Below are 55,712 nucleotides of genomic sequence, written 5' to 3'. Positions count from 1 at the left end.
CCTTGTCGTGCTTGGCCTTGGTCAGGTGCCGGATGATCAGCACGGCCGTCTCGCCGGTTTCGGCGATATCCTTGAGGAAGGACAGAAGCTGCCGGATCACGTTCGGCTTATACATGTCCTGCCCACTCGGCACGTAGGCGAACAGGGGGTCGAGGATCAGCAGGTCCGGGGGCTTCCGCCTCACCTCGCGCATGAGGGCGTTTAGCCCCTTCTCGTCGAGCGACAGGAAATCGCCCTGCACGCGGATGCGCGACGGATCGCCCCCCATCGCATCGATGCGCGGCCTGATCGTGTAGGCCGCGTCATCCTCGGCGCTGAGGTATAGCACCCGGCCACGGTCCAGCTTCTGACCTTCGGGCAGTTCGCCACCGATGCTGATCTGCGCGGCAAGCTGCATGGCGAGGAACGATTTGCCCACGCCGGGGTCGCCCTCCATGATCGTTATCATGCTGAACGGGATGAACGGCTCCCAGAGCCACTCGACCTCCTTCGGATCGATGGTGTTCAGATCAACGAACAGTTCCTTCTTCTTGGAGGTCATTGCGCCCCTCCCACTCGCGCGATGATGCGCGATACCTCGGTTTCCAGCGCGTTCTGGTCGTCGCCGTGCTTTTCGCGGAAATACGGGCTTGACCAGATCACGCTGGCGATCTCGTCGAGCGACGCCTCGGCCTCGTGCAGGCCAGCGACCATTGCGAAGATCCGGCTGGATCGATCCGGTGCCTTGACGCGGTTGTGCCGGATCAGGTGGCGCGTCGAGGTGTCCAGCTTGGATCGGTATTTCCTCAGGACGGCGAGTCGGTCATGCGCATGGGGGTTCATGTCCAGTGCCTCGGGTGCAGCCGCGCCGACGCCATGTTGACCCGTCAGCAGCTTGGGGCGTGCCTTGATCGGGCTTGAGTCGAACTTCAACAGTGGAATGAACGGCTTGTCGTAATCCGGCTTGTGGTTGAATGACCCCGGCAACCGAAGCAGCTTGTTCGGCGCGCTGCCGCCCTTGTCGCCGCCATGACGATAGGTCAGGGCCTTCGAATAGGCTGACGCCAGCTTGGGCGTATGCGGCCGATCCCAAAACCACAGAGCCTGCGTTCGACCCGGCGACGTCTCCCAGACGACTGACGGCTTCGGCTTGAAGGCGAGCGGGTCGGCCTTGTCCACGTCGCACCAGCCAAACCAGCATTCTTGGGAAACGCTGGTGATTTTCCGATCTTTCCGCGTGTATGTGTTTGGGCCGAAGTATTGATCCCATTCATGCCGACTATAGTGGCGCAATAGATCGACCACACACATGTCGTCGTCAATCTGCACAAACTCCTGAACCATTCTGGTTGAACCCTTCTTGCGGAAGCACAGCGAGGCATAAGTCTTCGCGCCGTCCCCCACCTGTGGTCCCCAGATTGCGAAAAGGAACTCGTCCTGATCTTTGACGGTCATGCGATCTGGCCATCCGTCTTCCCAAAGTGTTGGCGTCAAGAAATCATCGATTTCGGCTGTCATGGTGTATCCTTTCAGCAGGTGCAGCAGCACGGGTCGCGCAAATGGCGCGTTGGTTCGGGCTGCGATGTGTCGGGGTGGCAGGGCGCTTGTCGCCCCACCGATGATGTTGTCAGCAGTCGCAGACCGGCCTTTGGGGGCGGATGCCGGTGACTTGCTCAAGCCAGTCGTCAACCTCGTCCGCGTCCCACATGAGAGGCGCGACCCGGCGAGGAAATTTGCCTTGGGCTTCGAGCACACGCAGGTGATCCGGGCTGTTCAGCATGCCCAGTTCTTCGAGGCATTTCGGGCAGTAGCCCCTTTTCTTGATGATCCTCATGGCTGGTTACCCCGCGTCTGCGTAATGCGTGCGGGCGCGCTCGGCGGCGCGGTCAGCGAGCCAGTCCTCGATCTCGGACAGGAACCACGCAACGCTGGTCCCGGCCATCCTGATACGCCGAGGAAAGCGCCCACGGGCCTCCCAGCGCAGCAGGGTTGTATTACTCACGTTGATGCCAAGGCGCTTGAGGTCAGCGCGCGTGGCCAAGGTCTTGCGACCGTCGTCGATTTTCATGATGGTCCTCCATCGGTTAGATGAAGGGGCGCCCCATTAGTTCACGTGTGATGGCAGATTAGCAGGGGCGCAGAGCGCAGTCGTGGGACACAAATCAGGGGTTTTCGTCCCAGATTGTTTCAGACTGAACGCCGAGGTCGTCGAGCAATTCGAGGATCGTCATGATCGTTCTGGTGTGAGGCGCATCAGGATCGAACAGAGACTCGATCTCGGCCATTTCCTTTGTGGTCAATTGTGTCCTTGCTTTGCGGCGCAGCCGATGCTCGACGGTATCATGCTCGACGTTTTCGCTTGTTCCAGCTATATCTGAGAAGTGCCGTGCAGCCTCACGGACTTTCATCGGGTCGCGTGCGATTTCGGCTTCCCACTCGGGGGATTGCAGTCTCACGTCTTTCTTCGCGATGCTCTTTCGCAGCCCATCAAGTTCGCGCTTGCGCACTTCGTCGAATAGCTTGAACAATGCCAGATCGTCGAATGCACCCGTCCGCCCGCGTCCACGTTTCTCGCCAAAAAAGGCTTCGCGAACCATTGCTAAACGATCTGCTTCGCTTTTACCGTTTGGATGGTCGTAGGCGCGGATGATGCTGAGAAGCAGGAGGTCAACCTGACGCTTGCGCAATTTCCGTTTCAGTGGCGTCATTCTTCGATCTGACCAATTTCATCACGTGTTGCGACCAAGCGCCGAGGGCTTCGCGCTTCTCGTCGGCGTATGAATAGACATTGTAGATAGCCGCCACGCCCGAGACCACACCCGTCTTGTGGTTCAGCAACGCCTCGGTCACGGGCTGGGGGACGCCCAGCATCGCCATGTTGGTGGACATCGTGCGGCGCAGGTCGTGGATGATCCACGGCTCCGTGCCATTGGGCAGCGCCTTGTCGAGCCGGTCTTTCAGGCGACCGAAGCCCGACACGGGCGATTTGCCGGTGGTGGTGAACACGTAGTCCGATCCGAGGAACCTCGGCACCCTGCGCAGCACGTCCATCATCGCGTCAGTGATCGGCACCGTGTGTTGTCTGCCGTTCTTGGCGCGCTGTGAAGGCAGGGTCCACAGGCGTTTTTCGAGGTCGAGTTCCGACCAGCGCATCTCGGCGACCTCGGCGCGTCTCTGGCCGCTGAGGATCAACAACTTCATGCAATCCCCGAAAGGATAGCCTTCGGCATCACAGGCCGTCCACAGCGCGCCCAGCTCATCGTCGGTCAGCACGCGCTCACGCGACCGTTCCTTGGACAGCGGTTTCATCCCGGCAATGGGGGAGGCATCGATCATGCCACGCTCGACGCACCAGCCCATCAGGTGCTTGAGGTGGGCCAGCGCCCGGTTCGCACTGACCGGCGCGGATTTGTGGATCACGTCGCAGGCTTTCACGACATCGGCGCGCTTGATCTCGTCGATCCGTTTGCCGTGCAGGGTCTTGAACTTGGCCAGGAGCGCTTCCTTGCGCTTCCAGTCGCGGTTGTGAACCTTGGCGTGCTTCTCGATATAGTCGGGGATCACGTCGCCAAGCGTGGGTTTGGTCTCGACCTCGACGCCGGTGCTACCTTCGAACCGGCCCGTCTCGATTTCGTAGAGCACCTGCCTCACCCGTTCACGAGCCTCGGCCAGCGACACGACGCCGAACCGCCCGATGGTCAGGCGACGCATCTTGCCGTTGATGCGCTTGTGCAAGCAGAACGTCTTTGTGCCGGATGTGCTAATGCGTAGGACCAGACCCGGCATCAACTCGTCCCGAAAATCGAGACGTTTCGACGGGTTGGGCCGCTGGCCCTCGATGAACTTGGTGGTGAGCTTTCGTTTCATAAGCCCATGATAAGATGGGCGCTTGCTCCTCGTCAGGGACAACCCTAGATGGTTTGAAACAGATATCGTCAGATCGGAGCGGCCACTTGGCGAAGCGTCGGACATTTGAAGAATTGGTTGGCACTGGCTTTCGCTGGCCGCAACCTGGCGATGACCCTTTCGAGTTGCCCGAAGACGGTCAGCATCACGCTGCCATAGCAGAGAACGACTTTTCACGTTTCGTGCTCATGATGGAGGGTTACAGGCGATCCGCCGACGCCCTTGTGGAACTAGCCATAGAAGATTTCCGCGAAGCAGATTTCCTGATCTATCCAATCGTTTTTCTGTACCGCCATGCGTTGGAGTTGAATTTAAAGTATATCATCAACGTCTACGGTCATCACGTCGGGGTCGAGCAGATTTGGAATTCGCACGATTTTGAGCAGCTATGGCCTGAGTTTCTGAAGGTCTTGGACGGCTTCGGCACTGATGACCCGGATCAGGCGGATCAAATTGTTGGCGGCGTTATAGCCGAGTTTGGGAACGTCGATCCCAAGTCCTTTTCTTACAGGTATCCGCGTGACAACCGTGGTATTCCGGTTCCCCTCGCCAACGACCGTATGGACTTGAGGCGTCTCCGGGATGTGATGGACGGCGTGTTCGGCTACTTTTCTGGAACGGACGGCTACCTTTCCGATCTGGTCAATGCGTGAGTGAACAGGCAAGGCACATTTTCTAGTTCGTGGGTATCGCTGGGGTAGCAGGAGCAGCGTGCTTGAATGCTCCGTCGCGAGACGGGTCGAGACGATCTGCCACGCGCAAAGATCAAGGTTTTCAATTGGCTAAGTTACAGGTTGAGCGATCCTGAAACAGCGCGCGCGGATCAACAGCCCAATTGAAAATCCTCGTGTCGGTGGTTCGATTCCGCCCCCGGGAGCACAACTGGGAAACCAGCACTGCCCCCGGGCACCACGAAAAATCTGAAGACAAGAGTGCACTCTTTGACTGTGGCTGTCGCCGTGTCGCGGTCGTCATGACTTGGTCTGAATTCGGCCCGGAATTCCCTCAGGTTGCGTCTGGCAGAGGTCTCGGATGCTCCTCATGCGGAAGGCACTGGACCTGTGGTCTGAGTGCCTGCCGTCGTCCCTTGGCGAGGTGGACCGCCGCCGCTATGAGAGGCATCCGAGCAGACGACAGGAGGCCCCCTTGAACACCGCAGCCCGCATCGCAGAGACCATCGCGGCAGAGATCGGGGCGCGCGCCCAGCAGGTCACGGCCGCCGTCGCGCTTCTCGACGAAGGTGCGACCGTTCCCTTCGTGGCGCGCTACCGCAAGGAGGTCACGGGCGGGTTGGACGACACGCAGTTGCGCAAGCTTTCCGACCGGCTCACCTACCTGCGGGAACTTGAGGACCGCCGCGTCGCGATCATGGAATCGATCCGTTCGCAGGACAAGCTGAGCGACGACCTCGCCCGTGCTATCGCGAAGGCCGAAACGAAGGCGGAGCTCGAGGACATCTATCTGCCCTACAAGCCCAAGCGCCGCACCAAGGCGATGATCGCCCGCGAGAACGGTTTGGAGCCGCTTCTGGAAGCGATCCTCGCCGACCGATCCGCCGACCCGGAGGCGCTTGCCGCCGCCTATGTCACCGAGGCGGTTCCGACGGTGAAGGAGGCCCTAGAGGGTGCGCGTGACATCCTTGCCGAGCGGCTCGCGGAAAACGCCACGCTTCTCGGTGAACTCCGCGCGTTCATGCAGAAAGAGGCGTTCCTGACCTCCCGGGTCATTGCGGGGCAGGAGGAGAAAGGCGCGAAGTTCTCGGACTATTTCGACCACCGCGAGGCTTGGGCGACGGTCCCGTCCCACCGTGCGCTCGCCGTGCTGCGCGCTTCGAAGGAAGGCGTCGTGACGATCGACATCGCCCCCGATCCGGAAACCGGTGACACGCGCGCGACCGGCATCGTCGCACGCCACATTGGCATCCAGGGGGAAGGTGCGGGTGACCGCTGGCTGCGCAACGTCGCTGGCTGGACTTGGCGGGTGAAGCTTGCCACCACGATGATGATCGACCTTCTGGGCGACCTCAGGGCCCGCGCGCATGAGGAGGCGATCGCCGTGTTCGCCCGGAATCTCAAGGACCTGCTCCTTGCCGCGCCCGCCGGGCCGCGGCCGACGCTCGGCCTCGATCCGGGGATCCGCACAGGCGTCAAGGCCGCCGTCGTGGACGCGACCGGGCGGCTCGTCGCAACCGAGACGCTTTATCCCTTCCAGCCGAAGAATGACCTGCGCGGCGCCCAGGCCGCCGTCCTGCGGCTCATCGTTCAGCACGGCGTGGAACTGATCGCCATCGGCAACGGCACGGCGAGCCGCGAGACCGAGCGCTTTGTCGCCGAGACGCTCGCGCTACTGCCCAAAGAGGCCAAGCTGCCGACCAAGGTCGTGGTGTCCGAGGCGGGGGCCTCCGTCTATTCTGCCTCGGAACTGGCCGCGCGCGAATTCCCGGACCTCGACGTCTCGCTTCGTGGCGCGGTTTCGATCGCGCGGCGGCTGCAGGACCCGCTTGCCGAACTGGTGAAGATCGAACCCAAGTCGATCGGCGTCGGCCAGTATCAGCACGACGTGGACCAGCACCGCCTCGGCCGTGCGCTGGTCGCGGTTGTCGAGGACGCGGTGAACGCCGTCGGGGTTGACCTAAACACCGCCTCCGCGCCGCTTCTGGCCTATGTCTCGGGCCTCGGGCCGGGGCTGGCCGAAGCCATCGTGGCCCATCGCGATGCGTCTGGCGCCTTCCGCTCGCGCAGGCAACTCCTTGAGGTGTCCCGGCTCGGCCCCCGCGCCTTCGAACAATGCGCGGGCTTCCTGCGCATCCGCGACGGAGAGGAGCCGCTCGACGCCTCCGCCGTCCACCCGGAGGCCTACGGCGTCGCCCGCAAGATCGTGAAGGCCTGCGGCCGCGATATCCGCAGCCTGATGGGTGACACGAAGATGCTGCGCGGCCTCAGGGCCGAGGACTTCATGGACGAGACATTCGGCCTTCCGACGGTCCGCGACATTCTCTCCGAACTCGAGAAACCGGGCCGTGACCCGCGCCCTACCTTCAAGACGGCGACCTTCGCCGAGGGGGTCGAGGACATCAAGGACCTGAAGCCGGGCATGGTTCTGGAAGGCACGGTCACAAACGTCGCCGCCTTCGGGGCCTTCGTCGATATCGGTGTCCACCAGGACGGCCTCGTCCATGTCAGCCAGCTTGCCGACCGCTTCGTCAAGGACCCGCACGAGGTGGTGAAGGCGGGCGACATCGTTCGGGTCCGCGTGACCGAGGTGGACGTGGCACGCAAGCGCATCGGCCTTTCGATGCGCAAGGATGGCGGCGCCTCGGCCCGAGAGGACGGCGCCGCCCGCTCCCCGGGTCCCGGTGGCCGGAGCAGCAAGCCCGGCCCCGCGCGCGGCGCGGCCACGGCCAAGCCCGGCAGTGCGTCCCAGACGGGCGCACTTGGCGCAGCGCTGCTCGACGCGATGCGGAAGAAGTGACGGAAGCCGCCTGCCGTTATGATTGCGGCAGGCAGGCCCGGATCGCCTCGATCTGCGCTTCGCCCAGTGGCCACGCAGCCGGCGGGCGCGGCGCGCCGCAATCGTGACCGGAAAGTTGCAGCGCCGCCTTCACGCCGCTGACGTTGGCGCCTCCGTTTTCCTGCGCGCGCACGTCCTCGAACGCCTTCATTCCGGCAATGAGCGTGCGGGCTAAGGCGTAGTCCCCTGCCTCCAGCGCGCCGTGGATCGCGACGGAGCGTTCCGGCCAGACATTGATCAGGCCGCTCGTGAAACCGCGCGCGCCGACCGCGTAGAAGACGGGCGCCCAGACCTCGGCCAGGCCGCCGACCCAGACGATGGAGGGATCGCTCTCCGCCATCGCCTCGGAAAGCCGCATCGGGTTCGGCGTGGCCCATTTCACGCCGATGACGGGATCGAGCGCGCAGAGCCGGGCGATGGCGTCGATGCCGATGGCGTCATTCCGGATGTAAAGGACGAGGGGCGTGCCCTCCGCCGCCTCGGCAATACACGAGACGTAATCGACGAGGCCGCGCGGGGCGACGAACGGGTCCGGCGGCTGGTGGATCATCAGCGCCGAGGCACCGGCGCGGACCGAGGCGCGGGCGAGAGCGCAGGCGTCGTGTATCCCGCGCCCGACGCCGGCGACGAGCGGCACGCGCCCCGCGACGGCCTCGGCGCCCGCCTCGACCATCGAAAGCGCCTCTTCCATCGTCAGTCCGTAGAACTCACCCGTGTTGCCGTTCGAGACGAGGATTTGCACGCCCGCATCCACCGCGCGGTCGACGATGGGCCGGAGCCGCGTAGGGGCGATCCGGTCTTCGCCATCGAAGGGCGTCACGAGGATTCCGGAGATTCCGGTCAGGGCGGCGGTCATGTCGGGCTTGGGCATGGGGGCCTCGTGCTGATGCGTCAGGAATTCACGCGCGACGGGTTTAGGCGTCGTGCGCCTCTGGTCGGGGAGATCCGGTTGTCGCCAAGGCAGTGGAATTCAGGGAGAAGCATGCGTTAGGCGTTCCGGCGCGACTGGCTGTATCGGACGACCAATATACTACAATGCGAAGCGCCGAGGCCGCGCTGCTTTGCCTCGGCGGTGGTCTGGTCGCCCACGGCCATCGCGCCGCTCACGCTGATGGAGCGCATCGCGGCGTGGACCGGCAACTGTGGATCCAGATCGGATTCCTCTTCGTGACAGGCACCCAGACCTGTTTCCTGTCACGAACCTTCGGTCCGCCGTTCTTCTCGTCAAAGTCCGTTTTGCCGAAGGACACTACGCTTCAGGAAGACCTCATCTTGGTCCCGCCCTTCATCGCACTGCAGATTTTCGCGCTGATCTTTGTGATGATGGTCCCGACAATCGCGCTTTGGCTGCCCGAGGCGCTTACGAATTGAGGAGGTTCCGATGATTGGACGTGACACGCGCGAGGATATGGACGCCAATGGGATCTGGCCCTGGATTGGCGGGGTCGCCATCACGGCCCTGATCCTTTTGCTGATGTTCGGCCCCGCCGCCCCCATCTCCTCCTGATCCGGTGCAAAAAATGAGCCAACGCAAGAGCTATCACGAACTGCGCAGCGCCCGCTGGATGGCGCCCGACGATTTCCGGTCCTTCGGCCACAGGTCGCGGACGATGCAGATGGGCTACGGACCCGAGGACTGGGAAGGCAAGCCGATCATCGCGGTCGTCAACACCTGGTCCGAGGCGCAGCAATGCCATGTGCATTTCAAGGACCGCGCCGAGTGGGTGAAGCGCGGCATCCTTCAGGCGGGCGGCTTCCCGATGGAGCTTCCCGCGCTGTCGCTTTCCGAGAACTTCGTGAAGCCCACGACGATGCTCTACCGCAATCTCCTCGCGATGGAGGTGGAGGAGCTTCTGCGCTCGCACCCGATCGACGGTGCGGTGCTGATGGGCGGCTGCGACAAGACCACGCCGGGACTCGTCATGGGTGCGGTGTCGATGGGCGTGCCGTTCATCTACCTCCCAGCCGGGCCGATGCTGCGGGGGAACTACGCGGGCAAGGTGCTGGGATCCGGCACGGACGGGTTCAAGTACTGGGATGAGCGCCGCGCGGGCACGATCAGCAAGGAGGAATGGAAGGGCATCGAGGGTGGCATCGCGCGGAGCTACGGGCACTGCATGACGATGGGCACGGCCTCCACCATGACCGCGATCGCGGAAGGGCTCGGCCTCTGCCTGCCCGGCGCCTCCTCGATTCCCGCGGCCGACGCCAACCACCAGCGGATGAGCGCATCCTGCGGGCGGCGGATCGTCGAGATGGTGTGGGAGGACCTGACGCCCGAGAAGATCATCACCCCCGCCGCGGTCAACAACGCGGTGACGGTGGCGATGGCGACGGGCTGTTCCACCAATGCGATCATCCACCTGATCGCCATGGCCCGGCGCGCCGGCATCCCGCTGGAACTCGACGATCTCGACCGCGTCGGCCGCACGACGCCGGTGATCGCGAACATCCGCCCCTCGGGCAAGGAATACCTGATGGAGGATTTCTACTATGCGGGCGGTCTGCGCGCGCTCATGACTGAACTGGGCGACAAGCTGGACCATTCTGCATTGACGGTGACGGGCAGAAGCCTGGGGGAGGGACTGGAAGGCGCGGTCAATTACAACAACGATGTGATCCGCCCCCTTTCCGACCCGGTCTACCACGAGGGCTCGCTGGCGGTCCTGAAGGGCAACCTCGCGCCCGACGGGGCGGTCATCAAGCCCGCCGCCTGCGACCCGAAATTCCACGTCCATTCGGGGCCAGCGCTGGTGGCCAACTCCTACAAGGAGATGAAGGCGATCATCGACGACCCGGAGTATCCGCTGACGCCGGACACGGTGCTGGTGCTCAGGAACGCCGGGCCGCAGGGCGGGCCGGGCATGCCGGAATGGGGCATGATCCCGATGCCGAAGGCGCTTCTGAAAGACGGACACCGCGACATGGTGCGGCTGTCGGATGCCCGCATGTCGGGCACCTCCTTCGGCGCCTGCGTCCTGCACATCGCGCCCGAGGCCTTCGTCGGCGGGCCTCTCGCGTTGATCCAGACGGGCGACATCATCGACCTCGACATCCCGAACCGGACGCTGAACGTCCGCCTCGACGACGAGGAGATGGAGCGCCGCCGGGCTGCCTGGAAGGCGCCCGCGCCGAGATACGAGCGCGGCTACGGCTGGGTGTTCGCGAAACATATCGAGCAGGCGGACAAGGGCTGCGACTTCGACTTCCTGAAGACGGAATTTGGCGGCCCGGTCCCGGAACCGGAGATCAACTGATGAGCCTCGACCTTTCCAAGCGCCTCATTTCCGCGCGCCCGCCGCTTGCCGGCGCCCCGCGCGGCGCGGCCAGCCAGGACGCGCTGGCCGGGCTGAAGCTAAGCCACGTCATGATCCCGCTGAAATTCGCGCTGTCGGACGCCAAGGTTCTGACTGGCCGGCAGTCGCCGCTCACCCAAGTCGACATCCTGACCGTCGAGGCCGTCAGCGAGGCAGGCCACCGCGGCATGGGCTTTTCCTACACGCTCCGTGCCGGCGGGGCGGGGATGTTCGCGCTCGCCCGCGAAATCGCGCCGCGGATCATGGGTCAGGACCCGAACGATATCGGCCGGCTGTGGGAACTGCTGCGCTGGCAGACGAACAGCCTAGGCCGGGGCGGCATGTCCTACCAGACCATCGGGGCCTTCGACGTGGCGCTGTGGGACATGAAGGCGAAGCGTGCGGGGATGCCGCTCGCGAAGCTTTTGGGCGCGCATCGCGACACGCTCAGGATCTACAACTCCGAGGGCCAGTACCTTCAGGCGTCGATCGACGAGATCAGGGCGGCGGCGGACCGCTCTCTCGCGCTCGGCATCGGTGGGATCAAGATGAAGGTCGGCCAGCCGGATGGGCAGGAGGACCTTCGCCGCATCGACGCCATGCGCGCGCATCTGCCCGACGACATCGCGCTGATGATCGACGCGAACCAGCAATGGGACCGCGCATATGCGCTGCAGTTCGGGCGGATCGTCGACGACATGGGGCTCGCCTTCATAGAGGAGCCGCTCGACGCCTTGGACTTCGAAGGGCACGCCGCGCTCGCGCGCGACCTCGCGACGCCGGTCGCGACGGGCGAGATGCTGACCTCGCCGACCGAGGCGATCGGGCTGGTGCAGGCGGGCGGGTGCGACATCAGCCAGGTCGACGCGCTCCGGATCGGCGGAGTGACGCCGTTCCTGAAGGCCATGGCTGCGGCCGAAATGCACCGCGTCCAGATCGCCCCTCATTGGGTGATGGAGCTGCACGTCCACCTCGCCGCCGCTTTCCCGGAGGAGCCCTGGATCGAGCACTTCCACTGGCTGGAACCCTTGTTCGACGAGCGTCTGGAGATTGCGAACGGCCGCGTCGCGGTGCCGCCGCGCCCTGGCCTCGGCTTCACGCTTTCGTCGCAGGCGCGCGACTGGACGGTAGAGACTTGGACGACGGGCTCGCCCGTCGAGGAATGAGGACAAGGCAATGAAACCCGAGACGAAGGAAAAGCTGATGGGCGTGTCCGTGGCGACGCTGGCCACCGCGCTCTTCAAGCGCGGGCTCCGGAACCAGGTGATCCAGGACGTGCGTCCCGTCGCGCGCAAGGGCAGGAACATGGTCGGCCCGGCTTTCACGCTGCGCTACATGCCCGCGCGCGAAGACCGCAACACGCTCGCCGAGTTCCGCAACCCGCAGCACCCCCAGCGCCAGGCGATCGAGCAGTGCCCCGCGGGCCACGTCCTCGTGATGGACAGCCGCAAGGATCCGCGCGCCGCGTCGGCCGGCGACATCCTCATCACCCGCCTCATGGTCCGGGGCGGCGCGGGCGTCGTGACCGACGGCGGCTTCCGCGACTCCATCGTGATCGGCGAGCTGGACATTCCCGCCTACCACAACCGCCCCTCGAGCCCCACTAACCTGACGCTGCACGAGGCGATCGACATCAACGTCCCGATCGGCTGCGGCGACGTCGCGGTTTTTCCAGGCGACATCGTCGTGGGCGATGACGACAGCGTCATCATCATACCGGCGCACCTCGCCGACGAGGTCGCCGACGAGGCGCACGAGATGACGGCATACGAGGATTTCGTCGTCGAGCAGGTGAAGGCGGGCGAGACTATCATCGGCCTCTATCCCCGAACCAGGGACGAACACCTCAAGACCTTCGAGGCGTGGCGGAAGAAGAACAAACGTTGAGCGCCGCGCATCGGCGATCAGACCGCCGCCTCGGTTGGAGACCTGTCTTTGCGCCGCCGAAAACACCGTGGCCCCTCGGCCCGATGAAGAATCCCGGTCGGTGAAAAGGTGACGAAGCAGCTCTTCCTCGGCGCTGCCGACGGAGGCGTCCGGAACTATTGACTTGACGGCCGCGCCCCGCTGGAGAGGGTAGTGGGCAAATCAGAACCTGAAGACAGAGGGCCGGAGCGAACTCGGGATCAATCCTGATTTCGCCGCCCAGAAACCCGGAAAGGACTGACCAATGCTCGACAAATCCGTATTCACCCCCCACGGCAAGCACCTCATCGCCGGCGAATGGGTAGCGGGAGAGACGACGTTCCGTTCGGAGCCGGCGCACGGCCCGGCCCATGACTTCTCCGTAGGCACGCCGGCCCTCGTGGACCGTGCCGCGGAAGCGGCGGAAGAGGCGTTCTGGTCCTACGGCTATTCCACGCGCGAAGAGCGTGCGGCCTTTCTCAACGCCATCGCGGACGAGATCGAGGCCCGCGCCGAGGCGATCACCGAGATCGGCACCCAGGAAACCGGCCTCCCCGAGGCGCGACTCCAGGGGGAGCGCGGGCGGACCGTCGGCCAGCTCCGTCTTTTTGCGAGCCACATCCTGAAAGGCGACTACCTCGACCGCCGGCATGACGAGGCGCTGCCGGACCGGCAGCCCCTGCCGCGCCCGGACCTGAAGATGATGCAGCGCCCGATCGGCCCGGTGGCCGTCTTCGGCGCCTCGAACTTCCCGCTCGCCTTTTCGACCGCCGGCGGTGATACCGCCTCGGCGCTGGCGGCGGGCTGCCCGGTCGTGGTCAAGGGCCACTCCGCCCATCCCGGCACAGGCGAGATCGTGGCCGAGGCCATCCATGCGGCGGTGAGGAAATGCGGGCTTCATCCCGGTGTCTTCTCGCTGATCCAGGGCGGCAAGCGCGACGTGGGCACGGCGCTCGTCCAGCATCCCCGGATCAAGGCGGTGGGCTTCACGGGTTCGCTCGGCGGCGGGCGGGCTCTCTTCGATCTCTGCGCGCAGCGGCCCGAACCGATCCCGTTCTTCGGCGAACTGGGCAGCGTGAACCCGATGTTCCTGCTTCCCGCCGCGCTGAAGGCGCGCGGGGGCGAGATCGCCAAGGGCTGGGCGGGATCGCTGACCATGGGCGCGGGACAGTTCTGCACCAACCCCGGCATCGCCGTGGTGATCGACGGGCCGGAGGCCGACGCCTTCATCGAGGCCGCGAGCGAGGCGCTGGAGCCGATCGGCGCGCAGACGATGCTCACCGACGGGATCGCCTCCGCCTACCGAGCCGGGCGCGACCGGATCGCGGGAACCAAGGGCGTGCAGGAGGTCCTGACTTCGATGTGCGACCTCAGGAACGCGACGCCCTACCTCTTTGCCACGACCGGCAGGGAATGGCTTTCGAACGATGTGCTGGGTGAAGAGGTCTTCGGGCCCCTCGGCCTTGTCGTGCGCGTCGATGACGCGGACGAGATGGAGGCGATGGCGAAAAGCCTGCACGGCCAACTGACCTGCACGCTGCACCTCGACGAAGGCGACACCGACCTCGGCCGCCGCCTGATGCCGGTCCTCGAACGCAAGGCGGGCCGGGTGCTCGCGAACGGCTTCCCCACGGGCGTCGAAGTCTGTGACTCAATGGTGCATGGCGGGCCTTACCCCGCGTCCACGAATTTCGGCGCGACCTCCGTCGGCACGCTGGCGATCCGCCGCTTCCTGCGCCCCGTCTGCTACCAGAACATGCCGGACGCGCTTCTGCCCGCGGACCTGGTCTGATTATCTTATGCGGGGGCGTTTCCGCGCCCCCGGCGCGCCTCACCCGCGCGGTGCCGAACACGACGATCCAGTGTTCGGCCCGGTGCACGTGGCTTTGCAGGCTGAGCGCGGCGCCCGGATGGACGACGATGCACTTCACCCGGAAGCGGTCGCCGAGGACCAGCGTTTCGAACCAGCCCCAGGGGCGATGCTCGCGAGGAAAGGATTCCGCCTGTCGCGCGCCCCGCGACTCAAGCGCGGAGACCGCCGCGCGGCCCCCCTGCGCGCGGGATCTGTCCGCCACCAGCACCGCGTCGGGCATGGCCACGGCGACGATGTCCCTGAGCCCGATCCCCACGACCTCGAGGCCCTCGGCCTCGGACCGCAACAGCGCGTCCGTGTAGTCGATCGCGGTCGCGTTCCCCGAGGCGACGACGCCCGCGGCGTCCGGCCCCATCTCGTGCCAGACCGCGTCCCAGCCGCCGAGGTCCGTCCAGCCTCCGGAGAAGGGCACGACGGAGAGGTTCGTCGCGCGCTCCATCACCGCGTAGTCGAGGGAGACGTCGCGGGCGTGAGCCCATGCCTCGGGGTCGAGCCTGAGGAAGCCGAGATCGGGTCTGGCGCGCGACAGCGCCTCCGTCTCCGGGGCCGGCAGGTCGGACGCGTGCGCGGCGGCCGCCTCCAGCATGGTGCGCGCGGCGAAGAGAAATATCCCGGCGTTCCAGAGGCAGTTCCCGGCGGCGAGCATCCGCGCTGCGTTCTCCGCGTCGGGCTTCTCGACGAACCGGGTGAGCGGCTGCGCCTCTCCATTCGGGAAATTGTCGAGTTCCAGCCAGCCGAACCCCGTCTCGGCGCGGGTGGGCGCGATGCCGACGGTCACGATCCGCCCCGTGCGCGCGGCCTCCACGCCCTTCGCCACGGCAGCGCGGAAGGTCTCCGCGTCGGCCATTGCGTGATCGGAGGGCGCGGCGAGGATCAGCGCGTCGGGGTCCGAGGCCGCGAGATGAGCGGCCGCTGCGAGGACGGCGGGTCCGGTATTGCGCGGCTCCGGCTCGATCACGATGGCTCCGGGGTCGCTTCCGGCCGCCGACAGCTGTTCGGTGACGATGAATCGGAAGTCCGAGGCCGTCATCACGACGGACGGTGCGAAGCCGGGCCCCGACAGCCGCCGCAGATCAGGACGGGGGTGATCTTCGGGTTGGCGTTGTTCTTGGCTTCCTTTCCGGGGCGATATGCAATCGGACCGTTCTGGCAAAGGTTGAGGGGAATGCCAGAGAATGGAAACCCTCGAACCTCGCGCCCGGCGCTAGAGGATCGCGCGGATCCGGCGCATGGCCTCCTCGATGTTCGCCACGCTGTTGGCGTAGGAGAAGCGCAGGTAGCCTTCGCCCCAGGCCCCGAAGCTCGTGCCAGCGACGGTCGCGATGCCGGCCTCGGTGAGGAACTTGTCCTGCGCCTCGCGCGCGGTCATGCCGGTGCCCTCGATGTTCGGGAAGGCGTAGAACGCACCTGCGGCGTCAGCGCAGCGGAAGCCCGGGATCGTGTTCAGCCCCTCGACGATGATCTGCCGGCGCCGGTCGAACTCCGCCACCATCTCTCGGACGGGCTCCTGCGGGCCGGTCAATGCCGCGATGCCTGCGTATTGCGTGGCCGCGTTCACGCAGGAATGGTCGTTGATGCAGAGCCGCGTCACCGGGTCGACCATGGTGTCGGGCCAGACCGCGAAGCCGAGCCGCCAGCCGGTCATGGCATAGGTCTTCGACCAGCCGTCCAGCATGATGAGCCGGTCGCGGATTTCGGGGTATTGCAGCAGGCTCACATGTTCGCGCCCGCCGTAGAGCATCTGGCTGTAGATCTCGTCCGAAAGGAGCGCGACCTGCGGGTGCTCCATGAGCCCCGCGACGAGCTTGTCGATCTCCTCGCGCGGCGTGACGCCGCCCGTGGGGTTGGCCGGGCTGTTGATGATGATGAGCCGCGTGTTCGGCGTGATCTTCTGAAGGATCGCCTCGGCCGAGAAGGCGAAGCCGTTCGCCTCTTCCAGTGCGATCGGCACCGGGGTCGCGCCGGAATACTTGATGACGGATTCGTAGATCGGGAATCCGGGGTTCGGATACATGATCTCCACCCCGGGCTCGCCGAACATCAGGACCGCGAAGAACATCGTCGGCTTGCCGCCCGGCACGACGATCACGTTGTCGGGGTTCACCTCCACCCCATGGCGGCGGTTGAGGTCGGCGGCCACCGCCTCGCGGAGAGCGGGGATGCCGTTCGCGGGCGTGTAACCGTGATGGCCGTCGCGCAGCGCCTTGATGCCGGCCTCGACGATGTGCTCCGGCGTGCGGAAGTCAGGCTGGCCGATCCCGAGGTTGATGATGTCGCGCCCCTGCGAGGCGAGTTTCTGCGCGCGGGCGAGAACCTCGAAGGCGGACTCGGTGCCGAGCCGCTGGATGGACTGTGCGAACTGGAGCATGTCTTGGCCTTTGCGTCTGGGTCTCGATTGGATCCGGGCGGTCAGTGCAGGCATGCCGTGCCTAACGCCGCCCGGAGGGGCGAATTCGCGATTGCTGGCGGGTCTCCTCCCTCGTCCGCGCAATCCGACGTTCCGCGCCATCCTTCTTCAGTCGGGCGCGATGGGCAAGTCCGTCCTTTGCCGCGACTCATTCCTGCATCGGTCTGGCGACATCCGGTCAGCCGAGCGCCGCATCGGCCTCGCGGTCGATCGCCTGCCGCATCCCTTGCGCCATCATGGTCGCCAGCCGCGATGTGACGGCGTCTGTCCAATCCGCGTTTCGCCGGAGGGGATCTGGAAACAGGCCGGGCAGTGACAGGAGGCTCCGAGCGACGTCCTCCGCCGTGCGAAGGCCAGCGACGTGCTCCGCCAGTTCCACCTCCCGCGGATCGCGGAGCGCGTAGGTCTCACCCCCGTCGGTCCGTCCGAGGACATAACGCATCCAGGCGGCGACCGCGAAGGCGAAGGGGGCAAGCGGCTGCCCGCTCTCCGCCGCGTCCTTCGCCGGGGCGAGGATCCGCTGCGGCAGCTTCTCCGTCCCGTCCATGGCGATCTGGTAGGTCTCGTGCGCGAGGTGAGGATTCGTGAAGCGTTCCAGGAGGGATTTCGCGTAGTCACCGAAATCGACCCCGCTCAGCGGCGAGAGCGTGCCCGCAGCGGCCGCGAGGTGGCGCTCGATCAGCGTGACGAGGGACGCGTCCTGCATCACGTCCCGGACGTAACGGTGCCCTGCGAGGAAACCCGAATAGGCCAGCATGGAATGCGAGCCGTTGAGCATCCGGAGCTTCATGTCTTCGTACGGCCGCACCTCGCTCACGAAGATCGCGCCGCCGGCTTCCCATGCGGGCCGCCCGGTCGGAAAGTGATCTTCGATCACCCATTGCCGGAAGCCCTCGGTCTCGACCGCCGCCTCGTCCCGCAGGCCGATCATCCGCTCCGCGAGTTCCAGCGTGCCGCTCCCCCGCGCAGGCGTGATGCGGTCCACCATGGTGGAGGGGAAGGCGACCTCGTTCGCGATGTGATCGGCGAGGTCAGGCGCGGCGTGGCGCGCGAAGTCGACGAGAAGGCCACGCAGCATCTTGCCGTTCTCCGGCAAGTTGTCGCAGCAAAGAACCGTGAAGGGCGGCACGCCCGCCGCGCGCCGCTGGCCGAGCGCCCAGACCAGAAGGCCCGCGACGCCCCGGGGTTCGTCCGGTGCGGCGAGGTCCGCGGCGATCGCAGGATGGGTCCTGTCGATCCCGCCAGTCGCGCGGTCGATGCCATAGCCCTTCTCGGTGACCGTGAGGCTGACGATCCGAATCCCCGGATCGAGGAGCGCGTCCAGCACCGCCTGCCGGTCGTTCTTGAGCGCCAGCGCCCGAGCGATCGACCCGATCACGCGCGCCGAACTCCCGCCCGCGCCGCGTTCGATGATGGTGTAGAGCCCGTTCTGCGGCGTCAGCTCCTCGGACGGCGCGGTGCTCCTGAGGCTCACGCCGATGATGCGCCAGTCGCCGCCCTCGGCCGCCAGCGCGTCGTCGGTGTAGACCGCTTGGTGGGCCTTGTGGAACGCGCCGAGGCCAAGATGCACGATGCCCGGCGCGTGGTCCTCGGGCCGGTAGCCAGGCCTCACGCCCTTGGGCAGACCGTCCGGCGATGTGAGGCGTGCGCTCATGCCGCGATCCGGGGCGAGAGCGCGGCGATGACGCCGCGCAGTTCCGCGAGGCCCTTGAGCCGCCCGATCGACGGATAACCCGGCTGCGCCTTGCGGCCGAGGTCGTCGAGGATGTCCTGCCCGTGGTCGGGCCGGAACGGGATCGACCAGTCGGCGCGCCCCGCCGCCTTGCGCCGCGCCTCCTCCTTCAGCGCCGCCTCGATCAGCGCGACCATGTCGGTGTCGCCGCCGAGGTGCTCGGCCTCGTAGAAGGAGCCGCGGATGCCGTCGGTTTCGCGGGTCACGTTTCTGAGGTGCAGGAAATGCACCCGGTCGCCCAGCCGTTCCATCATGCCCGGCAGATCGTTGTCGGGCCGTGCCCCCAGGGATCCGCTGCACAGTGTGATCCCGTTCGCGGGGCTGTCCACCGCCTGCATCACGGCCCGGTAATGCGCCTCGGTCGACATGATCCGCGGCAGGCCCAGCAGCGGGAAGGGCGGGTCGTCCGGGTGGCAGCACAGACGCAGCCCCAATTCCTCCGCGAGCGGCACGACCTGTTCGAGGAAGTCGATCAGGTGCTGGCGCAGCGTGGCTTCCCCCATCGCTGCGTATTCGGCGAGATGCGCGCGCACGTCCTCCAGCGTGAAATGCTCGGCCGCGCCCGGCAGGCCGAAGACGACGTTCCGGGCGAGTGCCTGGAGATCGGCCTCGCTCAACTCCGACAGCCGGCGCCGCGCGGCCTCCCTCAGGGGCTCGTCGTAGTCCTCCTCCGCGCCCTTCCGCTTCAGCACGTGGATGTCGAAGACGGCGAAATCCGTCAGGTCGAACCGCATGCAGGTGGCGCCGTTGGGCAGCCGCCAGGCAAGATCCGTGCGCGTCCAGTCGAGGACCGGCATGAAGTTGTAGCAGATGACCTCGATCCCGGCGGCGGCTAGGTTGCGCATGCTCTGGCGGTAGTCGGTGATGTGTTCGCGCCAGACGCCTTTCTGCTTCTTGATGTCCTCGGACACCGGCAGGCTTTCCACCACGTCCCATGTCAGCGTCGAGGGCGAGCCGTCCCGCATCGTCCCGATCTCGGCCTGCCGTCTGGCGATTTCGTCCAGCGTCCAGATCGCCCCCGTCGGCACGTGGTGGAGCGCCGAGACGACGCCTTCGGCCCCGGCCTGTCGGACATCATCGATGGATACGAGATCGTTCGGACCAAACCAGCGCCACGTCTGTCTCATGTCGGCTCCTTCCGGGACTCGGGTCTTCGGTACCTCATAGCATCCACATTTGTTGCTGACTAGTATGGAAGTATGGTAGGCGGATGCCCAGGGAGGTCGAATCATGCCGATGGAAGACGGAGCTGTCTGGTCGCTCGACCCGTCCTATCCGATCACGCCGCAGATCACCCGGATCCTGCGCGAACGGATCGTTCGAAACGACCTCAAGCCCGGAAACCGCATCTCCGAAGCCGAAATCGCGCGCAGCTACGACGTCAGCCGCCAGCCCGTGCGCGAGGCTTTCATCAAGCTTGCCGAGCAGGGGCTTCTCGCGGTCCTTCCCCAGCGCGGCACGATCGTCAGCAAGATCGCCTATGCCTCTGTTCTCGACGCCCGCTTCCTGCGGGAGGCGATCGAGGCGGATATCGTGAAGCTTCTGGCGGCAAATCCCGATCCGGCTCTGGTGGAGAAGCTGCGCGCCCAGCTCGCGCAGCAGAAGGAGGTCGCCGCCCGCTCGCCCCAGGACTTCATCCAGGCCGATGAGAAATTCCACCGCACTCTGGCTGAAGGCGCGGGCAAGGGCGGCGCCTGGAAACTGATCGAGGGCCTGAAGGCCCAGATGGACCGTGTGCGCTTTCTCTCGCTCGGCCGGTTCCCGATCGAGAAGCTTATCGGGCAGCACACCGACGTCGTGGACATGATCGCGGAAGGCAACGTCGAGAAGGCCGAAATCGCTATCCGCACCCACCTGCGCGAGGTCCTGACGGACCTGCCGGAAATCATGCGCGCGAATCCCGATTTCTTCGACCTGCCGAGCGGGGATCTGCCCCGTCCGGTCACTGCACCCATTCAAAAAGGAGGAAAGAAATGACGTTCAAGACGAAACTGACGGCCGTTGCCGCCGTAGCTATGGCGGCGCATTTCACGGCGACGCCCCTTGCGGCGCAGGAGATGACGCTGAAGCTCGGCCACCTCGCCAACGAGGAAAACCCCTGGCACCTCGCGTCGGTGAAGTTCGGCGAGGAGCTTTCGGCCCTGACCGACGGACGCATCGTGGTCGAGGTCTATCCGAACGAATCGCTCGGCAAGGAAATCGACCTCATCAACGGCATGCAGCTCGGCACCGTCGACATGACGATCACGGGTGAATCGCTGCAGAACTGGGCGCCGATGGCCGCCCTTCTGGCCGTGCCCTATGCCTACAAGTCGATCGAGCACATGGACGAGGTCGCCTCTGGCGAGATCGGTGACCAGATCGAGGCGCAGATCGTCGAGAAGGCGCAGATCCGCCCGATCGCCTATTTCGCCCGCGGTCCGCGCGACCTGACCTCGAACCGCCCCATCACCACGCCTGACGAACTGGATGGCCTGAAGCTGCGCGTGCCGAACGTGCCGCTCTTCGTCGATGTCTGGGCCGCGCTCGGTGCGCAGCCGACACCGATGGCGTTCTCCGAGGTCTTCACCTCGCTCCAGAACGGCACGATCGACGCCCAGGAAAACCCGCTCGCGCTGATCCGCTCGGCCAGCTTCTACGAAGTGCAGAGCCACGTGAACCTGACGGACCACGTCCGGTCGTGGATCTACCTGACGATCGCCGAAAGCACCTGGGCCAAGCTGTCCGAGGAAGACCAGGCGGCGGTGATGGAAGCCGCCGCGCGGGCGCAGGCCTATGAGCGTGGGCTCTTCAACGACAGCCTCGCCGCCGACCGTGCCTTCCTCGAAGAGAAGGGCATGACCTTCGTCGAGGTCGATGGCGCCGCCTTCGCCGCCAAGGCCAAGGACGCCGTGCTCGCCAACGTGAACGACGAAATCCGTCCGATCGTCGAGGGCCTCTTCGCCGAGTGACGAAGGGCTGATCCACGCCATCGACCGGCACCGCCTCGCGCGGTGCCGGTCTCGCGCTCACGGGGATGGGACATGAAACGCGCTGAACGCTATATCCGTTGGGTAGTCCTGCTGGCCCGCCTTGGTGTCGGTCTTTCCTTCCTCGTCTTGATCGCCGCGGTCCTCATCCAGGTGGTGGGCAGGCTCGCCGGTTCCTCGCCGGTCTGGACCGAGGAACTGACCCGTTACGCGCTTCTCTACCTTGTCGCCTTCGGGGCGGGGCTATCCTTCCGCACGGGCGATCTCGTGAATGTGGACGTCATCTGCGAGTCCCTTCCCGGCCGCTTGCCCTGGCTCCTGCGGCTCGTCGCGGCGGTCGTGACGGCGGGGCTCGCGCTCTACCTTCTTCCCGCTGCCTGGAAATACGTCTCGATCGGCAGGATGCAGACCTCTCCCGCCCTCGAAATCAAGATGACCTACGCGCATTTCACCGTCTTCCTGCTTCTCGCGCTGCTCGCGGTCTTCGCGGTGCTGCGCATCCTGGGCATGCTCTCCGGGAGCGAGGACGGAACGCCGGAGAGGCGAGAGGAGACCTGAACCATGGACGTCTTCGTTCTCTTCTCCGTCTTCGTCATCGGGCTCGCGATCGGCGTTCCGGTCGCGATCACGCTCGGGATCTCTTCGCTCGCCTACCTGCTGCTCGCGGGCATCCCCGTCGTCAGCATGCCGCAGAAGATGTATGCGGGCATGGACGTCTTCGTTCTGCTCTCGATCCCCGGCTTCGTGCTCGCGGGGAACCTCATGAACCGGGGCGGCATCACCAACCGCATCATCCGTTTCGCCAACGCGCTGGTGGGCTGGATCCGTGGCGGGCTCGGCCTGACGAACATCGCGGCTTCCATGCTTTTCGGCGGCATCACCGGAACGGCCGTGGCGGACGCGGCCTCGATCGGGGGTGTCCTCATCCCCGGCATGAAGAAGGCTGGCTACCCGGCGGATTTCTCCGCCGCCGTGACGGCCGCCTCGTCCACGGTCGGCCCGATCATCCCGCCGAGCGTCCCGATGATCATCGTCGGCGCGCTCTCCGGCATCTCGGTCGGCAGGATGTTCCTCGCAGGCGCGGTGCCGGGCATCCTCATGGGCCTCGCCATGATGGCGACGGCCTATGCCATTTCCGTCCGGAAGGGCTTCCCCCGCCAGCCTTGGCAAGGCATGGGCGAGGTCGCGCGGTCCTTTTCCGGTGCGGTCTGGGCGCTCGCCATGACCTTCCTCATCATCTACGGGCTTCTGAGCGGTCTGGCGACGCCGACCGAAACGGCGATCGTCGCGAGCGTCTACGCGCTCATCGTCGGCATGCTGATCTACCGCGAGCTTCCCGTCCGCGCCGTTCCCGGAATCCTCGTCGACAGCGCCGTCGCCTCCGCGGGCATCCTCGCGCTCGTGGGTTTCGCGAACGTTTTCGGCTGGATCCTCGTGTCCGAGCGCATTCCCCAGGCCATCGCCTCGGGCGTCCTGTCACTGACCGACAACAGGTTCCTCGTGATCCTGATCATCAACCTGCTCCTCCTGTTCGTCGGCATGTTCATGGAGACGATCGCGGCGCTCATCATCCTCTTCGTGCCGCTCCTGTCGCTCGCAACTGCCGTCGGGATCGATCCCCTGCATTTCGCGACCTTCGCGGTCCTGAACCTGATGATCGGCCTCACCACGCCGCCGGTCGGCGTGTGCCTCTTCGTCTGCGCCGGGATCGCGCGGTTGCCACTCGCGCCGGTCGTGGTGGCGATCCTGCCATTCCTCTTCACCAATATCGGGGTGCTGCTGCTCGTGTCCTATGTCCCGGCGATCGCGACATGGCTGCCCTCCGTCCTCGCACCCTAGGAAAGACCCATGCAAACCCGCATCTGCCGGCTCCACGGCCAGAACGACATCCGGATCGAAACGCAGCCGGTCGCGGTTCCCGCCGCGGGCGAGGTTCTCGTGGCCATCGGCGCCGGGGGGATCTGCGGGTCCGACCTGCATTACTACCAGGACGGCGGCTTCGGCCCGATCCGCGTGAAGGAGCCGATTATCCTCGGGCACGAGGCCTCCGGCACGGTGATCGAGATCGGCGAGGGCGTGACGAACGTGGCGGTGGGCGACCGCATCGCGATCAACCCCAGCCGCCCCTGCAACGACTGCGCCTATTGCCGCGAGGGGCTTTTCCAGCACTGCCTCGACATGCGGTTCAACGGTTCGGCGCTGCGCTTTCCGCATGAGCAGGGGCTGTTCCGCGACCTGATCGTGGTCGAAGCGGGTCAATGCCTGCCCGTCTCGGCCGAGGTGAGCTTCGCCGAAGCCGCCTGCGCCGAACCTCTCGCCGTTTGCCTGCACGCGCGGCGGAGGGCGGGAGATCTTTGCAGCAAGCGCGTCCTCGTCACGGGCGCGGGGCCGATCGGCGTCCTTTGCGCCGCTCTGGCGGCCGAAGCGGGTGCCGCCGAGGTCGTCGTGACCGACCTCCAGGACGTGCCGCTGCAGGCCGCGAGCGCGATGGGCGCGACGCGCGTCATCAACGTGGGCCGCGACGGAGCGGAGATGGAGGCCTATGCCGCCGACAAGGGGCATTTCGACGTGGCCTTCGAATGCTCGGCCGCCGCGCCGGCGATCCGGTCCGCGATCACGACGCTGAGGCCGCAGGGGCTCCTTATTCAGGTCGGCGTGTCCGGGGACGTGCCGGTGCCCCTCAACATGCTCGTCGGCAAGGAGATCACCTTCCGCGGTACGCACCGCTTCCACGAGGAATTCGCCGAAGCAGTTGCGATGATATCGAGCCGCGGGATCGATCTGACCCCGATGATCTCGCAGAGCTATCCGATGGAGGAAGCGCGCGCGGCCTTCGACGTTGCCGGCGACCGGAGCCGGTCCGTCAAGGTCCACCTGACCTTCGCCGCGGATACCTGAGGTTCCGCGGACCTTCTCTCAGCTTTCGTCCCGCCAGCGGTTCACGATCGGATAGCGCCGGTCGAGCCAGAAGGCCATTGTCGAAAGCCGCGTTCCCGGCGCTGACTGGAACCGCTTGTATTCCGAGGTGAAGATCAGGTTCTCGACCCGCTTCACGGTATCCCGGTCGAAGCCGGCGGCGACGACCTCGGCGACCGACTGCTCGCCCTCGATCAGCCGTTCGAGGATAGCGTCGAGGATCGCGTAGGGAGGCAGGCTGTCCTCGTCCCGCTGGTCGGGGCGAAGCTCCGCCGAAGGCGCCTTCTCGATCACGCGCGCCGGGATCACCTCGCCTTCCGGCCCCTTCATCCAGGGGCGGTGGTTTCGGTTGCGCCACCGGCAGGTTTCGAACACGCGGGTCTTGTAAAGGTCCTTGATCGGGTTGTAGCCGCCGGCCATGTCGCCGTAGATCGTGGCGTAACCCACCGCCACCTCGGACTTGTTCCCGGTGGTCAGCAGCATCTCCCCGAACTTGTTCGAGATCGCCATGAGCATCAGCCCGCGCAGCCGGGACTGGATGTTTTCTTCCGTGATGTCGGGCTGCGTCCCCGCCATGAGATGCGAAAGCGCGCCTTCGACCGCGTCCCGCGCCCCCTCGATCGACACCGTGTCGAGCCGGCACCCCAGCGCCGTCGCGACGGCGGTCGCATCCTCAAGCGAGTGGTTGGAGGTGTATTCCGACGGCAGCATCACGCAGCGGACATTCTCAGGCCCGATCGCGTCGGCGGCGATGGTCGCGACCAGCGCGCTGTCCACCCCGCCCGAAAGGCCAAGAAGCACTTTCCGGAAGCCCGACTTCGCCAGGTAGTCGCGCAGGGACAGCACCATCGCGTGGTAGTCCTGTTCCCACTCGTCGGGCTGCAGGTCCATCCGGCCGGGCAGGATGCGCCAGCCCTCCTCGCCCTTCTCGAGGTCGAGATGGGTGATGACCTCCTCCATCGGCGGCAGCTGCATGGCGAGTTCTCCACCCGGATTGAGCGCGAAGCTCGCCCCGTCGAAGACCTGGTCATCCTGCGCGCCGACCGTGTTCAGGTAGATGAGCGGCAGCCCCGTCTCGACCACGCGCGAGACGGTGACGTTCATCCGCAGTTCAAGCTTGTTCCTGCGGTAGGGCGAGCCGTTCGGGATCAGCAGGATCTCCGCACCGGTTTCGGCAAGCGTTTCTGCCACGTCTTCGTACCAGGCATCCTCGCAGACCGGCGTTCCGAGGCGCAGGGGGCCGATGCGGTAGGGGCCGGAAATCTGGCCGATGTTGAAGATACGAACCTCGTCGAAGACGTCAGCGTTCGGGAGGTGGTGCTTCAGCATCTTGGCGACGATCTTGCCGCCCTGAAGGATGAAATAGGCGTTGTAGAGCCGCCCGACGTCCGCCCAGGGGCCACCGATCCCGAGCGCGGGGCCGTCGGCGCAGTCCTTCGCGAGTTGCTCGACGATGCGCATGGCGTGTTCGTGGAACGCCCTGCGGCGCACCAGGTCCTGGGTCTGGTAGCCGGTGACGAACATCTCGGGCAGGGCCACCATGTCGGCGCCCGCGCGTTTGCCTTCCTCCCAGGCTGCCCGCGCCTTTTCGGCATTGGCGGCGAACGCGCCCACAGTCGGATTGAGCTGCGCAAGTGTCAGGCGGAATCTCTCGGCCATCGGCTTCCCCGGGGTGTTGCTCCACCTCTCTTAGACAGACCCGAGGGCAAGGGAAAGGCGGTTGAGCAGTCGTGAACGGCATGCGTCTTGCCAGCAGGGGATGCGCGTCTTACGGTGCCCGGCGGTTGTGGCTCCGGTCGCGGCAGGCGGCGCGGCTGGCCATTCGGGAGAGATGTCGGACCATGAAACCAGCATACCGGAGCCTCCTCGGAACGGCGGTCATTGCCCTCTGCATCTCGGCCACCGGCGCTGCGGCGCAGGAGATCGTCACGAAGCAATACGATGACGGCGGCATCTACGAGGGCACGTTCAAGAACGGCCTTCGGCACGGCCAGGGCACCTATAGGCTTCCCAACGGCTACGAATACAGCGGCGACTGGGTCGAAGGTGAAATCCTCGGCCAGGGCCGCGCGCGTTACCCGAACGGGTCGGTCTACGAAGGCCAGTTCGTCAAGAGCAAGCCGCACGGCAAGGGCAAGATGGTCTTTGCTGATGGCGGCAGCTACGAGGGCGACTGGACCGAGGGCGAGATCACCGGAGAGGGCGTCCTGCGCTTCGCCAACGGAGCGGTCTACACCGGCCCGCTGACGAAGGGGCAGCCGCACGGCTCCGGTCGGATGGAGAACCCGGGCGGCTACGCCTACGAGGGCGACTGGGTCATGGGCGTGATGGAGGGCAAGGGCCGCATCACCTACCCCGACGGCGCCGTCTATGAGGGCGGGATGCTGCGCGGCAAGCGCGCGGGGCAAGGGACGCTCACCATGCCCGACGGACTCACCTACGAAGGTGCCTGGAGCGAGGGCCAGATGCACGGGATGGGCAAGCTGACCCAGGGCAATGGCGACGTCTTCGAAGGGCAGATGCAGAACGGCAAGCGCACCGGCCCAGGCAAGGTCACCTACGCCAACGGCGATATTTTCGAGGGCCAGTTCCTGAACGACAAGCGGCATGGCAAGGGCATGTTCCGCGGCGCGGACGGCTTCAGCTATGAAGGCGACTGGGCGGAAGGCCGGATCGCGGGGCTGGGCAAGGCGACCTATCCGGAAGGCGCGGTCTACGAAGGCAGCTTCGCCCAGGACGTCGCGGACGGTCAGGGCAAGATCACCTATCCTGACGGCTCCACCTACGAAGGCGGCTGGAAGGCGGGCGCGATCGAGGGGCAGGGCACGGCGACCTACGCGAACGGGATCGTCTACGAAGGCGAGTTCAAGGCCGGAAAGAACCACGGCCAGGGCAAGCTGGCCAATCCCGACGGCTCTTCCTACGAAGGTGGCTGGGCCGAGGGCCTGCGCCACGGGCAGGGCGTCGCCACCTATTCAGACGGCGCGGTCTATACCGGCGAGTTCGTCTTGGGGGAGCGCGAAGGGCAGGGCGAATTCGTGACGCCCGAGGGGTTCCGCTACAACGGCCAGTGGAAGGCCGGCGAAATCGACGGTCAGGGTGTCGCCACCTACGCGAACGGGGATGTCTACGAAGGCACGTTCGCCGCAGGCAAATGGCACGGTCGGGGCACGTTGCGCTACGCGTCGGGAGAGGTCGTGTCGGGAACGTGGGCCGAGGGCGTCCTGACCGCGCAGGACCCGGAACCGCCCGAGGCTCCCGCGCCGGGCGAGGCGTCCGACGCGGCAGAGGCACCTGCCGCAACGCAAGGGAACTGAGCCCGAAGGCTCAGACCAGCCGCCCCGCGTCCAGATCGCCCAGGATCACGTGGGCGCCGTCCAGCACATCGTCCCGCCGGTCGTCGGTCATACGGTCCCAGGTGCGATACATCTGCGCCATGCGCGGATTGCCTTCGAACCGCTTCCGGTGGCGCTGCAGGAAGTCCCAGTAGAGAAGATTGAAGGGGCAGGCACCTTCACCCGTCTTCCGCCTGACGTCATAGTCGCAGGACTTGCAGTAATCGGACATCCGGTCGATGTAGTTCCCGGACGCGACATAGGGTTTGGAGGCCACGATCCCGCCATCGGCGAACTGGCTCATCCCCACGGTGTTCGGGGCCTCGACCCACTCGAAGGCGTCGGCGTAGACCGAGAGATACCATTCATGCACCTCGTGCGGGTCGATGCCCGCGAGAAGGGCGAAGTTGCCGGTGACCATGAGCCGCTGGATGTGGTGGGCATAGGCCTCGTCGCGGGTCTGCTCGACGACCTTCGCGACGCAGTTCATCCGCGTCCTCGCGCCCCAATAGAAACCCGGAAGCCGCCGTTCGTGACCAAGCGCGTTGCTGCGGGCATAGCCGGGGCCCTCGAGCATGTAGATCCCGCGGACGAATTCCCGCCAGCCGATGATCTGCCGGATGAAGCCCTCGACCGCATTGAGCGGAGCCTCGCCCGCCTTCCACGCCGCCTCGGCCGCGCGGCAGACCTCCAGCGGGTCCAGAAGCCCGACGTTCAGGTAGGGCGAGATCACGGCGTGGTAGAGGAAGCGGTTGCCGTTCAGCATCGCGTCCTGGAAGTCCCCGAATTTCGGCAGGGCGTGGCGGATGAAATGAGCGAGCGCCCGGCGCGCCTGCGCCTGATCGGTTGCGAAAGTGAAAGGGCGCAGCGACCCGAAGTTCCCGCCGAACCGCGTTTCCACGAGGTCCAGAACCTCCTCGACGACCTCGTCTGGCGTGAAGGATATCGGCCCCGGATGTTCGATCTCTCCGGGTGGGGGCTTGCGGTTGTCGCGGTCATAGTTCCATTGCCCGCCCGCGGGTTCGTCCCCCTCCATCAGAAGGCCGGTCTTCCGCCGCATCTCCCGGTAGAAGTATTCCATGCGCAGGCTCTTGCGGCCCTTCGCCCAGTCCCGGAATTCCCGTTCCGAGCACAGGAACCGTTCATCCTCCAACTGTCGCACGGGGATCGGCAGTTCATCCAGAAGCCCGATCAGCCGCCATTCCCCGGGGCGGGTCGCGATCACTTCTCGAGCGCCAAGCTCCGACGCCCGACGCAGCAGTTCACCGGGGATCGAACCCGCGTTTTCCGGATCATCGAGCCGGGTGTAGGCGACGGTCCAGCCCTCGTACTCCAGTCGCGCGGCGAACTTGCGCATCGCGGCGAAGATGAAGGCGATCTTCTTCGGATGGTGGGGCACATAACTCGCTTCGCCTGTCACCTCGGACATGACGACGACATCGCGGGCCTTGTCGGTCGCGCGCAGGGCCGCGATCCCTGTGGAAAGCTGGTCGCCGAGAACGAGGACGAGCTTCACCACGGGATGGTCTTTCCGGCATAGTCGAAAAAGCCGCCGCTCTCCGCCGGCGTCAGCCGGTCGACGACGGCGAGAAGGTTCGCTGCCGCCGTTTCCGGGGGCACCTTCCTGTGCGCGTAGCCTTCGGTGAAGCGCGTGGCCACCGTGCCCGGGTGAAGGCTCGCCACCACGGCCTGACGATGCGTGCGCGCCACCTCGATCGCTGCGGTCCTGAGAAGCTGGTTCAGAGCCGCCTTCGACGCGCGGTAGGAATACCAGCCACCAAGCCCGTTGTCGCCGATCGAGCCTACCCGCGCCGACAGGGCCGCGAAGACCGACCTGCGGTCGCGCGGCATCAGGCGCAGGGCATGCTTGAGAACGAGGATCGGCCCCGCCGCGTTGACGGCGAACTGATCCGCCAGAGCCCGGGCGTCCAGCGACCGGATCGCCTTTTCCGGGGAGCCGAGCGCCCCTGTCGCCACGAACACGAGGTCGAACTGCCCGTCGAGCCTTTCGAGAGCCGCGGCCACGCATCCTTCATCCGTCACGTCGAGCCCGGCGCCGGACCGCGAAAGGGCCACGACCTCCCCCCGCTGTCCAAGCTTCTCCGCGACCGCGCCGCCGATCCCGCCCGAGGCTCCTATGACAAGTGACCGCATGCCGTTGTCTCCGTTTCGGCAGAGCTAGCGGTCAGTGAAAGAAGGTCAATTTCCGCTTTTCTTTTCAAACGGTGCACGTATAGTCCGGCGCCATGACACGGAACCGGCATATTTCAGCCCCCGGCCGCGCCCCGCGCGGGCCGCTTCTCCGTGCGCTTCTCCTCCTTAGCCGCCTCTGAGCGTGCCTTTCGGCGCGACCGCTCAGAGGTGACCAGCGCCGGAACCACGCGAAGCTAGGGAAAGATCGAGAGTAGACCCATGACCGACAAAGCCAAACAGGACCGCGTCCTGATCTTCGACACCACGCTCCGTGACGGCGAACAGTCGCCCGGCGCGACGATGACCCATGACGAGAAGCTGGAGATCGCCGCGCTTCTGGACGAGATGGGGGTCGACATCATCGAGGCCGGGTTTCCCATCGCCTCCGAGGGTGATTTCGACGCGGTGACCGCGATCGCGAAGCAGACGCAGAACTCCGTGATCTGCGGCCTCGCCCGGGCGAACTTCAAGGACATCGACCGCTGCTGGGAGGCGGTGCGGCATGCCAGGCGCCCGCGCATCCACACCTTCATCGGCACCTCGCCCCTGCACCGCGCGATCCCGAACCTCGACATGGACCAGATGGCGGAGCGCATCCACGAAACCGTGACGCATGCGCGCAACCTCTGCGACAACGTCCAGTGGTCGCCGATGGACGCGACGCGGACGGAACATGACTACCTCTGCCGCGTGATCGAGATCGCGATCAAGGCGGGCGCGACGACCATCAACATCCCCGACACGGTGGGCTACACCGCGCCGCGCGAGAGCGCCGACCTGATAAGGATGCTGATCGAGCGCGTCCCCGGCGCCGACGAAGTCGTCTTCGCGACGCACTGCCACAACGACCTCGGCATGGCGACGGCCAACGCGCTCGCCGCGGTCGAGGCCGGCGCGCGCCAGATCGAGTGCACGGTCAACGGGCTCGGGGAGCGGGCGGGCAACACCGCGCTCGAAGAAGTCGTCATGGCCATGAAGGTCCGCAACGACATCATGCCCTACCGGACGGGCATCGACACGACGAAGATCATGAACATCTCGCGCCGCGTCGCGGCGGTGTCGGGCTTCCCGGTCCAGTACAACAAGGCGATCGTCGGCAAGAACGCTTTCGCGCATGAATCGGGCATCCACCAGGACGGGATGCTGAAAAACGCCCAGACGTTCGAGATCATGCGGCCGGAGGATGTGGGCCTGTCGGCGACGAACCTCGTCATGGGCAAGCATTCGGGGCGCGCCGCGCTGCGGGCGAAGCTGAAGGATCTCGGCTACGACCTCGCCGACAACCAGCTGAACGATGTCTTCGTCCGGTTCAAGGCGCTCGCCGACCGCAAGAAGGAGGTCTACGACGACGACCTCGTCGCGCTGATGACCGACTCCACGGCGAACGTGGCGGGCGACCATCTGCAGGTGAAGTTCCTCCGCGTGATCTGCGGCACCGAGGCGCCGCAGTCGGCCGACCTCACGCTGACGATCGACGGCGTGGACCACCAGGTGACGGCGACGGGCGATGGTCCGGTGGACGCGACCTTCAACGCGGTGAAGCGGCTCTTCCCGCATGATGCCCGGCTCGCGCTCTACCAGGTCCATGCGGTGACCGAGGGCACCGACGCGCAGGCCACCGTCAGCGTGCGCCTCGAGGAAGACGGCAAGATCGTCACCGGCCAGTCCGCCGACACCGATACGGTCGTGGCGAGCGCGAAGGCCTATGTCAGCGCGCTGAACAACCTGATCGTCCGCCGGGAAAAGACGAAGCCCGCGGATGAGATGAAGTCGGTTTCCTGACAGGACTGCGGGCGGCGCGGGTCATACCGCGCCGCTTCATGTTCGATTTGTGCTATCCGGCGGAAACTCGCCGTCCCGCGCCCAGAACGCCCCTTTCGAAGAACCCCGCGCGGGCCTATAAAGCTTGCCGGTCCGCAACCTCCGAGTCGCGGACCTGAAACCGTTGGGGAATGGGTAGGGTACTATGGCTGGGCTTATGAGCGGTCTCTTCTCGTCGGACATGGCGATTGACCTCGGGACGGCGAACACGCTGGTCTACGTGAAGGGCAGGGGCATCATCCTGAACGAGCCTTCCGTGGTGGCTTACCACGTCAAGGACGGCAAGAAGCAGGTGCTCGCCGTCGGCGAGGACGCGAAGCTGATGCTTGGCCGCACGCCCGGCTCGATCGAGGCGATCCGGCCGATGCGCGAAGGTGTCATCGCCGACTTCGATGTGGCCGAGGAGATGATCAAGCACTTCATCCGCAAGGTCCACAAGCGCACCACCTTCACCAAGCCCAAGGTCATCGTCTGCGTGCCGCATGGCGCGACGCCCGTCGAGAAGCGCGCGATCCGGCAGTCGGTCCTTTCGGCCGGTGCCCGCCGCGCGGGCCTGATCGCCGAGCCGATCGCCGCGGCGATTGGCGCGGGGATGCCGATCACCGACCCGACCGGATCGATGGTCGTCGATATCGGCGGCGGCACGACCGAAGTGGCCGTCCTGTCGCTTGGCGACATCGTCTACGCCCGCTCCGTCCGCGTCGGGGGCGACCGGATGGACGAAGCCATCATCTCCTACCTCCGCCGCCAGCAGAACCTGCTGATCGGCGAATCCACGGCCGAGCGGATCAAGACCTCGATCGGCACCGCCCGCATGCCCGACGACGGGCGCGGCGCGTCGATGCAGATCCGTGGCCGCGACCTTCTGAACGGCGTGCCGAAGGAGACCGAGATCAACCAGGCGCAGGTCGCCGAGGCGCTCGCGGAACCCGTCCAGCAGATCTGCGAGGCGGTGATGATCGCGCTGGAAGCCACGCCTCCGGACCTCGCTGCGGACATCGTTGACCGGGGCGTCATGCTCACCGGCGGCGGCGCGCTGCTTGGCGAACTCGACCTTGCGCTGCGGGAACAGACGGGGCTTTCGATCTCCATCGCCGATCAGTCACTGAATTGTGTGGCCCTGGGCACCGGGAAGGCGCTGGAATACGAAAAGCAGCTCCGGCATGTGATAGACTACGACAGCTGACGCCCCGCCGGGGCGGCATAAGGAGCAGCCCGTGGCAAGGGACCGGAACGCCGATATCGATTATGTCGCGCGCGTGCGCCGCATTCTGATTGCGGTGCTTGTGGTTGCGCTTGCCGGGATATTCCTCGTCTGGCGGATCGACAGCCCGAGGGTCGAGCGGCTTCGCGCGGCGCTGATCGACCGTGTCGTGCCGAGCTTCGACTGGGCGCTGGTGCCGGTGACGAAGGTCGCCGGCATGATCGAGGGCTTCCAGTCCTATGCCCGCATCTACGAGCAGAACCAGGAGTTGCGGCGCGAACTGCAGACCATGAAGGCCTGGAAAGAGGCCGCCGTGCAGCTCGAACAGCAGAACGCGAAGCTTCTGGCCCAGAACAAGGTCCGGCTCGACCCCAAGCTCACCTCCGTCTCCGGCGTGGTGCTCGCGGACTCCGGCTCGCCCTTCCGGCAGTCGGTTCTCCTGAATGTCGGCAGCCGCGACGGCGTCATGGACGGCTGGGCCACGACGGACGGCCTCGGCCTCGTCGGCCGTATCGCGGGGGTGGGGAAGACGACGAGCCGGGTGCTGCTTCTGACCGACGCGTCGAGCCGGGTACCGGTGACGATCCAGCCCTCCGGCCAGAAGGCGCTCCTCGTGGGTGATAACACGCCGGCCCCGCCGATCGACTTCATCGATGCGCCCGAACAGGTGCGCCCCGGAGACAGGGTCGTGTCCGCCGGCGATGGCGGGGTGTTCCCGGCAGGCATCCTGGTGGGGCAGGTGGCGCTGGGTGCCGACCGGCGGCTTCGGGTGCGCCTTGCCGCCGACTACGAAAGGCTCGACTTCCTTCGCGTCCTGCGTTCGCAACCGGCCGAGCGGATCAACGACACCGGCGCGCTGATCGCGCCGATCGTGCCGCCGGCGGTGATGCTGCCGCCGCCCGAACCTGCCGGGACGGACGACCTTGCGGAGGGTGCCGATGGTTGATCCGGTCACGACCCGCCGCTGGCTCTATCGCGGCCTCTTCCTGGTCCTCGCGACGCTCTTCCTGTTCGGCCGGCTCCTGCCGCTCTCGACGCTTCCCTCCGCATGGCCCGCGCCGGATTTCCTGCTCTGCCTTGCCTTCGCCTGGGTGCTCAGACGCCCGGACTTCCTTCCCGTAGTCGTCATCGCGACCGTCTTCCTCATCGAGGACATGCTGCTGGTCAGGCCGCCGGGGCTCTGGACCCTCATCGTGCTTTTCGCGACCGAGTTCCTGCGGGACCGCGCGAACCTTACGCGTGATCTGCCGTTCTTCGTCGAATGGGCCATGGTGGCCGCCGTCATGCTGGTGATGCTGCTCGCCAACCGCCTCGTGCTCGCGATCTTCATGGTGCCGCAGTCCGGCTTTGGCCTCACGCTGATGCAGTTCGTCGCCTCGGTGGCGGCCTATCCCATCGTCGTTCTCGTTTCGAACCGCGTTCTCGGGGTGCGCTGGGTCGCTCCCGGCGAGGTCGAGGCGCTGGAGCATCGGCTATGAGGCGCTCGCCCAAGGAAACGGCCGAGAGCGCACGCCGCATAAGCCGGCGGGGGCTGCTGCTTGGGTCACTGCAGGGGGCGTTCGTCGGCGTTCTCGCCTTCCGCATGCGCTACATGCAGGTCGAGCAATCCGACGAATTCCGCATGCTGGCCGAAGAGAACCGGATCAACATCCGCCTTCTGCCGCCGGCCCGCGGGTTGATCCGGGACCGCAACGGCGCACTCATCGCGGGGAACGAGCAGAACTACCGCGTTGTCATCACCCGCGAGGATGCGGGTGATGTGGACGCCGTCCTGCAACGTCTGGCGCGTGTCATGCCGTTGTCGGAGGAGGAGATCGCAGCCGCACTCGAGGAGATCGCGAAGCGCAGTCCCAACCTGCCGATCACCGTGGCCGAACGCGTCAGCTGGGAGGACTTTTCCCGCGTCGCGGTGAATGCCCCCGCGCTGCCCGGCGTGACGACGGAGGTCGGCCTGTCCCGCAGCTATCCGCTCGGAAAGGATTTCGCCCATGTCGTGGGCTATGTCGGCCCGGTCTCGGACTACGACCTTTCGAAGCTCGACAAGCCTGATCCTCTCCTGAGCATTCCCCGGTTCCAGATCGGCAAGGTCGGGATCGAGGCGAAACTCGAGGACAGCCTGCGCGGCACTGCGGGAACCAAGCGGATCGAAGTCAACGCCGTCGGCCGGGTGATGCGCGAACTCGACCGCCAGGAGGGCCAGCCCGGCACGGATGTCCAGCTGACCGTCGACTACCGGCTTCAGAACTACGCGCTCGCCCGCCTGAAGGCCGAAAGTGCCGCGGCGGTCGTGATCGACGTGGAAAGCGGCGACCTGCTCGCGATCGCTTCCGCGCCGTCCTTCGACCCGAACAATTTCGTGCGCGGCATTTCGAGTGCCGACTATTCGGCCCTGACCGAAAACGACCACAGGCCTCTCGCCGACAAGACGGTGCAGGGCACCTATCCGCCCGGCTCGACCTTCAAGATCGTGACGGCCCTCGCGGCGCTCGAGGCCGGGGTGATCACGACCGAGGACACCGTCGCCTGCCACGGTTACACCGAGCTCGGGAACCGCAAGTTCCACTGCTGGAAGCGCGGAGGTCACGGCAACGTCGACCTCGAGGAGAGTCTCGAGCAGTCCTGCGACGTCTACTACTACGAGGTCGCCCAGCGGGTGGGCATCGACAGGATCTCGGAAATGGCGCGGCGCCTGGGCTTGGGGATGCGCCACGACCTGCCGTTGTCGGCCGTTGCCGAGGGCCTGACGCCGACGAAGGACTGGAAGCTCGAACGCCACAAGAAGGAATGGCTGGTCGGCGATACGCTGAACGCGGGCATTGGCCAGGGCTTCGTGCTCGCGTCGCCGCTGCAGCTGGCGGTGATGACCGCGCGTGTCGCGACGGGTCGCGCGATCGCCCCGCGCATCGTGAAATCCGTTGACGGGATCGAACAGCCGATCGCGCCGGCGGAGGCGATCGGGCTGAACGAGAACCACCTGCGGGCCGTTCGAAAGGGTCTTTACGCGGTGTCGAACTCGAACCGAGGCACCGCCTACGCGTCGCGGATCGTCGACGACTCGATGCGGATGGCCGGCAAGACAGGCACCAGCCAGGTCAGGAACATCACCGCCGCCGAGCGGGCGAGCGGCGTGATTTCGAACGACCAGTTGCCGTGGAACCGGCGGGACCATGCGCTGTTTGTCTGCTACGCGCCCTACGAAGCGCCGCGCATCGCGGTTTCGGTCGTCGTGGAACATGGCGGAGGCGGTTCGGCCGCCGCGGCGCCCATCGCGCGCGACATCCTTCTTCAGGCGCTGAACGATGGCTTCCCGTCGCTGTCGGCCTATCCGCAGAGCCAGCGCAGCCGCATCGAGGCCGAGCGGGAAGAGCTCGATCTCATCGATCCAGAGGCGCCGGCGCCGGGCAGGATCCGCGCATGAGTTTCCTCGAATACAACGTCAAGACGGTGCCGACGGGCCTGCGCAAGGTCCTGTACCTGAACTGGCCGCTCGTGCTGCTCCTGGTGGCTGTCGCCTCGGTCGGGTTCCTCATGCTCTATTCCGTCGCGGGCGGGCAGGTCGAAACCTGGGCCATGCCCCAGATGAAGCGCTTCGTGGCGGGCATGGCGGGGATGTTCGTGGTTGCCTTCGTCCCGATCTGGTTCTGGCGCAACGTCTCCGCCCTGGCCTATTTCGTGTCGCTCCTTCTTCTGGTGGCGGTGGAACTCTTCGGCTCCATCGGCATGGGCGCGCAGCGCTGGATCGAAATCGGACCCCTGAGGATCCAGCCCTCGGAGATGATGAAGATCAGCCTCGTAATGCTGCTTGCCGCCTATTACGACTGGCTGGACCTCAAGAAGACCTCGCGCCCCCTGTGGGTCGCGATCCCGGTCCTGATGGTTCTCGTCCCGACGATCCTCGTTCTCAAGCAACCCGACCTCGGGACGGCGATCCTGCTCCTCGCGGGGGGCGGCGCGGTTATGTTCGTGGCCGGGGTGAGCTGGTGGTATTTCGGCACCGTGATCGCGCTCGTCGTGGCCCTGATCTTCGGGGTCTTCGAAAGCCGCGGGACATCCTGGCAACTGCTCGAGGACTACCAGTACCGCCGCATCGATACCTTCCTCGATCCGTCCTCCGATCCCCTCGGCGCGGGCTACAACATCACCCAGGCGCAGATCGCGCTGGGATCGGGCGGCTGGGCCGGCAAGGGGTTCATGCAAGGCACGCAGTCGCGGCTGAACTTCCTGCCCGAAAAGCACACGGATTTCATTTTCACGACATTGGCCGAGGAATTCGGCTTCCTGGGGGCCTTTTCCTTGCTGTCCCTCTACGCGCTCATCATCGCGTTCTGCGTCTTTTCCGGGCTTGGCAACAAGGATCGCTTCGCCTCGCTCCTGACATTCGGGATCGCAACATCGTTCTTCCTGTTCTTCGCGGTCAACATGTCGATGGTCATGGGCCTGATGCCAGTCGTCGGCGTGCCGCTTCCTCTTGTGTCCTACGGCGGGACGGCCATGATGATCCTGCTCCTGGCCTTCGGGCTTGTGCAGAGCGCGCATATCCACCGGCCGAGGTAGAGCCCCAATGTCCATCAACATCTTCTTCGCCGCCGGTCCGGCGCTCTGGCCCGACTACCGGGAGCCGCTCGCCCGGGCCTGCCGGGAGGCGGGGCTGGACGTGACGGTCAGCGATAGCGCGCCCGATCCATCGGCGGTCGATTACATCGTCTTCGCGCCGGGCGGCGTCATCGAGGATTTCGGACCCTACGCGAATGCGAAGGCGGTTCTGAACCTATGGGCGGGTGTCGAGAAGATCGCGCCCAATCCGACGCTGACACAGCCCCTCTGCCGGATGGTCGACCCGGCGATGACGGAGGGGATGGTCGAATACGTGACGGGCCATGTCATGCGCCATCATCTCGGGATGGATGCGCACATCCTCGGTCAGGACGGCATCTGGCGGAACGACGTCATGCCGCCCATCGCGCGGGAACGGCGGGTGACGGTCCTCGGCCTCGGCGAGCTCGGCGCAGCCGCGGCGCGCATGCTCGCGGCCTTGCGGTTCCAGGTCAGCGGCTGGAGCCGGACGCAGAAGGACATCCCCGACGTGGACTGCCTTTCCGGCGAGGCTGGGCTCGCGGAGGCGTTACGGCGGGCGGAGATACTGGTGACGCTTCTTCCGAATACGAAGGCGACAGAGAACATCCTGGACGCGGAACGTCTCGCGCTCATGCCGGAGGGCGCCTTCATCGTGAACCCGGGGCGCGGCAGCCTGATCGACGATGAGGCGCTTCTGGCGGCGCTCGACGCGGGGCGGATCGCTCACGCCACTCTCGACGTCTTCCGCGAGGAGCCGCTGCCGCCGGCACACTCCTACTGGGCGCATCCCCGTGTCACCGTCACGCCCCACATCGCGGCAGAGACGCGGCCCGCGAGCGCCTCGCGCGTCGTGGCCGAGAACATCCGCCGCGGGGAGGCGAGGGAGCCGTTCCTGCATCTCGTTGACCGGACGCAGGGCTACTGAGCGAAGGGACGTCAGCGCAGCTTGGGCGGCCGCTTCGGGTCCATTCCGGGGGCGGCGGGGCTCAGAACCTGCTCATCCTCCGTCACTTCGGGCAGATCGAAGCGCAGGCCAACGCGCGCCATGCGCACCGCCGACGGGTCGTCCGCCGCCAGGAAGGCCACGTCGATCTCGCCGGCCTCTATGCCCGAAAAGGCCAGCGCCTCTGACACGGCCTTGGCAAGCGCCGCTTCGGCTTCCGGACGTGCGCCGAGGAAGGCGAGCATATGTCCGCGCCGCCCGCCCGCATATGTGACACCCGCGAGAAGCGCCGCTTCCGCCAGCCCGGCGGCAAGCGCGAGTTTCGTGTCGAGCGAGGAGAGAAGCGACTGCGGCAAATCCCCCGGCGCATCGAAGGCTTCCGGCCGTGCCTCCGCCTGTTCCGGCGCCTGCCCCAGCGTTTCCACGAGCCAGGACACTGCGTCCGGTGGCATCAGGAAGGACGAGGGCGCGACCGCCAGGTTGAGACCGAGGCCGAGCGCTTCCCCGGCCAGAAGCCCCGCGATCACCCGCCCGGGCAGCGCGACATAGGGCGCGGGCGCACCGGTGAAGGCGGAAAGCCTTTCCTCCCGGTCGAAGGCCATGACGAAGCTTCCTTCTTCCAGCGCGAAGACCTGCGGGCTGACGGTGTCGCCATCCGGCTCGGCCTCGAGCAGCAGGAAGAGCTCCGCATCCGCGAGGCGCTCGTAGAAGCGCAGCCGCGCCGCCGCATCCTCGGGCGCGGCCTCCATCGCCGCATGGGCAAAATCCAGGACGGTGGTTTCAGGCATCGAGTTCCTCCCGCACTCTGGCGCGGAGCACGGGCAGAAGCTCGTCTTCGAACCAGGGATGGCGTTTCAGCCACCCGGTATTCCGCCAGGAGGGGTGCGGCAAGGGAAAGATCGCGGGCGCGTGTTCCCGCCAGCGCGCGACGGTCCCCGCGACCCCGCTTCGGGCCGCGTGCGGTCCCAGGTGCCAGCGCTGCGCATAGCCTCCGACGAGGATCGTGAGACGCAGTTCGGACAGGGCCTTCATCACCTGCCCGCGCCATGTCTCTGCGCAGCGGGGCGGCGGCGGCAGGTCGGAGCCGGACTTGTCGTAGCCCGGGAAGCAGAACGCCATCGGCACGACCGCGACGCGCGCGAGGTCATAGAACTCCGCGTCCGTCATTCCGAGCCACGCGCGCAGCCGCGTTCCCGAGGGGTCCGCGAAAGGCCGCCCGGCTTCGTGCACCCGCATTCCCGGAGCCTGTCCGGCGACGAGAATCCGGGCGCTCGGGCGGAACCACGGAACCGGGCGGGGCTCGTGTCCGGTCGCCGTCGCAGCGAAGTCGTCGGCGCAGAGCCGGCAGGCCCTGATGCGGGAGGCGAGTTCTGGTTCTTCGAAGCGATCCATGCGGGGAAGCTATCGCCCGGCCCGGGTCGCCGCAATCACCCGTCCCGCCCTGTTGCCCAAGGGGTCGGATTCGACTATCCCAGCGAAAACGAGGGAGGGGCAGGAATGTATCGCGTCTGGAATTTCGTTACCACTTACTCGCTGCTTCTGATCGCCGGGGCGATCATCGCGCTCTTATGGGCGAATATCGACGCACACAGTTACCATTCGTTCGTCGACTTCGTGATCGTCGACAACTTCTTCATCGGGCATCCGCATGAGGAAGGCGGCCATATTACCCGCACGCTCACCCTCCACTACCTGATCAACGACGTCTTCATGGCGCTCTTCTTCGGCATCGCCGCGAAGGAAGTCTGGGAGGCGGTCATCCTTGAAAACGGCGCGCTGAGGGGCCGCAAGGCGATGACGCCGCTCATTGCGACCGCCGGCGGCATGCTGGGGCCGATCGCCGTCTATCTGGGCCTTGCGGCCGTTCTCGGCGTATACGAGACGGTGAGCCGCGGCTGGGCGATCCCGACGGCGACCGACATCGCGTTTTCCTACCTCGTCGGTCGGATGGTCTTCGGCGCCGGACACCCGGCTATCCGGTTCCTGCTCCTTCTCGCCATCGCGGACGACGCGGCGGGGCTCCTCATCCTCGCGATCTTCTATCCGACCGCCGAACTGGCGCCCGAATGGCTGATGCTTTCCTTCGGCGCGGCGCTGGGGGTCTTCGTTCTCTTCAACTGGCTGCCCCGGAGGCTCGACCGCGGCAACCAGCTGCGTCCGAATTCGACCTGGGTGCGGAAGTATCTCTCGTTCTGGCCCTACCTTATCGCGGGCTGCCTCAGCTGGTTCGGCTTCCAGGAGGCGGGCATCCACCCCGCCCTTGGCCTGCTGCCGATCGTGCCAACGATCCCGCATGCCGACCGCGCCTTCGGTATCTTCGCCGAGGCCGAGGAATTCCTCACCGACCTCCTGAACTGGATCGAGCACCACCTGAAATACCCGGTCGAGATCATCCTGTTCTTCTTCGGCCTCCTGAACGCGGGGGTAGAGTTCAGCGCGATCAGCGAACCCACCTGGCTCGTTCTCTTCGGTCTTCTCATCGGCAAGCCCGTGGGGGTCCTGCTCATGGGCTGGATCGCGGCCTTCCCGCTACGCCTGGGGCTGCCGCAAGGGATGCGGACGGCCGATATCCTCGTGGTCGGCTGCGTCGCGGCGATCGGCTTCACCGTGGCGCTCTTCGTCGCTTCCGTCGCCTTCCCTGGCGGGCCGGTGCAGGATGCCGCCAAGATGGGTGCGCTCTTCAGCTTTGGCGCGGCGATCATTTCGATCATCGCGGGGAAGGTCCTGCGCGTGGAGAAGATCCACGGCTGATGCGCCGCCTCGCGCGCTGCGGCGGGTTCAATCGGCGGGCGGCGGCTATACAGCCGGCGGCCGCCGCCCTAATCTTGACGGAATGGTCGGGTAACGTCCTTTTTTAACACAAACGCCCTAGTCAGAAGGGCGAAGCGGCCGGGCAGCGGCGGGGCAAGCGGATGCTCGAATTCGACACGGTCAGCAAGTCCTTCTGGACGGGCACGCAGCGCAAGGTGATCCTTGACCGCGCTTCCTTCCGGGTCGAGCCGGGCAATTCGCTGGGGGTCCTCGCCCCCAACGGGACCGGAAAGACGACGCTGATCAACATGATGGCTGGGCTCGAAAAGCCCGACGAAGGCACGATCCGCCGCACGAGCAGGGTCTCCTTCCCGCTCGGGTTCATGGGCGGTGTCGTTTCGAAATACTCGGGCCGGGAAAACGTCCGCTTCATCGCCCGGCTCTACGATCTCGACCCCGATTACGTCGAGGCGTTCTGCCGCTGGCTCTGCGCGATCGACGAATATTTCGACCAGCCGGTGGCCACCTACAGTTCCGGGATGAGGGCGCGGCTCTCCTTCTCGCTTCTCCTGGCGCTGGAATTCGACATCTACCTGATCGACGAGGGCATGCCGTCCAGCACGGATGTCGAGTTCAACAGGAAGGCCGGAACGATCCTTCAGGATCGCCTGAAGAACGCGACCGTCGTCATCGTCTCTCACCAGCCGACGACTCTGGAGAGGTTCTGCCGCTCCGCTGCCGTCCTGCGGAACGGCCAGCTCTACATGTTCGACAGCCTCGAAGAAGCGAAAGAACTCTATGAATACGACGCCCAAGGCTAAGAAATACCGCATGCGCAAGGCCGAACCGCTGGTCGAGGGCGCGCAGCCGCCCGCCGCGGATCTGCTGCGGCCTGAAATCAGCGATGACGGTTTCGGTGACCGGGTGTTCGCCACCGCGGCGCGGGCCGGGGAGCAAGACGCCAGTTCCAGGGCGGACGCCAAGGCGGTGGCGAAGGAGATCGAGGAGATCCGTGCCGAGGGGCTCACGGGCCGTCAGCTGCGCATGGCCCGGCGCGTGGCCCAGCGACAGGGGATCGAGGCGACTTCGGACTACGAGGCCGTGCGTCTCTTGCGCCGAAAGGGGATCGATCCGTTCCAGCGGTCGAACGTTCTCGACCTCGTCGTCGCGAAGGCCGCCAATTCGCAGCCGGAGGACGACGACCGCGTCCAGTTGCCCCAGACGGTTCCCCAGAAGCCGAAGCTGCCCGCGAAGGAGGCGATGAGCGAGGAACGGCGCGCGAAGGAAATCCTGAGGATCCAGCGTGACATCGCACGCCGCCGTCAGCGCAAGCTCCTTCTGCTTTTCGCGCGGCTCGCGGTATTCGTCCTGCTGCCAACGGCCTTCGCGGGCTGGTACTTCTTCAACGTCGCGACACCGCTCTATGCCACGCAATCCCAGTTCGTGATCCAGCAGGCAGACGCTGCGGCCCCCGGAGGTCTAGGCGGTCTCTTCTCCGGCACGAGTTTCGCGACGAGCCAGGATTCGATCACCGTCCAGAGCTATCTGGAATCCCGGGACGCGATGCTGCGTCTGGACGAGGATCTCGGCTTCAAGGCGCATTTCAGCCAGGAATTCATCGACCCGGTCCAGCGGCTCGAACCGGGCGCCTCGAACGAGGAAGCCTACGGCATCTACTCCCGCAACGTGAAGATCGGCTACGACCCGACCGAGGGCATCATCAAGATGGAGGTGATCGCCGCGGACCCCGAAACCAGCGCGGCCTTCTCGCGCGCGCTGATCGGCTATGCCGAGGAACGGGTCGACAAGCTGACCCAGCGTCTGCGCGAGGACCAGATGAAGGGCGCGCGGGAAAGCTACGCGGATGCAGAGCAGAAGGTGCTTTCGGCGCAGGAACGCGTGCTGGAACTGCAGGAGCAGCTGGGCGTCCTCGACCCGGCGTCGGAAACCGGCGTCAAGATGAGCCAGGTGGCCACGTTCGAAGGCCAACTGCAGCAGAAGCGGCTCGAACTCGAGCAGCTTCTGGACAACCCGCAGCCGAACCAGGCCCGGGTCGACGGCGTCAGGGGCGACATCGACCGGCTGGAAAGGCTCATCGCCGAACTCCGGGCGACGCTGACCCAAGGGGACGAGGACACGACCTCGCTTGCCGCGATCACCGGGCGCCTGCGGATCGCCGAGGCGGAACTCGAGACACGCCAGCTGATGCTGAGCCAGGCGGCCCAGCAACTCGAGGTGGCGCGGATCGAGGCCAACAAGCAGGTGCGCTACCTCTCGCTTGGCGTGAGCCCGGTCGCGCCCGACCGGCCGACCTATCCCCGCTCGCTGGAAAACACGGCCTTGGCCTTCGCGATTTTCGCTGGCATCTACCTGATGATGTCGCTGACGGCCTCGATCCTCCGGGAACAGGTCTCGGCCTGATAGAGGATACCGGAAGGGCGCCATGATGAAAGACGTGACGATAGGCGGGCTGACCGTCGGCAATGACCGGACGCTGGCGGTAATCGCCGGGCCGTGCCAGCTCGAAAGCCTGGAACATGCGCGCATGATCGCGGGAAGGATGGTCGAGGTCTGCGCCGCGGCGGGCGCGCAGTACATCTTCAAGGCCAGCTACGACAAGGCGAACCGCACCTCCCTTTCGGGCCGGCGCGGGGTCGGGATCGAGGCGGGGCTGAAGATCCTGGAATCCGTCGGGAAGGAGTTCGGCTGCCCGGTTCTGACCGACGTGCACGACATTGGCCAGGCTAGAGAGGCCGCGACTGTCGTCGACGTGATCCAGATTCCCGCCTTCCTTTGCCGGCAGACCGACCTTCTGCTCGCCGCCGGGGAAACTGGCGCCGTCGTCAACATCAAGAAAGGCCAGTTCCTCGCGCCCTGGGACATGGAGAACGTCGCTGCAAAGGTCGAGAGCACCGGGAACGAACGCATCCTCCTGACTGAGCGGGGGGTCAGCTTCGGCTACAACACGCTCGTCGCCGACATGCGGTCGCTGCCGATCATGGCGCGCACCGGCTACCCCGTCATCATGGACGCAACCCATTCCGTGCAGAAGCCCGGTGGCCTCGGCGGCGCCTCCGGCGGCCAGCGGGAATTCGCCCCGGTCATGGCGCGCGCGGCCGTCAGCCTTGGCATAGCGGGCGTCTTCATCGAGACGCACGAGGCGCCGGACACCGCCCCGTCGGATGGCCCGAACATGGTGCCGCTTGCCCATATGTCGCAGCTGGTCGAAACTCTGATGGCGTTCGACAAACTGGCGAAGGCCGACCCGATCCGAGTCTGATGCTTCGCCTGAGGAAGGGGGCAAGATGAGACGGACGACCTTCACCCTGTTCCTTGCCCTCGGGCTCCTTGCGCTCGCCTCTCCGGCGCTCAAGGCGCAGGAAACCGCGCCGACCGAGCCCGCTGGCACGATCTCGGTCGGTGACACGGCCGCGGATGACCTTCAGATGGCCGCGCGCATCCGCGATATCCTCGCGGAACTCGATGGCTACGGCGGCGTGACCGTTTCGGTCCGCGCGGGGATCGTCACGCTGGCGGGCGAGGTTGCCGACCAGGAAGCGCTTTCCCGCCTCGATCCGCTCATTGCGCGTGTCGAGGGCGTGGTCGCGATCGAGAACAACGTCCGCCAGTCCACCGACATCGCCGAAAGGCTGAGCCCGGCGGTCGAGCGTCTTGTCGACAGGTTCCAGCAGGTTGCGGACTATGGCCCGCTCCTCCTCGTGGCGGCGCTCGTCGCCGGGCTCGTGGCCGGGTTCGGGTTCTGGATCGCCCGTCTGAGGCGGTTCTGGGAACGTGTCGCGCCGAACACCTTCATCGCCGATGTACTGCGGACGCTGGTGCGGCTTTTCTTCTCCGTCGCGGCCGTGGTTGTCGCGCTCGACATCCTCGGGGCCACCGCGCTTCTCGGCACGTTTCTCGGCGCGGCGGGGATCGTTGGCCTCGCGCTCGGCTTCGCGGTCCGGGACCCGATCGAGAACTTCATCGCCTCGGTCATGCTGTCCCTGCGCCAGCCCTTCCGGCCCAATGACCTCGTCGAGATCGAGGGGGACACCGGCCGGGTTATCCGCCTGACTTCGCGCGCGACGATCCTCCTGTCGCTGGACGGCAACCACATCCGGATCCCGAATTCGACGGTCTTCAAGGCGCGGATCGTGAACTTCACCCAGAATGCCGAGCGGCGCTTCAGCTTCCTCCTGGGGGTCGATGCCTCGGCTGACCTGGTACGGGTGCGCGAAATAGGGGTCGAGGCCCTGCGGAGCCTGCCGTTCGTGCTGGAAAGCCCGGCCCCCAGCGGATGGGTCGAGCGGGTAGGGGATTCGAATGTCGAAATCACGTTCACCGGATGGGTCGACCAGACCAGGACGGATTTCCCCCTGGCCCGCAGCGAGGCGATCCGGGTCGTGAAAGGGGCGATCGAGGCTTCGGGTTTCGCGCTACCCGAGCCGATCTACAGGGTGATCCTGGAAAGCCCCGAGGAAGAAGCCGCGGCTGCGAGACCCCCCGCGCCCCCCCGCCGGGAAAAGGCCCGTCCTTCGGAGGCCGTGCTGGACACGAGCCACGACTCGACACTCGAGGACCTCGTGCATGAGGAACGCCGCGTGGCGGAAGACGATCTCCTGAGCCCGGAAGCCCCGAAGGAGTAGTTCAGGCGACCTGGCCCGCCGCCCAGCCCGAAGACCAGGCCCACTGGAAGTTGTAGCCGCCAAGCCAGCCGGTCACGTCCACCACTTCTCCGATGAAATGGAGCCCCGGCACCGCCTTGGCCTCCATGGTGCGCGAATCGAGACCGTCCGTATCCACCCCGCCCAGCGTCACCTCCGCCGTGCGGTATCCTTCCGATCCGACGGGTCTCACCTGCCAGTGGTGCACCGTCGCGGCCAGCCGGTCCAAGGCCGCGTTCGACTGATCGGCCAGGTTGCCGCGAAGGCCGGACCGCTCGACCCAGAGCGTGGCGAGTTTTTCCGGCAGGAACCGCGCCAGCGCGTTGTGCAGCGCCTGCCGGCCCGCCTCTGACCGTTGCGCCTTGAGCGCCGCGGCCACGTCCTGCCCGCGTGCGAGGTCTATCGACAGCGTGTCGCCCTCGCGCCAGTAGGAGGAAATCTGGAGGATCACGGGCCCCGAGAGCCCGCGATGCGTGAAGAGGAGCGATTCGTCGAAGGACGTCTTGCCGCAGGACACCCGCGCATCGACGGCGATCCCGGAAAGCGGCCGCAGCGCGGCGAGGTCCTGCTCGGCGAAGGTCAGCGGCACGAGCGCGGGCCGGGTTTCCGTCACCGCAAGGCCGAACTCCTCCGCGATGCGGTAGCCGATGCCGGTCGCCCCCATCTTCGGAATCGACTTTCCGCCCGTCGCGACGACCAGGCTATCGGCCGAATAGGCGCCCTTGTCCGTCTCGACGTGGAACTTCCCCACTCGCCGGACGGACAGCACCTCGTGCCCGAGTTCCAGCCGAACGCCGGCCGCGCGCATGTCCGACAGAAGCATGTCGACGATCTGCGTTGCCTTCCCGTCGCAGAAAAGCTGACCGAGTGTCTTCTCGTGCCATGCGATTCCCGCGGCATCCACGCGCGCGATGAAATCCTGGGGGGTGAAGCGCCTGAGCGCGGAGAGTGCGAAGCGCGGATTGCGGGACAGAAACCGCTCCCGCGCCGTCGAGAGATTCGTGAAGTTGCAGCGTCCACCGCCCGAGATCCGGATCTTTTCCCCGGCGGATTTCGCGTGGTCGAGGACGACGACCTTCCGCCCGCGGCGACCCGCTTCGATCGCGCACATCATGCCGGCTGCGCCGGCGCCAAGAACGATCACGTCAGCGGCCTGCATGCGCCGGGCTTACCCCGGCGCGATCGCTCTCGCAACGTCCGGTTTCGCGTGGATTGGGTCTTGCGCGCCTTCGTCCGCTTCGGTAAGAACCCGCACCGTTGGGGCGTAGCCAAGTGGTAAGGCACCGGTTTTTGGTACCGCGCACCGTAGGTTCGAATCCTACCGCCCCAGCCAAACACTCTTCTAAATCGAGACGGTGCGAGGTGCGCTTCAGATAGCGCCGTGGTTTCCGCGGGCTACCGCTGGGCGACAATTGAGCAGACCTGAACCGGACCCCAGAGAGGCCCCAACATGGCCTAAAGTCTGCGCTCGGCATTTTCACGGTACCAGGTTGGGTGGAAGACGATCAGAGAGTCGCGAGCAGCGCGCGCTGATCGGTCCAATCGGACGGCGGTTCGTGCGACTTGCACCAGTCCGAGGTGAAGCCGACCGGCTGCTTGCCGCCGAGAACATCCCGGACGATTTCAGGCGCGAGGAAGGCCAGCCCGATCATGTCCTGAACTCGGCGCTTCGACGTGCCGGCGGACTCCGCGATCTGATCAAATGTGCGACCCGCCTTGATGTCCTCGAACCAGACATGTGCCCGGGCGATGTTCCGGATCAGGGCGTCATCGCGGCCCGCCCGAGCATCAGCGAGAACGATCTTTGTCTCGACCCCACGCTTGCGGCATTGGAAGGGATGGCTGGAGGCGAGTCTGTCGGCATCAATGACGTTGGGCTCAATCGCCAGCTGTTCGGCAATTAATCCTGCGCTGAGCCCCAGCGTCAGGATCCCCGGCGCGATGTCGATCCGCTCCACGAAGGCCAGCAGGTCTTGAACTGATGCTTCGGCTGTCAGATTGGAGATGGCAGCAGACGCCTGAGCGATGACGTCCGCTGCTCCACTGGCCAGCAGAGATGCGACGAAGCCTGGACGTGATAGCGTTGCGCCGACCAGACCGGCGATCCGGGTCTCCAGTTCCTCTGCCGGCAACCGCCACGCGCCCGGATGCTTCTCCCCGCTCCGGGCCGCCATCCGGTGAGAAATGTAGTACCGGTGCCGGGTGCCGTTGCTCGTCTTCGCATGTGAGGGCGTGAGACGATCGCCGGTCTCGTCGAAGAGTTTCCCGCAGAGCAGCGACCGGCGCTTTGCCGAGGCTCTGCCGCGCTGCCGGGCCGCGCATTCCTGCAGTTGCTGCTGGATCCTGTCCCAGCGATCCGGATCGATGAGCGCCGGATGCTGGCCCTCGTGCACCTCGTCCCGATGCCGGATGCGACCTGCGTAGAGCGGGTTCGTCAGGATGTGGTAGACGTGGCCCCGGCTGAAGAGATTGCCTCCAGTGACTGTTCCGTTGCTGGTCTCGCGACGGCGGCTCCTGAGTTCCAGTCGTTCAGCCTCGTCCCTCACCGCCCGAACCGTGCGGAGGCGTTCGTAGAGGTCGTAGAGCGTCCGGACCGTCTCTGCTTCCTCCTCGTTGACCTTCAATGTGCGGCCATCGGGATCGTAACCCAGCGGGACGCTGCCCCCATCCAGAGCCCCTTGCGCTTCGAAGCCGCGATCTTGTCCCGGACGCGTTCGGCGGTGACCTCCCGCTCGAACTGGGCAAACGACAGGGGCATGTTGAGCGTCAGGCGCCCCATGCTGGTCGCGGTATTGAAGGACTGGGTGACCGACACCAAGGAGGCACCAGCCGCGTCCAGCACGTCGACAATCTTCGCGAAGTCCGCGAGCCATCGGGTCAACCGGTCGATCTTGTAGACGACGATCTGGTCGACCCTGCCCTCGCGGACGTCGTCGAGCAGGCGCTGCAGCGCGGCTCGGTCGAGGCTCCCGCCGGAGAGACCGCCATCATCGTACGGCTCTGGCGAGAGCACCCAGCCTTCGTGCTTCTGGCTGGCGATGTAGGCTACGCATGATTCCCGCTGGGCATGGAGCGAGTTGAACTCCTGCGCGAGGCCGTCTTCGGAACTCTTCCTCGTGTAGATGGCACAGCGGGTCTTCTTCATGATCCGCCTCCGGCCCTGTCGACCAGTCCAAAGAATCTCGGCCCGGACCAGATCGTTCCCGTGATGTGCTTTGCGATGGCAGAGAGCGACGGCCAGGTTCGGCCGTCCATGCGGAAGCCATCCTTCAGAACCTCCACCTGGGGGTCCGACCATTCCACTCGCGCACGAGGTGCGCGCCGGGCCGCGCGATCCGGCGGGTGCTGTCGATGACGGACTTACCTTCTGCGATCTGGCGCAGGGCCCTCCGCGTGCCTGGCAGCAAACCTCCATGTCGGCGGCACTGGTCCTCATAGGCCAGGGCCTTCCGCATGAAGGCGACCGACAGGTAGGGCGGCAGGGGAGACGCGAAGGCCTTGTCCCAGTCCTGCAGCACCCGCCCGCGATCGGGGTCCGCCCTACCCGGCATGGGCGGGCTCCGGCGCGGAGGAAGTCACCGACTCGGGCTCAGGTTTGCCCGTGATGCGGTACCGCGTCGGCTTGTCCGGGTCCGGCTTCTCCGTCATGACCTCGTAGCCTGCCTTCTTCAGCCCGGTGATCGCGGCCCGGTTCGTGTGCGGCTGCCAGTCGAGCCTGCCGCTGATCGCGGCAACGTCCGCTCCGGCCTTCGCCGAGAGCAGCTGGATCAGCCGGGCCTTCTTTGTGTCTTTGAGCTTTCCGCCATTCGTCTGCACTGTGAGCCGGGCGCGAGGGGTCTTGGTCGTCATCTTCGTCTCCTGTGCCTTGTGCAGAAGCACCCTGCCCCTGCTACCAGGCAAAGCCCGGAGGCCCGGGCGGAGACCGACGACGGCGTCGTCGACGTGCCGACACTACCGCTCTGGTTCGAAGAGAAGTCCAGTCGGATTTGCAGTTACTCGAATTTTGTACCGCTTGCTCGAAAGATCGCCTCGATGGGCGGAACGTGGTCGTACGCTGCGATCGACACAAATGTCGGCCATCGAGCTGGGGCCAGGACCCTTTGATTTCCGACTCTCGACGTGATTCAGGCTCCGCAATGAGGCCTGAGCATGAGCAACCTTTTCTGGCTGGCGGACGCGCAGATGGCGCGCCTTCAACCGTTCGTCGGGCAATCGATCCACCGGATCGATTGCTGATCCGCCTCACTCCCCAAGAGCCATGGCAAGCCAGGCGTCGATGACCGGCGTGTCCTGAGCGGCATAATCTTCATCAATCGCAATGGCTTGCGCTGGTGCGACGCGCCAAGGGAGTATGGACCGTCGTAGACGCTCTACAACCGCTGGAAGCGGTGGGGCGACATGGGGGTCTTTGCCCGGATGATGGAAGGTCTGGCCGCCGAGGGCGCTGAGCAGACGACCGTCATGATCGACGCGACCTGCCTGAAAGCGCACCGCACGGCTTCGAACCTGCGGGCGAAAAAGGGAGATGCGGGTGTCTGATCGGGCGCACGAAGGGAGGGCTGAACACCAAGCGGCATGCGGTCACGGATGCGAAGGGCCGCCCTCTGCGTTTCTTCATGACGGCGGGCCAGGTCAGCGACCATACCGGCGCTGCCGCGCTGCTGAGTAGCCTGCCCGGGGCCGACTGGCTGCTCGCCGACCGGGGCTATGATGCAGATTGGTTCCGCGACGCCTTGAAAGACAGGGGATCAGGCCCTGCATCCCGGGGCGGAAGTCCCGCGGCAAGCCCGTCAAATATGACAAGCGCCGCTGCAAACGCCGCAACCGGATCGAGATCATGTTCGGCAGGCTAAAGGATTGGCGGCGCGTGGCGACCCGTTACGACAGGTGCCCCAAGGTCTTCCTGTCCGCCGTCGCTCTAGCCGCAACCGTCATGTTCCGGTTATGAGTCCTGACCCTAACCATAGCGGTGGAACAATTCAGTTGGGGAGGCTCAAGTGAGGGAGGCTCACTCACCGAGGCCGTGGCGCAGCCGGGACGAACTCGTCCCATAGTACTTCCTTCCATTCCGACGAATGGATCGCACCATCAAACTTCGGGATCAAAAACCTAACTTCCGAACGAAGACCATCCGGGGAGCAGGTCGCAGGTGATCAACTCGGATCGCGTCGTGCACGAACTGGGCGACAGTTTAGGCGACATGCATAACCAATACTCGTGACATAATTGAGTAATTTAAATTTCCCTTATTTGAAGTGACGCCCTATCGCTGCGGCCAACGGGCGGCGCCTCAGCGGCGTTTCCGGTGGCACCGTCCCAAACGGGGCGACGCAGCGGAAAGGACTGAACATGGCGCAACAGGCCAATCTGGGGACCGTCTCGGCCTTCGCACTGATGCTGGCCGGCTCGGCTGTCGCCGAAGGCAAGACGGTTGGCACCACGGCGCTCTACGACCGTACTGCCGACATCGAAATGAGCGTTGCCGGTGGTCTTGAGCTCTTGGAAGATGCGAGCGGCTTCGGCAATCGGGAATTCCGTCCGAACCTGTGGTGCAGCGCCTCGCTTTCATTCTCCGGTGCCGGCGAAACCCGGGATATTCCGATTGGCGGTCGCCTGCGCCATGCGACGGGTCCGTTCGTGCACATGATCGGTGCAGACACTGTTTTCTCGGACGCTGACGGCGCTAGTGCGAAAGAAGACGTATTCGCGGTAGATGCCGCGGACTACTCCTTCAGCGACAAGGTCTGCGGCTTCGTTCTGAGACGCATCAAGACTGACGGTCTCGCCGACATCACGGCTGATCCGGTCAGCACCGCCGGGAAGGATTGCCGTCTCGGCTTCGCTCCGGGCTGCCGTGTTGACAACGTTCCCGAACTGACCGGGCACGTTCTGGCCGGTCCAGTAGTGAACTCTCAGGAAAACGGCGTCGGAGCTTCGACCACGGAAGCCGGCCACCTCGCCATGCCGCGATACCTCTACAGGATCGGCGCCCACATGTTCGTGGCTAATGACACGGGCATTCTGACCTCGGACAGAAACACTCGCACGGCGAACGACGGGGCTTCAACATCAAGGAGACCAAGGCTCTCTCGAGACTGTTCGGTCACGTGACCGGGCAAAACGACAGCCGTGTAAGCCGCACTCACCTCAGGCGCGGCTTGGCGCTGGTCTAAGCCTCCCGACTACCTGCGGTCGACAATCAGGAGGATCTGTCTTGGGGGCCTCCGGGCCTCCCGCTTTCAGGCAATCGGAGGACACACAGATTATGGCGACTCAGATCCAGAAGCATGCGGTGCCCGTCAGCGACCAGCCCGGCTGTCGGTTCGTCGAGGTCTTGAACGATCCTCGGGATGCCCGCCCGTACGGCTTTCGCATCGGAGGCACACGTCCCGGCCCGACCGTGGTCGTTTCAGGACACTCCCAGATCGCGGGCGAGATCTACGAGCGGCTGTTGGAACTGCCGACCCTGCCATGGGTGCGGGGGTCGCTTGTGTTGATCACCCTCGACGCGCTCGACCTTTCTGCGATCGACGAGGAACTGATTGAACTCATCGGCCCGGTCGACCGCACCCTGCACCTGCCGTTCCCAACATCTGATGATCGCGACGGGGCCGTACGGCGAGGCTACTGGAGCGTGCTCAAGTTCTGCGCGCGACTCGGGATGATCTCGGGGCGTGGAGTGAACCTGTCGAACTGATCCACCGGCGCGTCAACGCGTTTGGCCTCGGCCTGACGGGCCTGGCCGCCATAGGGGGAGCGATGGAAGCCATGGAAAAGACCTTCACACTGATCTCCAGCATCGTCGAAGAGACCAGGACCGGCCAGCTCGCGGTGTCGAGCGCGTCACTGAGGTTCTCGCAGGTGGCGGCAATCTCGATCCCGAACGTTCCCGCGATCCTGTTGCAGCTTGTCGCGCGCGCGCTCGACAAGCTGCGCCTGAAGTCCGGGGGCAAGCTCCTCAGCGCGGCGGAATCTCCACATCGAATCTGAAATGCAGCTGCTTGCGGCGGACGAATAGTCGCGACGCGTGGGAAACAAAGACAAGGGGGTTCAAGTGGAGCAGCGTCATGCCAAAATCGAAGATGAGCAGGAGCTCGATCTCTCCGAGCGCATCGCCGACGCGGTCGCGGCGGAAGACGCCGAGGCGCTCGTCGCGCTCCTCGATCCGCTGCCGCTCAGCGAGGCCCTGCGCGAGCTTCTCGCGCTCGCGGCCGAGGACCGCGACCGCGTCCTGTCGCTGGTTCCGCCCGAACTCGCCGCCGAACTGATCGAGGAGGCGCCGCATGCGGTCGCCACCGACCTCGTCGAGCGGCTCGACCACGCCAAGGCGGCCGAGATCATCGACGAGCTCGACTCTGACGTGCAGGCCGACCTCATCGGTGATCTTGACGAAGTGGATGCCGAGGACATCCTTGGCCGGCTAGACGCGGAGGACGCGGCCGACGTGCGCCGCCTGACCGGGTACGAGGATGAAACCGCCGGCGGTCTCATGGTGGCCGAGGCGTTCTCCTTCCCGGACAATGCGACCGTTGGCGCGGTGCTCCGGCGGCTCGCCTCCGACGAGGAGGATTTCGAACGCTACCGCGGTCAGCATCCGTATATCGTCGATGAGCAAGGCCGCCCGATCGGCGTTGCGTCGCTGCGAGGCCTCCTGACCGCGAAACGCAGCGACAAGCTCACCGACATCATGGTCACGCCCCTTACGGTGTCCGTGTCCACGCCGCTCGAGGCGCTGCAGGACCTCTTCGACGAACACCCGTTCCTTGGGCTTCCCGTCGTCGAAACGGATGGCCGCCTCGTTGGCGTCGTCTCGCGCGCCGCGATAGACGCGGCGACGCTCGAGCGCGCGGAAAGCCAGAGCCTGAAGCATCACGGCCTTGTCGAGGACGAGGTCCGCTCCATGCCCACCTGGTTGCGATCGCGCCGCCGGCTGGCGTGGCTTGCGGCCAACATCGTGCTCAACATCATCGCTGCGAGCGTCATTTCCGCCTACGAGGAAACGCTTGCCGCCGTGATCGCAATTGCCGTCTTCCTGCCGATGGTCTCGGACATGAGCGGCTGCTCGGGAAACCAAGCGGTCGGCGTCACGATGCGCGAACTGTCGCTGGGACTCGTGCGGCCAGCCGACGCGCTTCGGGTCTGGCTGAAGGAAGTCACCGTCGGCGCGATCAACGGGCTGGCGCTTGGCTGCCTGATCGGGGTCGTCGCGTGGGTCTGGAAGGGCAATCCCTGGCTCGGGGTTGTCATCGGCTTCGCACTGGCGGTCAACACACTGATCGCGGTGTCGATCGGCGGCGTCGTTCCCTTGGCGCTCAAACGGCTGGGCCAGGACCCCGCCGCTGCTTCGGGCCCGCTTCTGACAACGATCACCGACATGGCAGGCTTCTTTCTCGTGCTGAGCCTCGCCAGCCTGATGATGCCGCTGCTGACGTGAAGCTGCGCCTGCCGATTTTTGAACGAAGGTAGACAGAATATGGACAAGCTCTTGATCGGATGGCGCGAAACGGTGTTCTTGCCCGACCTTGGCCTCGCCGGGTTCAAGTCCAAGGTCGACACTGGCGCACGCACCACCGCGCTGCATGCCAACAACATCTCGGAGATCGAGATTAGGGGGACTCCCTGGGTCGAGTTCCTTCCGGACCACGACGTGCTCCAAGGCACCGACATCTGCGTGTGCCCCGTTGCCGCGATCCGCGAAGTCACCAACACGAGCGGTATCCCGGTACGGCGCTACTTCATCAAGACGCGGCTTCGGATCGGCGAACGCGAGGCGGAGATCGAGCTTTCGCTGTCGGACCGTTCGGACATGACCTTCCCGATGATCGTCGGTCGCACTGCGCTGCGCCAGTTGCGGCTGCTCGTCGATCCGGCACGCAGCTGGCTTGTTTCCCCAAAGACCATGTGAAGAGCAGAAAGAAAGGACGTGACAATGAAGATTGCCATGCTGGCCCGCAACTTCAAGTTGTATTCTCATCAGCGCCTGAAAGAGGCCGCAGAGCAGCGCGGGCATGAACTCGACATGATCAATACGACGCGCTGCTATATGAACATCGCCTCGCGCCGTCCCGAGATCTTCTACAATGGCGAGAAGCTGGGCCACTACGACGCGGTGATCCCGCGGATCGGCGCCTCGGTCACCTTCTATGGCACCGCCGTTCTGCGCCAGTTCGAGATGCAGGGCGTCTATCCGCTGAACGAGAGTGTGGGCATCGGCCGCTCGCGCGACAAGCTGCGGTCGATGCAGCTTCTGGCGCGCGATGGCGTGGGCCTGCCGGTGACGACCTTCGCCCATGATCCCAAGCAGACCGAAGAGGTGCTGGAGGTCGCGGGGGGTGCTCCGGTGGTGGTCAAACTGCTCGAGGGCACCCAGGGCATCGGTGTGGTTCTGGCCGATACCGCGCGTTCCGCGAAATCGGTGATCGAGGCATTCCGTGGAGCGAATATCAACATCCTGGTGCAGGAATTCATCAAGGAAGCCGGCGGCACCGACATCCGCGCCTTTGTCGTGGGCGGAAAGGTCATTGCGGCGATGATGCGTAAGGGCGCCGAGGGCGAGTTCCGCTCGAACCTTCACCGCGGCGGCTCGGCGGCGGTCGTGAAACTTTCGCCCGAGGAACGATCGACCGCGATCCGCGCGGCCAGGTCGATGGGGTTGAACGTCTGCGGGGTGGACATGCTGCGGTCGAACCACGGTCCGGTGGTTATGGAAGTGAACTCTTCGCCCGGTCTTGAGGGC

Annotated in this window: 53 protein-coding genes, 1 tRNA gene and 2 pseudogenes (2 of these 56 cut by a window edge); 34 read left to right on the top strand and 22 right to left on the bottom strand. The window is 65.7% G+C overall.

What is annotated here, in order from left to right; all coding sequences use genetic code 11:
* The 6 genes from ABCN56_RS15370 to ABCN56_RS15345 form a co-directional block, all read right to left on the bottom strand.
* Positions 1-541, bottom strand: the 5' portion of a protein-coding gene (locus tag ABCN56_RS15370; protein WP_343081703.1) for an AAA family ATPase. Its footprint begins 446 nt before the window's first position; 541 of the gene's 987 nt are visible here — the first part of the coding sequence; its start codon is at positions 539-541; the stop codon falls past the left edge of the window.
* Positions 538-1,527 (bottom strand): DNA-primase RepB domain-containing protein, encoded by a 990-nt coding sequence (locus ABCN56_RS15365; protein WP_343081702.1) that lies wholly within the window; start codon positions 1,525-1,527, stop codon positions 538-540. Before ABCN56_RS15365 ends, ABCN56_RS15370 begins: the two co-directional genes overlap by 4 nt.
* A 79-nt stretch (positions 1,528-1,606) precedes the next feature.
* The gene (locus ABCN56_RS15360; RefSeq protein ID WP_343081701.1) at positions 1,607-1,813 is read right to left on the bottom strand and encodes a transcriptional regulator; all 207 of its coding nucleotides are present in this window, start codon (positions 1,811-1,813) and stop codon (positions 1,607-1,609) included.
* A gap of 6 nt (positions 1,814-1,819) precedes the next feature.
* Entirely contained in the window at positions 1,820-2,047 is a 228-nt protein-coding gene (locus ABCN56_RS15355) for a helix-turn-helix transcriptional regulator (protein ID WP_343081700.1), read from the bottom strand.
* A gap of 94 nt (positions 2,048-2,141) precedes the next feature.
* Positions 2,142-2,687: a hypothetical protein gene (locus ABCN56_RS15350; protein WP_343081699.1), complete on the bottom strand. Its 546-nt coding sequence runs from the start codon at positions 2,685-2,687 to the stop codon at positions 2,142-2,144.
* Positions 2,647-3,846: a tyrosine-type recombinase/integrase gene (locus tag ABCN56_RS15345; RefSeq protein ID WP_343081698.1), complete on the bottom strand. Its 1,200-nt coding sequence runs from the start codon at positions 3,844-3,846 to the stop codon at positions 2,647-2,649. Before ABCN56_RS15345 ends, ABCN56_RS15350 begins: the two co-directional genes overlap by 41 nt.
* An 86-nt stretch (positions 3,847-3,932) precedes the next feature.
* Between ABCN56_RS15345 and ABCN56_RS15340 the strand changes: the two genes are divergently transcribed.
* Both ABCN56_RS15340 and ABCN56_RS15335 read left to right on the top strand, forming a co-directional pair.
* Entirely contained in the window at positions 3,933-4,538 is a 606-nt protein-coding gene (locus tag ABCN56_RS15340) for a hypothetical protein (protein ID WP_343081697.1), read from the top strand.
* A gap of 493 nt (positions 4,539-5,031) precedes the next feature.
* The gene (locus ABCN56_RS15335) at positions 5,032-7,356 is read left to right on the top strand and encodes a Tex family protein (RefSeq protein ID WP_343081696.1); all 2,325 of its coding nucleotides are present in this window, start codon (positions 5,032-5,034) and stop codon (positions 7,354-7,356) included.
* Between the two features lie 16 nt (positions 7,357-7,372).
* Here the strand turns inward: ABCN56_RS15335 and ABCN56_RS15330 are convergent, their stop codons facing one another.
* Positions 7,373-8,266: a dihydrodipicolinate synthase family protein gene (locus tag ABCN56_RS15330; RefSeq protein ID WP_343081695.1), complete on the bottom strand. Its 894-nt coding sequence runs from the start codon at positions 8,264-8,266 to the stop codon at positions 7,373-7,375.
* A 92-nt stretch (positions 8,267-8,358) separates the two neighbouring features.
* Here ABCN56_RS15330 and ABCN56_RS15325 point away from each other — a divergent pair, with 92 nt between their 5' ends.
* From ABCN56_RS15325 to ABCN56_RS15300, 6 genes are all read left to right on the top strand, one after another.
* A complete protein-coding gene (locus tag ABCN56_RS15325; protein WP_343081694.1) occupies positions 8,359-8,766 on the top strand; it encodes a hypothetical protein in 408 nt (135 codons plus the stop codon).
* Positions 8,767-8,776: 10 nt separating this feature from the next.
* Positions 8,777-8,902: a dihydroxy-acid dehydratase gene (locus ABCN56_RS15320; protein WP_343081693.1), complete on the top strand. Its 126-nt coding sequence runs from the start codon at positions 8,777-8,779 to the stop codon at positions 8,900-8,902.
* 13 nt (positions 8,903-8,915) lie between these two features.
* Positions 8,916-10,652: an L-arabinonate dehydratase gene (araD, locus tag ABCN56_RS15315; RefSeq protein ID WP_343081692.1), complete on the top strand. Its 1,737-nt coding sequence runs from the start codon at positions 8,916-8,918 to the stop codon at positions 10,650-10,652.
* Positions 10,652-11,857, top strand: a complete 1,206-nt coding sequence (locus tag ABCN56_RS15310; protein WP_343081691.1) for an L-talarate/galactarate dehydratase — start codon at positions 10,652-10,654, stop codon at positions 11,855-11,857. The genes araD and ABCN56_RS15310 overlap by 1 nt, the downstream gene beginning before the upstream one ends.
* Before the next feature lie 10 nt (positions 11,858-11,867).
* The gene (locus tag ABCN56_RS15305) at positions 11,868-12,578 is read left to right on the top strand and encodes a ribonuclease activity regulator RraA (protein WP_343081690.1); all 711 of its coding nucleotides are present in this window, start codon (positions 11,868-11,870) and stop codon (positions 12,576-12,578) included.
* A gap of 283 nt (positions 12,579-12,861) precedes the next feature.
* Positions 12,862-14,388, top strand: a complete 1,527-nt coding sequence (locus ABCN56_RS15300) for an aldehyde dehydrogenase (NADP(+)) (protein ID WP_343081689.1) — start codon at positions 12,862-12,864, stop codon at positions 14,386-14,388.
* A gap of 40 nt (positions 14,389-14,428) precedes the next feature.
* On the opposite strand, the pseudogene ABCN56_RS15295 reads toward ABCN56_RS15300, so the two are convergent.
* The 4 genes and pseudogenes from ABCN56_RS15295 to uxuA form a co-directional block, all read right to left on the bottom strand.
* Positions 14,429-15,538: pseudogene (locus ABCN56_RS15295) on the bottom strand (sugar phosphate nucleotidyltransferase); the annotation flags it as partial.
* Between the two features lie 135 nt (positions 15,539-15,673).
* Positions 15,674-16,837, bottom strand: a complete 1,164-nt coding sequence (locus ABCN56_RS15290) for a pyridoxal phosphate-dependent aminotransferase (RefSeq protein WP_343081688.1) — start codon at positions 16,835-16,837, stop codon at positions 15,674-15,676.
* Positions 16,838-17,054: 217 nt separating this feature from the next.
* A complete protein-coding gene (locus ABCN56_RS15285; RefSeq protein WP_343081687.1) occupies positions 17,055-18,530 on the bottom strand; it encodes a mannitol dehydrogenase family protein in 1,476 nt (491 codons plus the stop codon).
* Entirely contained in the window at positions 18,527-19,735 is a 1,209-nt protein-coding gene (uxuA, locus tag ABCN56_RS15280; RefSeq protein ID WP_343081686.1) for a mannonate dehydratase, read from the bottom strand. Before uxuA ends, ABCN56_RS15285 begins: the two co-directional genes overlap by 4 nt.
* Positions 19,736-19,838: 103 nt before the next feature.
* On the opposite strand from uxuA, the gene ABCN56_RS15275 reads away from it, so the two are divergent.
* The 5 genes from ABCN56_RS15275 (at position 19,839) to ABCN56_RS15255 (ending at position 24,475) form a co-directional block, all read left to right on the top strand.
* Positions 19,839-20,585: a GntR family transcriptional regulator gene (locus ABCN56_RS15275; protein ID WP_343081685.1), complete on the top strand. Its 747-nt coding sequence runs from the start codon at positions 19,839-19,841 to the stop codon at positions 20,583-20,585.
* Entirely contained in the window at positions 20,582-21,559 is a 978-nt protein-coding gene (locus ABCN56_RS15270; protein ID WP_343081684.1) for a TRAP transporter substrate-binding protein, read from the top strand. The genes ABCN56_RS15275 and ABCN56_RS15270 overlap by 4 nt, the downstream gene beginning before the upstream one ends.
* 72 nt (positions 21,560-21,631) lie before the next feature.
* On the top strand, positions 21,632-22,135 hold the full coding sequence (locus ABCN56_RS15265) for a TRAP transporter small permease (protein WP_343081683.1): 504 nt from the start codon (positions 21,632-21,634) through the stop codon (positions 22,133-22,135).
* Positions 22,136-22,138: 3 nt separating this feature from the next.
* On the top strand, positions 22,139-23,416 hold the full coding sequence (locus ABCN56_RS15260) for a TRAP transporter large permease (RefSeq protein WP_343081682.1): 1,278 nt from the start codon (positions 22,139-22,141) through the stop codon (positions 23,414-23,416).
* Positions 23,417-23,425: 9 nt separating this feature from the next.
* On the top strand, positions 23,426-24,475 hold the full coding sequence (locus tag ABCN56_RS15255) for an L-idonate 5-dehydrogenase (RefSeq protein ID WP_343081681.1): 1,050 nt from the start codon (positions 23,426-23,428) through the stop codon (positions 24,473-24,475).
* 18 nt (positions 24,476-24,493) lie between these two features.
* Here the strand turns inward: ABCN56_RS15255 and ABCN56_RS15250 are convergent, their stop codons facing one another.
* Positions 24,494-26,152, bottom strand: coding sequence for an NAD+ synthase (locus ABCN56_RS15250; protein ID WP_343081680.1), 1,659 nt, complete (start codon positions 26,150-26,152; stop codon positions 24,494-24,496).
* Positions 26,153-26,334: 182 nt separating this feature from the next.
* On the opposite strand from ABCN56_RS15250, the gene ABCN56_RS15245 reads away from it, so the two are divergent.
* Positions 26,335-27,810: an MORN repeat-containing protein gene (locus tag ABCN56_RS15245; protein ID WP_343081679.1), complete on the top strand. Its 1,476-nt coding sequence runs from the start codon at positions 26,335-26,337 to the stop codon at positions 27,808-27,810.
* 10 nt (positions 27,811-27,820) lie between these two features.
* Here ABCN56_RS15245 and ABCN56_RS15240 read toward each other — a convergent pair whose 3' ends face one another.
* Positions 27,821-29,347, bottom strand: a complete 1,527-nt coding sequence (locus ABCN56_RS15240) for a cryptochrome/photolyase family protein (RefSeq protein ID WP_343081678.1) — start codon at positions 29,345-29,347, stop codon at positions 27,821-27,823.
* Positions 29,341-29,982 (bottom strand): SDR family NAD(P)-dependent oxidoreductase, encoded by a 642-nt coding sequence (locus ABCN56_RS15235; protein WP_343081677.1) that lies wholly within the window; start codon positions 29,980-29,982, stop codon positions 29,341-29,343. The genes ABCN56_RS15240 and ABCN56_RS15235 overlap by 7 nt, the downstream gene beginning before the upstream one ends.
* Positions 29,983-30,240: 258 nt before the next feature.
* Here ABCN56_RS15235 and ABCN56_RS15230 point away from each other — a divergent pair, with 258 nt between their 5' ends.
* The 7 genes from ABCN56_RS15230 (at position 30,241) to ABCN56_RS15200 (ending at position 38,546) form a co-directional block, all read left to right on the top strand.
* Positions 30,241-31,803 (top strand): 2-isopropylmalate synthase, encoded by a 1,563-nt coding sequence (locus ABCN56_RS15230; protein ID WP_343081676.1) that lies wholly within the window; start codon positions 30,241-30,243, stop codon positions 31,801-31,803.
* A gap of 184 nt (positions 31,804-31,987) precedes the next feature.
* Entirely contained in the window at positions 31,988-33,028 is a 1,041-nt protein-coding gene (locus tag ABCN56_RS15225; protein ID WP_343081675.1) for a rod shape-determining protein, read from the top strand.
* A gap of 31 nt (positions 33,029-33,059) precedes the next feature.
* Positions 33,060-33,992 (top strand): rod shape-determining protein MreC, encoded by a 933-nt coding sequence (mreC, locus tag ABCN56_RS15220; protein ID WP_343081674.1) that lies wholly within the window; start codon positions 33,060-33,062, stop codon positions 33,990-33,992.
* The gene (locus ABCN56_RS15215; protein WP_343081673.1) at positions 33,985-34,524 is read left to right on the top strand and encodes a rod shape-determining protein MreD; all 540 of its coding nucleotides are present in this window, start codon (positions 33,985-33,987) and stop codon (positions 34,522-34,524) included. Before mreC ends, ABCN56_RS15215 begins: the two co-directional genes overlap by 8 nt.
* Complete coding sequence (mrdA, locus tag ABCN56_RS15210) at positions 34,521-36,464, top strand: penicillin-binding protein 2 (RefSeq protein WP_343081672.1); 1,944 nt, start codon at positions 34,521-34,523, stop codon at positions 36,462-36,464. Before ABCN56_RS15215 ends, mrdA begins: the two co-directional genes overlap by 4 nt.
* Entirely contained in the window at positions 36,461-37,600 is a 1,140-nt protein-coding gene (rodA, locus tag ABCN56_RS15205) for a rod shape-determining protein RodA (protein WP_343081671.1), read from the top strand. Before mrdA ends, rodA begins: the two co-directional genes overlap by 4 nt.
* Before the next feature lie 7 nt (positions 37,601-37,607).
* On the top strand, positions 37,608-38,546 hold the full coding sequence (locus ABCN56_RS15200) for a 2-hydroxyacid dehydrogenase (RefSeq protein WP_343081670.1): 939 nt from the start codon (positions 37,608-37,610) through the stop codon (positions 38,544-38,546).
* An 11-nt stretch (positions 38,547-38,557) separates the two neighbouring features.
* Here ABCN56_RS15200 and ABCN56_RS15195 read toward each other — a convergent pair whose 3' ends face one another.
* Together ABCN56_RS15195 and ABCN56_RS15190 are read right to left on the bottom strand one after the other, a co-directional pair.
* Entirely contained in the window at positions 38,558-39,352 is a 795-nt protein-coding gene (locus ABCN56_RS15195; RefSeq protein WP_343081669.1) for an SseB family protein, read from the bottom strand.
* The gene (locus tag ABCN56_RS15190) at positions 39,345-39,956 is read right to left on the bottom strand and encodes a uracil-DNA glycosylase family protein (RefSeq protein ID WP_343081668.1); all 612 of its coding nucleotides are present in this window, start codon (positions 39,954-39,956) and stop codon (positions 39,345-39,347) included. The genes ABCN56_RS15195 and ABCN56_RS15190 overlap by 8 nt, the downstream gene beginning before the upstream one ends.
* A gap of 105 nt (positions 39,957-40,061) precedes the next feature.
* Here ABCN56_RS15190 and ABCN56_RS15185 point away from each other — a divergent pair, with 105 nt between their 5' ends.
* The 5 genes from ABCN56_RS15185 (at position 40,062) to ABCN56_RS15165 (ending at position 45,958) form a co-directional block, all read left to right on the top strand.
* Complete coding sequence (locus ABCN56_RS15185) at positions 40,062-41,315, top strand: Na+/H+ antiporter NhaA (protein WP_343081667.1); 1,254 nt, start codon at positions 40,062-40,064, stop codon at positions 41,313-41,315.
* Positions 41,316-41,476: 161 nt separating this feature from the next.
* A complete protein-coding gene (locus ABCN56_RS15180; protein WP_343081666.1) occupies positions 41,477-42,136 on the top strand; it encodes an ABC transporter ATP-binding protein in 660 nt (219 codons plus the stop codon).
* Positions 42,114-43,736 (top strand): KpsE/RkpR family capsule polysaccharide export protein, encoded by a 1,623-nt coding sequence (locus tag ABCN56_RS15175; protein WP_343081665.1) that lies wholly within the window; start codon positions 42,114-42,116, stop codon positions 43,734-43,736. Before ABCN56_RS15180 ends, ABCN56_RS15175 begins: the two co-directional genes overlap by 23 nt.
* A 25-nt stretch (positions 43,737-43,761) precedes the next feature.
* Positions 43,762-44,595 carry a 3-deoxy-8-phosphooctulonate synthase gene (gene kdsA, locus ABCN56_RS15170; protein WP_343081664.1) on the top strand — a complete coding sequence of 278 codons (834 nt, stop codon included), beginning with the start codon at positions 43,762-43,764 and terminating at the stop codon, positions 44,593-44,595.
* A 25-nt stretch (positions 44,596-44,620) separates the two neighbouring features.
* Positions 44,621-45,958 carry a mechanosensitive ion channel domain-containing protein gene (locus ABCN56_RS15165; RefSeq protein ID WP_343081663.1) on the top strand — a complete coding sequence of 446 codons (1,338 nt, stop codon included), beginning with the start codon at positions 44,621-44,623 and terminating at the stop codon, positions 45,956-45,958.
* Position 45,959: 1 nt separating this feature from the next.
* Here the strand turns inward: ABCN56_RS15165 and ABCN56_RS15160 are convergent, their stop codons facing one another.
* Positions 45,960-47,135, bottom strand: a complete 1,176-nt coding sequence (locus ABCN56_RS15160) for a BaiN/RdsA family NAD(P)/FAD-dependent oxidoreductase (protein ID WP_343081662.1) — start codon at positions 47,133-47,135, stop codon at positions 45,960-45,962.
* A gap of 99 nt (positions 47,136-47,234) precedes the next feature.
* On the opposite strand from ABCN56_RS15160, the gene ABCN56_RS15155 reads away from it, so the two are divergent.
* A tRNA-Gln gene (locus ABCN56_RS15155) sits at positions 47,235-47,309 on the top strand.
* Positions 47,310-47,481: 172 nt separating this feature from the next.
* Here ABCN56_RS15155 and ABCN56_RS15150 read toward each other — a convergent pair.
* The 5 genes from ABCN56_RS15150 to ABCN56_RS15130 are packed head-to-tail and all read right to left on the bottom strand — an operon-like array spanning position 47,482 to position 49,825.
* Positions 47,482-48,600: a recombinase family protein gene (locus ABCN56_RS15150; protein ID WP_343081661.1), complete on the bottom strand. Its 1,119-nt coding sequence runs from the start codon at positions 48,598-48,600 to the stop codon at positions 47,482-47,484.
* Entirely contained in the window at positions 48,597-49,121 is a 525-nt protein-coding gene (locus tag ABCN56_RS15145; protein ID WP_343081660.1) for a recombinase family protein, read from the bottom strand. Before ABCN56_RS15145 ends, ABCN56_RS15150 begins: the two co-directional genes overlap by 4 nt.
* Complete coding sequence (locus tag ABCN56_RS15140) at positions 49,118-49,231, bottom strand: DUF2924 domain-containing protein (RefSeq protein WP_343081659.1); 114 nt, start codon at positions 49,229-49,231, stop codon at positions 49,118-49,120. Before ABCN56_RS15140 ends, ABCN56_RS15145 begins: the two co-directional genes overlap by 4 nt.
* Positions 49,232-49,245: 14 nt before the next feature.
* On the bottom strand, positions 49,246-49,527 hold the full coding sequence (locus ABCN56_RS15135) for a DUF2924 domain-containing protein (protein WP_343081658.1): 282 nt from the start codon (positions 49,525-49,527) through the stop codon (positions 49,246-49,248).
* Positions 49,517-49,825, bottom strand: a complete 309-nt coding sequence (locus ABCN56_RS15130) for a DUF3489 domain-containing protein (RefSeq protein ID WP_343081657.1) — start codon at positions 49,823-49,825, stop codon at positions 49,517-49,519. The genes ABCN56_RS15135 and ABCN56_RS15130 overlap by 11 nt, the downstream gene beginning before the upstream one ends.
* A gap of 300 nt (positions 49,826-50,125) precedes the next feature.
* On the opposite strand from ABCN56_RS15130, the pseudogene ABCN56_RS15125 reads away from it, so the two are divergent.
* The 7 genes and pseudogenes from ABCN56_RS15125 to rimK all read left to right on the top strand — a co-directional run.
* Positions 50,126-50,924, top strand: a pseudogene (locus ABCN56_RS15125) (IS5 family transposase).
* 401 nt (positions 50,925-51,325) lie between these two features.
* Positions 51,326-52,087, top strand: a complete 762-nt coding sequence (locus ABCN56_RS15120) for a hypothetical protein (protein ID WP_343081656.1) — start codon at positions 51,326-51,328, stop codon at positions 52,085-52,087.
* Between the two features lie 154 nt (positions 52,088-52,241).
* Positions 52,242-52,673, top strand: a complete 432-nt coding sequence (locus ABCN56_RS15115; protein ID WP_343081655.1) for a hypothetical protein — start codon at positions 52,242-52,244, stop codon at positions 52,671-52,673.
* 71 nt (positions 52,674-52,744) lie between these two features.
* Positions 52,745-52,966 carry a hypothetical protein gene (locus tag ABCN56_RS15110; RefSeq protein WP_343081654.1) on the top strand — a complete coding sequence of 74 codons (222 nt, stop codon included), beginning with the start codon at positions 52,745-52,747 and terminating at the stop codon, positions 52,964-52,966.
* A 64-nt stretch (positions 52,967-53,030) separates the two neighbouring features.
* Positions 53,031-54,410, top strand: a complete 1,380-nt coding sequence (mgtE, locus tag ABCN56_RS15105; protein ID WP_343081653.1) for a magnesium transporter — start codon at positions 53,031-53,033, stop codon at positions 54,408-54,410.
* Positions 54,411-54,449: 39 nt separating this feature from the next.
* Entirely contained in the window at positions 54,450-54,881 is a 432-nt protein-coding gene (locus tag ABCN56_RS15100) for an ATP-dependent zinc protease family protein (RefSeq protein WP_343081652.1), read from the top strand.
* Positions 54,882-54,905: 24 nt separating this feature from the next.
* Positions 54,906-55,712: the 5' portion of a 30S ribosomal protein S6--L-glutamate ligase gene (gene rimK / locus ABCN56_RS15095; RefSeq protein WP_343081970.1), read on the top strand. It continues 99 nt past the right edge of the window; the window shows 807 of its 906 coding nt (coding positions 1-807); its start codon is at positions 54,906-54,908; its stop codon lies beyond the right edge, outside the window.

Origin of the sequence: Ostreiculturibacter nitratireducens (genome assembly GCF_032670585.1) — a bacterium.
GTDB lineage: Bacteria > Pseudomonadota > Alphaproteobacteria > Rhodobacterales > Rhodobacteraceae > Ostreiculturibacter > Ostreiculturibacter nitratireducens.
Note: the sequence above shows the minus strand (reverse complement) of the source record. Positions and strands in the feature narration are given on the sequence as shown.

What these genes read in the sequence shown, in the direction of transcription:
- ABCN56_RS15360 (WP_343081701.1), bottom strand. Translation starts at nt 1,813, where the DNA reads ATGAGGATCATCAAGAAAAGGGGCTACTGCCCGAAATGCCTCGAAGAA.
- ABCN56_RS15355 (WP_343081700.1), bottom strand. Translation starts at nt 2,047, where the DNA reads ATGAAAATCGACGACGGTCGCAAGACCTTGGCCACGCGCGCTGACCTC.
- ABCN56_RS15350 (WP_343081699.1), bottom strand. Translation starts at nt 2,687, where the DNA reads ATGACGCCACTGAAACGGAAATTGCGCAAGCGTCAGGTTGACCTCCTG.
- ABCN56_RS15345 (WP_343081698.1), bottom strand. Translation starts at nt 3,846, where the DNA reads ATGAAACGAAAGCTCACCACCAAGTTCATCGAGGGCCAGCGGCCCAAC.
- ABCN56_RS15330 (WP_343081695.1), bottom strand. Translation starts at nt 8,266, where the DNA reads ATGCCCAAGCCCGACATGACCGCCGCCCTGACCGGAATCTCCGGAATC.
- ABCN56_RS15320 (WP_343081693.1), top strand. Translation starts at nt 8,777, where the DNA reads ATGATTGGACGTGACACGCGCGAGGATATGGACGCCAATGGGATCTGG.
- araD (WP_343081692.1), top strand. Translation starts at nt 8,916, where the DNA reads ATGAGCCAACGCAAGAGCTATCACGAACTGCGCAGCGCCCGCTGGATG.
- ABCN56_RS15310 (WP_343081691.1), top strand. Translation starts at nt 10,652, where the DNA reads ATGAGCCTCGACCTTTCCAAGCGCCTCATTTCCGCGCGCCCGCCGCTT.
- ABCN56_RS15305 (WP_343081690.1), top strand. Translation starts at nt 11,868, where the DNA reads ATGAAACCCGAGACGAAGGAAAAGCTGATGGGCGTGTCCGTGGCGACG.
- ABCN56_RS15300 (WP_343081689.1), top strand. Translation starts at nt 12,862, where the DNA reads ATGCTCGACAAATCCGTATTCACCCCCCACGGCAAGCACCTCATCGCC.
- ABCN56_RS15290 (WP_343081688.1), bottom strand. Translation starts at nt 16,837, where the DNA reads ATGCTCCAGTTCGCACAGTCCATCCAGCGGCTCGGCACCGAGTCCGCC.
- ABCN56_RS15285 (WP_343081687.1), bottom strand. Translation starts at nt 18,530, where the DNA reads ATGAGCGCACGCCTCACATCGCCGGACGGTCTGCCCAAGGGCGTGAGG.
- uxuA (WP_343081686.1), bottom strand. Translation starts at nt 19,735, where the DNA reads ATGAGACAGACGTGGCGCTGGTTTGGTCCGAACGATCTCGTATCCATC.
- ABCN56_RS15275 (WP_343081685.1), top strand. Translation starts at nt 19,839, where the DNA reads ATGCCGATGGAAGACGGAGCTGTCTGGTCGCTCGACCCGTCCTATCCG.
- ABCN56_RS15270 (WP_343081684.1), top strand. Translation starts at nt 20,582, where the DNA reads ATGACGTTCAAGACGAAACTGACGGCCGTTGCCGCCGTAGCTATGGCG.
- ABCN56_RS15265 (WP_343081683.1), top strand. Translation starts at nt 21,632, where the DNA reads ATGAAACGCGCTGAACGCTATATCCGTTGGGTAGTCCTGCTGGCCCGC.
- ABCN56_RS15260 (WP_343081682.1), top strand. Translation starts at nt 22,139, where the DNA reads ATGGACGTCTTCGTTCTCTTCTCCGTCTTCGTCATCGGGCTCGCGATC.
- ABCN56_RS15255 (WP_343081681.1), top strand. Translation starts at nt 23,426, where the DNA reads ATGCAAACCCGCATCTGCCGGCTCCACGGCCAGAACGACATCCGGATC.
- ABCN56_RS15250 (WP_343081680.1), bottom strand. Translation starts at nt 26,152, where the DNA reads ATGGCCGAGAGATTCCGCCTGACACTTGCGCAGCTCAATCCGACTGTG.
- ABCN56_RS15245 (WP_343081679.1), top strand. Translation starts at nt 26,335, where the DNA reads ATGAAACCAGCATACCGGAGCCTCCTCGGAACGGCGGTCATTGCCCTC.
- ABCN56_RS15235 (WP_343081677.1), bottom strand. Translation starts at nt 29,982, where the DNA reads ATGCGGTCACTTGTCATAGGAGCCTCGGGCGGGATCGGCGGCGCGGTC.
- ABCN56_RS15230 (WP_343081676.1), top strand. Translation starts at nt 30,241, where the DNA reads ATGACCGACAAAGCCAAACAGGACCGCGTCCTGATCTTCGACACCACG.
- ABCN56_RS15225 (WP_343081675.1), top strand. Translation starts at nt 31,988, where the DNA reads ATGGCTGGGCTTATGAGCGGTCTCTTCTCGTCGGACATGGCGATTGAC.
- ABCN56_RS15215 (WP_343081673.1), top strand. Translation starts at nt 33,985, where the DNA reads ATGGTTGATCCGGTCACGACCCGCCGCTGGCTCTATCGCGGCCTCTTC.
- mrdA (WP_343081672.1), top strand. Translation starts at nt 34,521, where the DNA reads ATGAGGCGCTCGCCCAAGGAAACGGCCGAGAGCGCACGCCGCATAAGC.
- rodA (WP_343081671.1), top strand. Translation starts at nt 36,461, where the DNA reads ATGAGTTTCCTCGAATACAACGTCAAGACGGTGCCGACGGGCCTGCGC.
- ABCN56_RS15200 (WP_343081670.1), top strand. Translation starts at nt 37,608, where the DNA reads ATGTCCATCAACATCTTCTTCGCCGCCGGTCCGGCGCTCTGGCCCGAC.
- ABCN56_RS15195 (WP_343081669.1), bottom strand. Translation starts at nt 39,352, where the DNA reads ATGCCTGAAACCACCGTCCTGGATTTTGCCCATGCGGCGATGGAGGCC.
- ABCN56_RS15190 (WP_343081668.1), bottom strand. Translation starts at nt 39,956, where the DNA reads ATGGATCGCTTCGAAGAACCAGAACTCGCCTCCCGCATCAGGGCCTGC.
- ABCN56_RS15185 (WP_343081667.1), top strand. Translation starts at nt 40,062, where the DNA reads ATGTATCGCGTCTGGAATTTCGTTACCACTTACTCGCTGCTTCTGATC.
- ABCN56_RS15180 (WP_343081666.1), top strand. Translation starts at nt 41,477, where the DNA reads ATGCTCGAATTCGACACGGTCAGCAAGTCCTTCTGGACGGGCACGCAG.
- ABCN56_RS15175 (WP_343081665.1), top strand. Translation starts at nt 42,114, where the DNA reads ATGAATACGACGCCCAAGGCTAAGAAATACCGCATGCGCAAGGCCGAA.
- kdsA (WP_343081664.1), top strand. Translation starts at nt 43,762, where the DNA reads ATGAAAGACGTGACGATAGGCGGGCTGACCGTCGGCAATGACCGGACG.
- ABCN56_RS15165 (WP_343081663.1), top strand. Translation starts at nt 44,621, where the DNA reads ATGAGACGGACGACCTTCACCCTGTTCCTTGCCCTCGGGCTCCTTGCG.
- ABCN56_RS15160 (WP_343081662.1), bottom strand. Translation starts at nt 47,135, where the DNA reads ATGCAGGCCGCTGACGTGATCGTTCTTGGCGCCGGCGCAGCCGGCATG.
- ABCN56_RS15145 (WP_343081660.1), bottom strand. Translation starts at nt 49,121, where the DNA reads ATGAAGAAGACCCGCTGTGCCATCTACACGAGGAAGAGTTCCGAAGAC.
- ABCN56_RS15140 (WP_343081659.1), bottom strand. Translation starts at nt 49,231, where the DNA reads ATGGACGGCCGAACCTGGCCGTCGCTCTCTGCCATCGCAAAGCACATC.
- ABCN56_RS15135 (WP_343081658.1), bottom strand. Translation starts at nt 49,527, where the DNA reads ATGCCGGGTAGGGCGGACCCCGATCGCGGGCGGGTGCTGCAGGACTGG.
- ABCN56_RS15130 (WP_343081657.1), bottom strand. Translation starts at nt 49,825, where the DNA reads ATGACGACCAAGACCCCTCGCGCCCGGCTCACAGTGCAGACGAATGGC.
- ABCN56_RS15120 (WP_343081656.1), top strand. Translation starts at nt 51,326, where the DNA reads ATGGCGCAACAGGCCAATCTGGGGACCGTCTCGGCCTTCGCACTGATG.
- ABCN56_RS15115 (WP_343081655.1), top strand. Translation starts at nt 52,242, where the DNA reads ATGGCGACTCAGATCCAGAAGCATGCGGTGCCCGTCAGCGACCAGCCC.
- ABCN56_RS15110 (WP_343081654.1), top strand. Translation starts at nt 52,745, where the DNA reads ATGGAAAAGACCTTCACACTGATCTCCAGCATCGTCGAAGAGACCAGG.
- ABCN56_RS15100 (WP_343081652.1), top strand. Translation starts at nt 54,450, where the DNA reads ATGGACAAGCTCTTGATCGGATGGCGCGAAACGGTGTTCTTGCCCGAC.